Origin of the sequence: Streptomyces sp. NPDC051315, from assembly GCF_044455165.1 — a bacterium.
In the GTDB taxonomy this organism is placed as follows: Bacteria; Actinomycetota; Actinomycetes; order Streptomycetales; family Streptomycetaceae; genus Streptomyces.
Window position 1 is genome coordinate 224,507 of the sequence record NZ_JBITEN010000008.1, and the last position, 56,190, is coordinate 280,696.

Genomic DNA, 56,190 nt, shown 5'->3' on the forward strand with positions numbered 1-56,190 from the left:
GTCGGGGCGCTGTGGTGTCCGGCGGTTGGGGTGGCGAGGCGTGGGTGTGCGGGTGGGTGCGGTGTGGACGAGTGCCGTACGCGGAGAGGCCTGTGTGGGGGGCGGGACGGGGGAGGGCGTGCGGGCGGCTGCCGCGGCCAGGCGCGGCCGCGGAGTGTCGGCGGGGACGGACACGCACCCGGCGGTGATGAGGACGGCGACGGCCAGGAAGGCGGCCCGGGCGGGACGGAGGCGCATGCCCTCACTGTGCTGGAGCGCCGCGCGGTGCCGGGTCCTACTCCCTGTTGATCACCGGCACGGGTGACAGCGGGCGCGTACGGCACCGCGGGTCCGGCGTGCTGACCGGTGGCCGCAGCGCCGGTGCCGGCGCTGGTGGGGTCGCGGCTCCGGCCGATGGCCGGACGTCAGGCGAGTTCCTTACGGACCGGGAGTCTGCATGCGCTGGCCGTCAGCTCCTGCCGCAGGCTCGGACTGGGGGCTGCGGCTTTCACCGACGGCAGTGTCATGTCCTTGATCGCTGTCGTGTCAGAGGGAAGTCCTTCCGCGCCAGGCCGAGCGTGACGGGGGACTGGAATCCGTCCTCCGCGATCGGTCCCCGGGCCGCCTCCCGCCGCGATCGCACGCGCGCGTTGCTGGGGCGCGGTGACACCGGTGGAGAGGTCGGCGAACCCGGGCGAGTGTTCGCCCGTTCAGCTGCCGTGCGCGACAGCCGCCTCAACGTGGCGTATGGCGCGGCCACCGCGCGGACCGGCTCGCGGGGGCATCTCCACGCCGTCGCCGATGATCCGTGGGGCGGGTGATGGATGCCTCACTGCCGCCTTGTGCAAGGGAGTGGACCCGTCACCATGCCAGGGCGGATGGTGAGCGGCATGAAGGATCACCCCATGGCGCCTGTCGTCCCTGCCGGTTCCGCCGACCCCCCCCTCCCACGGCCTGTCGTGCGGTACCGGGTCGCCGGTCCGGAGTCGGGCGCTGCCAGGGTCTGCGAGCGGGCGTGAGTGAGGTGTCCGCGGGTGTGGAGGCTGACGAGGTCCGCCGTTTCTGGGGCCGGCTGGGTCTTCCCGGGCTGGTTGACGTCCACACGCATTTCATGCCCGAACGGGTCCTGCGCAAGGTGTGGGGCTACTTCGACGCGCTCGGGCCGCTGACAGGTGGGCTCGAGTGGCCGATCACCTACCGGAAGGCGGAGGCCGAACGCACGGCTGTGCTGCGGGAGTTCGGCGTACGGGCCTTCACCGCGATGCTCTACCCGCACAAGCCCGGCATGGCCCAGTGGCTGAACGGCTGGGCGGCCGGCTTCGCCCGCCGCACCCCGGACTGCCTGCACACCGCCACTCTCTACCCCGAGCCGGGCGTCGAGGCGTACGTCCGGGAGGCCGTCGAGGCCGGCGCGCGCGTGTTCAAGGCGCATGTGCAGGTGGGGGCGTACGACCCGGCCGACGAACTCCTGCGGTCGGCGTGGGGGTTGCTGGCCGAGGCCGGGATCCCCGTGGTGATCCACTGCGGCTCCGGGCCCGCGCCCGGCAAGCACACCGGCCCCGAGCCGATCGCTCGGGTGCTGGCCCGCCACCCGCGACTGCGACTGGTCGTCGCGCATATGGGCATGCCCGAGTACGAGGAGTTCCTCGGTCTCGCCGAGCAGTACGGGCAGGTGCGGCTGGACACGACGATGGCGTTCACCGACTTCACCGAGCGGTTGACGCCGTTCCCCCGCCGGGCGCTGCCCCGCCTGTCCGCGCTCGGGGACCGCATCCTGCTCGGCTCCGACTTTCCCAACATCCCCTATCCGTATCTGCACCAACTGCACGCCCTGGAGTCTCTGGGCCTGGGAGAGGAGTGGCTGCGGGCGGTGTGCCACGACAACGCGGCCGGGCTGTTCGGAGTGTGAGCCCGGTCGTTGCGTTCGTCGTCCGCCGTGGAGCGAGCCTCGCACACGAGGGGGCTTGCCCGCTGCTGGAGCAAGGCCTCGGTGCGCAGGTGCGCCGGTCGCCACGATCCGGTGCGCCTCCGTGTGCGCGGCTGGGGTCGGGGTGCCCCGCGTGCCGTCCACAGGGCGGGGGCCGATTCCGTCTGCCGTCGCGTCCTGGCGGCGGCCGCGGCGCCGAGGACGCGCAGGTCGCGGAGGACCTCGCGGGCGGCGCGGGCGCCCGAGGCCGACGCGCCCTGCACCGACCCCGTGGCGCGCTGGTCGCCGCAGACGTACCGCCCCGGTGTGAGACCGCGCCCGCGTGCCGTGCGGAGCCTCGGAACTGCTCCCGCGCGGGTGACCTGTCCGCTCTCGCAGGCGGTTCTCCCTCAGGGGCGGGACCGCCTTGATCACCAGGGGAGCCGTCCGTCGTCCGCTCACCGTGATGGCGGGCCGTGCCGCTCGTCAGGCCGGCGGGGGCGGCACAGCAGTGAGCGGGGGCACCCCCCGACCCTTGTCACAACGGCTTGAGCCGGGAGCGCAGGAGGCAGAACTCGTTGCCCTCGGGGTCGGCCAGGACGTGCCAGCTTTCGGTGCCGGTCTGGCCGACGTCGGCGGGCCTTGCGCCGAGAGCGAGCAGTCGTTCCAGCTCGGCGTCCTGGTCGCGGTCGGTGGCGTTGACGTCGATGTGCAGCCGGAGCTTCTCCGGCCGTGGGTCGGTGGTCGGGCTGAGGACGAGGATGGGCTGCGGGCCGCCGAAACCGGCGTCGGGCGGGCCGATCTCGATGCTTCCGTCGTCCTCCCGGCCGAGTTCGACGTAGCCGAGGACGTCGCTCCAGAACGCGGCCAGCCGGTCGGGGTCCGCGGCGTCGATGACGAGTTCACTGATGCGGCATGCCATGGCCGTCACTCTACGAGATGACCTGGCGGGCTCGGCCGACGTGCAACTGCTGGTGGAGCGCGCCGGTCCCACCTGTCCGGAGCGCCTTGAGCAGCCGCTTCTGTTGCGAGCGGGGCGTGGCCGGGGTGCGCGTCGACTCGGCCGCGCTGCCCGCCGAGGGCCCCGACCTGCCGGGAGTCGTCGAGGGCCGCGACCCCCACCCGTACATCGACCGTGACGAGTCGCACGAGATCGAAGGGGTCCGCCGTCGCGCGCGGGACGCGGCGAGGCTGCGACGGTGATGACGGCCGAGCCCACTTCCCCCAGGGCTACGAGCCGGCCGGGCGCGACCCGCATCGGACGGCGCCGGGCACTCGTTCGGCGTCACGGCCGTGCGCGGCTTCGGCGACATGGCCGAGGAACGGCCGGAGTTCGGCCGGAAGGACGACCCGGACGCGCTGCGCCTGCTCACGCTCGGCCAGCTCGACGACGCGTTCGGCATCACCGACGCCGCGTACCGCAACACCGGCTACGACGCGCTCAGCGACGCCGAGATCGACGCGTTCCGGATCACGCCCGGGTACCGCGCCTTCCTGCGGACGACGCACGAGGAACGGTCGCGCCGCCCGTCCGCGATCCGTGACGTGCTCGCGCTGCCCGCGGATGTCACAGGGCTGCGCACCGCGCGGGACGTCGCCCGCGAGCTCGGCCGGTTCTCCACGACCGGCAACGCGAGCATCACGGTCCGCGGTGTGGTCGCGTCCGTCGCGGAACACAGCGGCGGCACGGTGACCGCCCGGCTGCGCCTCACCTCCCCGGGACCCGACGCGGCCGAGCGCCACGCCGCCCTCGCCGACGGCCTCGCGCTCGCGCACCCCGGCGAGGTCGAGACGCTCGACGTGAGCGCCGACGGCATCGACGTCACGGCCGCGGGCTCCGCCGCGCAGTTGCTCACGCTTCTCGGAACCGCACCCGACAGCGTGCCGCTCGACGAGGTGCAGCCCGCTCACCGGATCACCCGCGCGCTCGCTTCCGGCGCGATGAGCCACGGCGCGCTCGTGGCCACCGCGCACGAGGCCGTCGCGCACGGCGCGAACATGGTCGGCGCCCTGTCGAACAGCGGCGAGGGCGGCGAGCACCACTCCCCGTACGGCACCCTCCGCGGCTCCCGGATCAAGCAGTTCGCGTCCGGCCGGTTCGGCATCTGGGCGGGCTACCTCGCCGACCCGATGCTCCAGGAGCTGGAGATCAAGATCGGGCAGGGCGCGAAGCCGGGCGAGGGCGGTCAGCTGCCCGCGCCGAAGGTCACCGTCGACATCGCGGCGGCACGCGGCGGAACGCCGGGCATCGAGCTCGTCTCACCGCCGCCGCACCACGACACGTACTCGATCGAGGACCTCGCCCAGCTCATCCACGACTGCAAGGCCGCCCGGGTCCGGGTCGTCGTGAAGCTGGTGTCGTCGGAAGGCATCGGCACCATCGCGGTCGGCGTCGCCAAGGCCGGCGCGGACTTCATCAACGTCGCCGGGAACACCGGCGGCACGGGCGCCGCGGCCGTCACGAGCCTCAAGTACGCCGGGCGGTCGGCGGAGATCGGCGTCGCCGAGGTGCACCAGGCGCTCGTCGCCAACGGACTGCGGCAGAAGGTCGTCCTGCGCTGTTCCGGCGCGCACCAGACCGGCGGCGACGTCTTCACGTCGAGCAGCGCGTCGTGAAGTACCTGCGCGGCACGCTGGAGCGGTTCGGCGACGACGAGCTCGCCACGCTCATCGCGATCAAGCGCCTCGACGACTACAAGCACGCGCTCCGGCAGCGGAACAACCTCAGCGTGGACGCCCCCGGCACCTACGGCTGGATCGTCCACCAGAGCACGAAGAACGCCGGCCGCGTCCGCGCCGCCCGGTTCGACGAGCTGCTCGCGAACGCGGCACTCGCCGACATCGCCGGACGCCGTGTCCCGCAGGCTCCCACCGAGGCGGTGACCGCGTGACCCTCATGCCCCCGACCGGGTCCCTCATCCCGGCCGACGCGCCCTTCTCCGCCGAGCAGGAGGCCTGGCTCGCCGGGTTCCTCGCCGGCGTCGCGGCCGCCGCACGCCGGGACACCGCCGCGGGCGACGCGCCCGCGGCGACGATCGACGTCCTGTTCGGCACGCAGACCGGGGAACGCCGAGTTCCTCGCCGGTGAGGTCGTCGCCGGGGCCCGCGCACGCGGCCTCGGCGGGACCACCACCGCCCTCGACACCGTCACGCCCGAGCGGCTCGCCGCGATGTCCCACGTGCTCGTGGTCACCTCGACGTACGGCGAGGGCGAGATGCCCGACAACGCCGGTCTCTTCTGGGAGGCGCTCCAGGCCGACACGGCACCGCGGCTGGAGGACCTGAGCTACGCCGTCCTCGGACTCGGCGACCGCGGGTACGACGACTTCCGCCAGGCCGCGAAGCTCATCGACACCCGCCTGGAGCAGCTCGGAGCCACCCGGTTGCACGACCGCGTCGACTGCGACGTCGACTTCGAGGAGCCCGCCACGGCCTGAACCGCCTGTCCTTTCTGGACCGGCCCACCGGCCAGGTCATCCGCCGCCACGAACGGGACCGGCCCGGCGAACTCATCCACGTCAAGAAACTCGGCCGGATCCCCGACGGCGGCGGCCACAGGGTGCTGGGCCGCCAGGCCGGCCGCGCCACCCGCAGCAACATGGGCTTCGACTACATCCACTCCGCCGTCGACGACCACTCCCGCCTCGCCTACAGCGAGATCCACAACAATGAGAAGGCCGCGACCTGCGCCGGCTTCTTGCGCAGGGCAGCAGCCTTCTTCGCTGATTGCGGGATCGACCGCGTCGAGCGGGTCCTGACCGACAACGCCTGGCCCTACCGCAAGAGCTTCGCCTGGCGCGATGCCCTGGCCGACCTCGGCGCGGCCGGCAAGCTCACCCGCGCCTACCGGCCGCAGACCAATGGCAAGGTCGAACGCTTCAACCGCACCCTGCTCGACGAATGGGCCTACCTGCGGCCCTACAACACCGAACGCACCGACGCCCTGGCAGACTTCCTGCACACCTACAACCACCACCGCAGCCACACCGCACTCGGCGGCCAGCCACCGATCACCCGCGTGAACAACCCTGCGGGTCAATACACCTAGGGCCTGCCCGGACGGGGACGTCTGCCCGCCGCCGCGAGATCCCCTCCTCGGCCGCGCCGTCTGTCGTGCGCCTGCGCCGGTCCCGGTCCGCGGAGGGGTTTCGCGCCATGATGGAGACCCACGACAGCGCAAGCGGCTGTGCGGTACCTGACCGCACGCGCGGCGAAAGGCGATCCGTCCATGGAGCTGACCCTGGTGGTTCTGATCATCATCGTCGCGCTGACGTTCGACTTCACCAACGGCTTCCACGACGCCGCGAACGCGATCGCCACCTCCATCTCCACCAGAGCCCTCACTCCCCGCGTGGCGCTGGCCATGGCGGCGGTGATGAACTTCTGCGGCGCCTTCCTGGGCACCGAGGTCGCCAAGACCGTCGGCAGCGGCATCATCGCCGCGCCCGAGGACTTCTCGGGCCTGGTGCTGGTGCTGTGCGCGCTCATCGGCGCGATCGGCTGGAACGTGTTCACCTGGTGGCGGGGACTGCCGACCTCGTCCTCCCACGCCCTGATCGGCGGACTCGTCGGTGCCGCCCTTGCCGCCTCGGCCACCGTGCACTGGTCCGGCATCGTCGACAAGGTCCTGCTGCCCATGCTGCTGTCCCCGCTGGTCGGGATCGTCCTCGGCTACGGGCTGCACACGCTCATCCTGTGGGCGTTCCGCCGTGCCGCTCCGCGCCCCGTCACCCGCCGCTTCCGTGTGGCGCAGAGCGTCTCCGCCGCGGCCATGGGCCTCGGCCACGGGCTGCAGGACGCGCAGAAGACCATGGGCGTGATCGTGCTCGCCCTGGTCACGGCGGGCCGACAGGACGACTTCTCCGTGCCCGTCTGGGTGATCGCCGCGGTGGCCGCGGCCATGGCCGCGGGCACCTACAGCGGTGGGCGCCGCATCATCACCACGCTGGGCCGGCGCATCGTCCACCTCGACCCCCCACGGGGATTCGCTGCCGAGACCGCCGCCGCGGCCGTCCTCTACACCACCGCGTTCGTGGTCAAGGCCCCGATCTCCACCACCCAGACGATCACCGCGGCCATCCTGGGCGCCGGCGCCACCCGGCGGGCCCGGGCCGTACGCTGGCAGGTAGCCCGCTCCATCGTCACCGCGTGGGTCCTCACCTTCCCCGGAGCCGGGGTGCCCGCCGCGGCGTTGTACCTCATCCTGCACGCCCTCACCGGACTGTGACCCTCGCAGGAGGCCGCTCATGCCTGCCACGCCTGCTTCCCGCCCGCCCGGGGCGCCGCGGGCCGGGTTTCCCGACGGTCTGCCGACGCCCGGCCGCTTCGCCCACCTGCATCCCGACGACGGAGCCTGCCTGATGGAGGCGGCCGCCCTGCTGGCCACCGGTCGCTTCACCGACAGTCCCCGCTGCACCGATCCGGCGCTCGCCGCCCTCGCCCGCGCGGTCAACGACAGCGTCAGCGAGCCCGCCCGCCAGGCCCTGTGGCCGTTGGCCGCCGACCTGGCCGACGCCCGTCCCGTGGACCGGACCTACTCGCCCGTGCTGATCGGCATGGTCGTGGATGCCGCCCGTCGTCTGCGGCCCGCATCCCGGCGCCTGCGGCGAGGCAGTACGGCGTGCCGCGCTCGTGCCGACCGGCTCGCCCACGCACGTACGCCCGGGGTACCGGCCCGCATCGCCGACCTGCTGTGGTGGCGCGGCCCGGGCCACCACCACCTCGAACACGCCCTGCGCGTCCTGAGCGCCGCGCCGGACGCCGATCTGCGCCTGTCACAGCTCCTGCGTCAGGCCGTGTACGACGCACGGGCGACGACGTCCGGCGCGTCCGCGACGCCGGGACCGGCGACTCCGCCGGGAGCGAGAGGGCTCCGGCCGGTCCCCGGACTCCTTCGCGCCGATGTGCATGGCATGCGTGTGAGGGGGTAGGCGGTTCGTCGTCGGCCCGGAGCGGGCCGGCGACGTGCGGGGGACGAAAATGGGGAGGGAAGCATCATGACGACAGTGACTGCGGCCGGCACGGACACGGAGATCGCAAGCCTGCCGGAGGTGGCCGACCCTTCCAAGGTGGCACCGAAGGATGCCCGCGAACTGTCCCGTCTGTTCTTCGATCAGCTGGCGGTACTGGAAGAGGGCACGCCCGAGTACAGCTACGCCCGCGGCACGCTGATCGAGATGAACATGTCCCTGGTCCGCTATGCGGCCGGCCGGTTCCGCAGCCGCGGTCCGGAGGAGATGGAGGACATCGTCCAGGTCGGGATGATCGGCCTGATCAAGGCGATCGACCGGTTCGAGCTCACGCGTGAGGTGGAGTTCACCTCCTTCGCGATCCCCTACATCGTGGGGGAGATCAAGCGGTTCTTCCGCGACACCACCTGGGCCGTGCACGTGCCCCGGCGCCTGCAGGAAGCCCGCGTCCAGCTCGCCCGCGCCACCGAGGAACTCCGCAGCCGCCTCGGCCGCACCCCGACGGTCAAGGAACTGTCCGAGCTGATGAGCCTTCCCGAAGAGGAAGTCATGGAGGCCCGGCTCGCCTCCAACGGCTACAACTCCACCTCGCTGGACGCGGCGCTCAGCACCAGCGACGACGGTGAGACCGCCCTGGCGGACTTCATCGGCGCCGACGACCAGGCCCTGGAACTCGTGGAGGACTTCCACGCCCTCGCCCCGCTGATCGCCGCCCTCGACGAGCGCGACCGGCAGATCATCCACATGCGGTTCGTCGACGAGCTGACCCAGGCCCAGATCGGCGAACACCTCGGCGTCTCCCAGATGCACGTCTCCCGCCTGCTCTCCCGCTGCCTGGCCCGGCTGCGCGAGGGAATGCTCCCCACCAGCTGACAGCGGACGGGCCACGCCACCCCGCGCGCCCGGTGAGCCGGCGGATCACCGGCCGCGCGTCATAGGTGTCGCCCGCCCCTGCTCGCGCAGTCCCGGCGTCCTGTGTCTGCGAGTATGAACTGTATGGACCCGCGAAGCAGGAACCAGGTGCGGGCGTCCGGCCGGCCGGGCAGACCGGCAGTGACGCCGGCGCACGGGTTCGGGTGCGAGCGGAACACCCGGCGCCTGGTGGCGCCGGCGCTGGAGCGCGTGCGCACGCTGGTGCCCTCCGCCCCCGTGGGTGCGGGCCCCTCGGATCCGCCGGCGTGGAGCACGCAGCGGTACTCCGGCCCGGGACACCACGGGCGCCCGGGACCGGGGCAGGAGCTGACCGCTGACGCGATCACCGCGTTCGCCGGGAGACTGCGATGATGTCCAAGGCCGACGGGAACCAGGGCTCCGACCCGGATCCCGCAGAGGGCTCGAACGACGGCCGGACGTTCTCCGCGCTGCTGGAGGACAGCGTCGAGGATCTGTACGAGAACGCCCCGTGCGGGTACGTGTCCACCCTGCTCGACGGGCACATCGCCAAGATCAACGCCACCCTGCTCGCCTGGCTGGGCTACCGGCGCGACGACCTGATCGGCCGAAAGAAGTTCTCCGACCTCCTGACCGTCGGCGGGCAGCTGTACCACGAGACACACTTCGCGCCGCTGCTGCGCATGCAGGGCGAGATCAGCGGCATCGCGCTGGAGATGAAGGCGGCCGACGGCAGCCGGCTGCCGGTCCTGGTGACCTCGACCGTCAAGAGGGGCAGCGACGGGCAGCCGCTGCTGATCCGGACCACCGTCTTCGACGCCCGCGACCGCCGCGCCTACGAGCAGGAGCTGCTGCGCGCCCGTCAGGAGTCCGAGCGGGAACGCGAACGCCTCCAGCAGCTCGCCACCACGCTCCAGACGACGCTGCTGCCGCCCACCCTGGCGAACGTGCCGGGCCTGGACGTGGCCGCGTACTACCACATCGCCTCGATCGACGAAGTCGGCGGCGACTTCTACGACCTGTTCCCCCTCGGACACGGGACGTGGGGGCTCTTCCTGGGCGATGTGTGCGGCAAAGGCGCCGCCGCAGCGGCCATCACCTCCCTCGCCCGCTACACCCTGCGCGCCGCCGCCGTCTACGACCCCGACCCGACCGTGGTCCTGGGCAACCTCAACACGGTTCTCAACCACGAGTACAACGGCACCGACCCACGGTTCTGCACCGTCATCTTCGGCCTGCTCACACCCGACGGCGACCAGGGCGGCTTCCGGATCACCCTGGCCAGCGGCGGCCACCCGCCCGCACTGCTGATACGCGCCGACGGCACCGCCGACTTCCTGCCCACCCCCGGCGGCCAGCTCATCGGCGTCCTCCCCGACGCGGACATCGCCACCACCACCTTCCGCCTCGATCCCGGCGACACCCTGCTCCTGCACACCGACGGCCTCACCGAGGCCCGTACCGCCACCCGCGACAACCGCTACGGCGACGACGCCCTCCTCGACCTCGTCCGCGCCCTGGCCCCCACCACCGCCCAGCGCATCATCACGGCCATCCGAGAACTCCTCGACACCCTCGGCACCGGGGTGGACGACGACACCGCCGTCCTGGCCGTCCATGTGCCCCGACCCGGGCGTGAAGAGCGGCAGTGAGCCGGAAGTCAGCGCTGTGCGCCCCGTGCGCGGCATGAAGGGAGCTGCCGGGCACGGGGCGCACGGTGATCGCGGGACCGGCCATGAGCGCCGGAGCGTGCGGTACCGAGGTGGGTCAGGAAGCGACGAAGCGGGCGATCTCGCCGAGCACGCCCGTGTCCGCGAGGAAGCCGATGTGGGTCTGGCAGAGCACGTTGTTGTTCGTCGCGCCGTCCAGCCGGGTGCTGGTGTACGGGATGATGATGCCGTCGCACGCGGAGTACCAGGTGGCGTACCTGGTGCTGCCCGGCGTCTCGTCGCCCGCGGTGATCTGGGCGATGAACGACGAGCCCGGGTACATCTGCTGGCAGGTCGTGTAGATGAGGCAGGCGCCGGCGTAGGTGGTCCCGTGGTTCGCGCCGGCGATCGAGGCGAGGTGGCTGACGTTGGCGTTGCCGCCCAGCACCTTCAGGTAGTACTGGCTGACGAGGCCGCCCATCGAATGGTTGACGATCGCGACTTTGCTCGCACCGGTCCGCGCCTTCACGTTGTTGACGAAGGCGGCGAGCCCCTGGGCGTTGGTGACGTTGTTCCCGTAGGAGTCGTACTCGTAGGCGAAGAGGTTGGAGCTGGACCAGCCGTTGAGCCGGAAGACGCTCATGGCGGTGACCCAGTTGGACGCGCTGCCGGTGTACCCGTGGACGAAGACGACCGGCGTGCTGGTCGACAGCGGTTGCACGGCGGCGTCGGCCGCCTGGGCGGCCGAGGCGGCCGGTGCGGCCGTGGGGACGGAGCCGGCCGCACTGGCCGTCGACGCTGCGGAGAACAGGGTGAGTGCGGCCGTGACGGCCGCGAGACCACCGAGGATCCGGCGCGGGGAGCGACGACGCATGGAGCCCTCCTGACGAGGATGCGGGTTGCCTGACGCGAACAGAGTCGCGGGGCGGGCCGCGGGCTGGATCAGTGAAATCACCAGCGCGAGTGAGGACGCCGAGCGTGACGTGCCGGCGGGGGAGACGGCCGCTTCCCCCGTCCGGGATCCGCCTCGAGCGGGTGGGAGGACCTCGGGCCGGTTCGACGCATCGACCGCCCGCGCGGTCCGCCGCCGGCACCGCCAGGGCGGCCGCCGGGTTCGCCGACCGGGCGGGCTCGGTCCGCGTACGTCACCGAGGGCAAGGCCGAGTCGGTCACCGAGTGGGGAAGTGCTCCTCAGGTCCGCTCGTGGGACGCGTGCGGTGGGGACGGTGTCGCGGCGTGCCCGAACGCGGGGCGACGGCGGCTCGCGCGGACCGTGCCGATTGAGGGATTGCCGCTCGCCCGGCGCGGGCAGGGAGCCAAGCAGCACGTGACATGCGCACGCCCACCTTCCCCCACAGGAGGTCGACCATGCACGCACGCACGTTCGTCCGCACCCTCGCCGCCACCGTCGCGGCGGGCCTCGCCGTGGCGGGCGGCCATGCGCACGCCGCGCCGACGGACGCCGATGCGCAGGCCGTCGCGGCCCGCGTCGTCACGTACGACGCCAGTGCGTCGGCGGAGTTCAGGGCCGCCGTCGACCGGGGCGCGGCGGTCTGGAACCAGAGCGTGGACAGCGTCGAGCTGCGCCCGGCGGCCGCCGGACAGCGTGCCAACATCCGCATCCTGGCCGACGACGGCTGGCCCCGCGCCCTGACCACCTCGCTCGGCAACGGAACCGTCTACATCGGTCGGCAGGCCGTCAACCAGGGCTACGACACGGTCCGGATCTCGGCGCACGAACTCGGCCACATCCTGGGCCTGCCGGACCGTAAGCCCGGCCCGTGCACCAGCCTGATGTCGGGTTCCAGCGCCGGCGTCTCGTGCACCAACCCGTACCCCGACACGGCCGAGAAGGCCGAGGTCGAGGACAACTTCGGTCTCCTGGCCACGCGTCCGGCAGACGTCCCGCACGACGTGCTGCTGGTGGACTGACCCACGACAGTGGGCGGGGGCGATCCGCCCCCGCCCACAGCGGTCGACTCCCGTCGTGCCCGGCTCGCGGCAGCTTCGACGTCGGCGACGGGGCCGACGGCGGCGCTGCCCGCGTTACCCGTCCCGCTGACCGGTGCCGGTCAGCGACGGGCTGTTGTTCCCGAAGCGCGGGGCGTACAGCCCTCTCGCCGGTCAGAACGGCAGTCGGCCGCGTGCCCGCCGGCCGGCCGAGCCGCTGCGGCCCACCGCGCGGGAGCCGGAGCTGAAGGGCTTGCTGAGGAGACGCCCCAGCGGGCCGGGAGCCTTGGAACCGGTCCGCGACCCGATGCCCAGGGCGCGATGGGCACCGTTCTGCGGGTGCCGGGACAGGCGCGGCAGCAGGAAGGCAAGCACGGCGAGAAGAACGCACAGGCCGATGACACCAGCGATCACCATCAGGAACTCCCCACTACTCGGCAGCATGTTCGCTGTATCCGTTCTGATGACACCGACTGCCCGCGTGGGCCGTGAACACGCATCGTCGTCGGGCGGTCTTCCTGCTACGGCCGGTGCCACCCGGTGAATACGGTGGAAGCATGAGCAAGACAGCGCTGATCGTCATCGACATGATCAACACGTACGACCACAAGGACGCCGAGTTGCTGCTGCCCGCGGCGGAGTCGGTCGTGCCGGTCGTGGCCGGCCTGCTGGAGCGAGCGCGCGGCAAGGGCGTACCGGTGATCTACGTCAACGACAATTTCGGTGAGTGGCGCTCGCACCACGGCGAACTCCTCGACCAGGCGATGTCGGGACCGCACGCACATCTCGTGGAACCCCTACGGCCCGACGACTCGTCGCTCTTCGTCGTCAAGGCCCGCCATTCGATCTTCTTCGAGACGCCGTTGTCGTACCTGCTCCGGCAGCAGGGGATCGACCAGCTCGTGCTGTGTGGTCAGGTGACGGAACAGTGCGTCCTCTACTCGTGCCTGGACGCTCACATCCGCCACTTCGACGTCACCGTCCCGCGTGATGCCGTCGCCCACATCCACGCCGACCTCGCGCGCGCCGCCCTGCGCATGATGGAGCGCAACATGAGTGCGCGGGTGTGCGACAGCGGCGAGCTGTGGCAGTGACGGACCGGCGCGTGCGCACGCGGGCTCGTGCGGGGCGACGTGCGGTCCCCGGGCGGGGAAGGCGGTGAGGCCGCGGGCGCGCCGCGAAGCCCGGACCACTGAACACGGCGGGCGGGGGTAGTCGGTTTCGGCAAGGTTCCCTCTACGAAAGCGAAGCCCGTTCCATGGCCGAGACACGAGACGTTGTCGAGCTCATTCTCCAGGACCACCGCAGAATGGAGGACCTGTTTCGTCTGATGCGCAGCGTCGAAGCCGACCGCGCGGCAGCGTTGCGGGAGTTCGCCGATCTGCTGATCGCGCACGCGCTGGCCGAGGAGGCGAAGGTGTACCCCGCCCTCAAGCGCTACAAGAAGATCGACGACGAAGAGGTCGAGCACGGCGAGGAGGAGCACGAGGAGGGCAACAAGGCACTCCTCGAACTCCTGGAGGTCGAGGAGGTCGGTTCCGAGGACTGGGACACGAAGCTGGAGGAGCTCGTGGAAGCCGTCACCCACCACGCCGACGAGGAGGAGCGCACCATCCTCAACGGCGCACGCGAGAACGTCGCCATGGAGCGCCGGGAGGAGCTGGGCCGTGCGTTTCTGGAGGAGCGTGAGCGGCAGTTGAAGGAGGGCTGCGGCGCTGTGGACAACGTGCGCCGTATCGTCCGCTCCTGACCGGCGAGCCCGTCGCCGCGACGATCGGTCCTCCGGTGACGGGTGGGTGGGGGAGGCGGTGGGGGAGAAGAAGGCTCAGGGGCCGCCCGGCGCTCGGCGAAAGCCCGTCCCGCACCGGTCGGACGGGCTTTCCGCGCCCTCGCGCACTGCGCAGCGCCTCGCGCGCTCCCTCTCGCATACTCCGCGGCGCCTCCGCATTCCGCGGGACGGAGCGCGCGACGGCTCCTGGGTTTGTCCGAGTTGCAGGCCGCGACGGAATCACCCCGGGGAGAGAACTCCCCGCCTGTCACGCGCCGTCGGGCCGGGGTGCGGGGGTCCGTGTGTCGGGATGGTGCCCGGGGCCTTCCTCCTGAGTGATGAGTGGGGTCGGGGACAGCGCCGTGTCCTCCTCACCCGGTTCGAGGAGGGTGGCCGCGGCGCCGACGATGAGCGGGTCCGGTTTGCCCACCGCCTCCTCGTCCTTGGCCGCGTAGTCGATCCGGTGGAGAAGGCTGCGCATGGCCTCGAGGCGGGCACGTCGTTTGTCGTTGCTCTTGACGACGGTCCAGGGGGCGTGTGCCGTGTCGGTGGCGCGGAACATGTCCACCTTCGCAGTGGTGTACTCGTCCCAGAGATCGAGAGACCGAAGGTCGGTCGGAGAGAGTTTCCACTGGCGGACCGGGTCGACCTGGCGGATCGCGAAGCGCGTACGCTGCTCCGCTTTCGACACGGAGAACCAGAACTTCACCAGGAGGATGCCGTCCTCCACCAGCATCTTCTCGAACACCGGACATTGTTCGAAGAACAGCTCGTATTCCTTCTGCGTGCAGAAGCCCATGACGCGTTCGACTCCTGCCCGGTTGTACCAGGAGCGGTCGAAGAAGACGATTTCTCCCGCCCCGGGGAGATGGTGGACGTAGCGCTGGAAGTACCACTGGCCCTTTTCTCGTTCCGTGGGCTTGTCCAGAGCCACGATGTTGGCGCCGCGTGGATTGAGACGTTCGGTGAAACGCTGAATGGTGCCGCCCTTGCCCGCGGCGTCCCGGCCCTCGAAGAGCACGACCAGACGGCCGCCGGTCTCTTTGATCCACCGCTGGAGCTTGAGCATTTCGATCTGCAGGACCCGCTTGGTTCGCTCGTACTCCCTGCGGCTCACTTTCTTGTCGTACGGGTAGTTCTCCCGCCAGGTGGTGATCGGCTCTCGGGCTCCGTCGAGCAGAATCGGTTGTTCCGGTCGGCGGTCGTCCACCGTCAGCCCATCCAGCAGGCGTGCCTCAGTCTCATCGCGGTCCATTCGGCCATCGCTCCCCGTGTGACCAGTCGTATATTTTGAGTTTCACGGAGCGTTTGCCCGAAACGCTGCGCTTCTCACCTGTGTGCGCGAAATGGGAAAGCGGTCATGTGCGGAAATCCGAGACGACCGCGGAACGGGTGCGGCCTTCGCTGTCCGGTCACCGGAGCAGGCCGGAGCAGACAGGTCACGCGGGGTGATCGGGGCGGAGTCCGCGGCCGGCCGTGTCGCCGCTCGGGCGGCCGGCGTCGTCACGGCGTACGAGGGCGGGAACCAGGCCCGACTCCTCTGCGTTGAGCAGCACAAAAGCGCTGCGAGGGAGTTTGTATGGCGTACGGACCACCGCACCGCGGCCCCGGACCACAGGGCCTCACCCGACCCGGTCCGGCGCCGCGCGGTGAGCGGGCCAAGGGAGCGGCCGTCCTGATGGGCGGCTGGATGGCCCTGCTGTGGCTGCTGGAAGTGATCGACGCGATGAGCGGTCACGCGATGGACACCTTCGGCATCACGCCGCGCGAGGTGGGCGAACTGCGGGACATCGTGCCCGCCGCCTTCGTGCACTTCGGCTTCGACCATCTCTCGGCGAACAGCGTGCCGCTGCTGGTTCTCGGTTTCCTCGCCGCGCTGTCCGGGGTGCGCCGCTTCCTCGCCGTCGTCATCGTGATCATCCTCGCCAGTGGCCTGGGCGTCTGGCTCACGGCACCCGGGAATTCCACGACCGCGGGCGCCTCCGGCGTCGTCTTCGGCCTCTTCGGTTACCTGCTGATCCGAGGATTCGTGGACCGCCGTGCGGTCGACGTGGTCATAGGCGTCCTCGTCGGAGCGGTCTACGGCTCGATCCTGTGGGGCGTACTACCGACGACGGCCGGCATCAGTTGGCAGGGACACCTTTTCGGACTGGTGGGCGGGGTGGCCGCAGCCTTCGTGTTCCGCCGCCCCCGCGAGGCGTGATGTGACCGAGTCCCGGCGTCGGGGTGCGGCGGAGCGGCGGGCTCAGAGTCCGGTGACCTTGGCACCGGCCGACAGTTCGTAGACCAGCGTGACCGTGCGGCGGCCGCCGGGAGGGAGAACCACGTCCCATCGGGCGATGCCTTCCGCGTCGACCGCGGCGGGCGCCGGATGGCAGGCTTCCCTGCGCAGGCGGACCTCCACCGCCGAGATCTCGGAGACGGGGATGCGCTCCCGAAGGGTCACCGTCCGCTCGCCCCGCTCCCCGGGAGCCGAGAACCGGGACAGGTGCAGCCGGACCGTGTGGGTGGTCACGGTCCGCTGGGTCAGGCCGGTGGAGGCGTGGGACTCCTCGGCATGCCGGACCACCCGGTAGTCGTCGCGGCTGCCGAAGGCGAGCTCGACGGGGGCGCCGGGGGCCGTGAAGTCCAGCGTTCCGCGGCCGCTGAACCCGCTGTCGCGGACCAGGTCCACAGGCCCGGCGAGCAGCGCGTGGCCGGACCGGTTGTCGAACCGCACCACCTGGGTGACCAAGGGGGACAGTTCGGCCGCGCAGACGTACTCGCTCGTCGCGGCCGAGGTGAAGGCGGACAGCGGCACTCGGTGGCCGCGGCCGTCGGCGGGCACGGAGACCTGCGCGGGGGAGTGCAGCACGCGTGCCTCGCCGCCGTCGGCCAGCCCCGGCAGTCCGACCACCGGGGCGGGGCCGAGGTCCCCGATCTCCTGTTCGCGCACTTCGACGTCGACCGTGCGGCGCTCCGCGGCGGTACGGTCCTCGAGGGTGAGGCGGTCCTCGCGCAGGCGTGGTGGCTCGGCGGCCAGCGCGGACCGGGCCGTCGACAACGTGAGTCGCACGTCCGACCAGTCCTCGCCGGTGCGCTGCCAGACCATCGCGTCGGTCTCCAGCGTCAGGGAGTCACCGTCGAGCACGGCCCGGTAGGCGGGTCGCCACAGCGCACACGAGGTGAGGTGGCTCAGTCGCAGTGCCACCGGGCCGGCGACGGCGGCCTCCACGGTCAGCTCGATGTGCCCCACCAACTCGGCGGGCGCCCTCTCGGACAGGTCCATGGCCCGCCGGACCTCCGCGAGTTCGGCAGCGAGGGAGGTCAGTCGGGCTTCCACGGCGCGCAGTTGCTCGCCGTACGCGTCCCGCTCGCCGTCCACCCGGTCCAGTTCGCGTGCCCAACGGGGGCCGTCGGTCGTCCCGAAGCCCGCGCCCTCACCGATCTCCCGCAGCAGATCGGCGGCGAGGCGGCCGAGCAGGTCCAGGCGCGACCGCAGACGATCGCGTCGTTGCCCGAGGGTGAGCTGCTCCTCTTCGAGGGTGTGCGCGCGGTGGCGGAGGGCGGAGTCCTCGTCGGTGGGCGGCTGCGGCCCGCGGGGAGTCCAGGTGCGGACGATCCGCACGTCGAGCACGGTCGCGGGGTGTTCGGCGGTCAGCTCGGCCCGCAGGGTACGGTCGACGGCCAGCGCACTGACCGGACCGAGCCGCAGTCGCTGGACTCCGGCCTCCAGGTCGAGCACGACGGCTCGCTCGACGTGGGCGCGGTCCTCCAGACAGGTGACGGCGGTGACGGGAAGGGGGATCGGCTTCGGGGCCGTGGACATGGTGGTGTCAGCTCCTGCGGTTGCCGCCGACCAGGGCCTTGCCGGCCGGGATGCGGATCTCGTAGCCGCCGTCGAGGGCGGTGGTGCCGCCGGCGGGCAGGGTCACCCGCCAGACGCGTGTGCCCGGGGCGTGACGGTCGGGTCCCGCGCCGTCCTCGGGTGCCGTCCAGTCAGCTCGCTCCTCGATCCGCACGTCCGGTTCGGAGGTGACCGGCACCCGCTCGCGAACCTCGACGGTGACCGGCCACCCGAGCCGGTTGGCCAGCTCCACGTGGACCCGGTGGTCCAGCACGGTGACGTTGTTGCGCAGACCCGAGGTCGACTCGTGCAGGGTGGTACGACGCGTGACCCGGATGCCCTCGGCCGGCCCGAGCCCCACCCGGCGCACACCGCCGGGGGCGAGCGTGGGCAGCGCCGCGGTCAGCAGGAACTCGTCGTCGACGGTGACCTCCACCGGGCCGGCCAGCAGTGCCTGGTCGGTGGCGTTGGACAGCACCAACGTGGCGTACACGGTCTGTTCGACCGACGGTACGCAGAGGTACTCGGTGCGCAGACCGACCGGGACCTCGCCGACGGTGACGGTGTGCCAGGTGCCGTCCGACGGAATGTCGACCCGGGCGGCGGCGTCGAACCGGTGGTCGAAGGAACCCGCCGACTCGCGGGGCCGCACGGCCTGCCCGGGCAACGGCAGCAAGGCCACCGCCTCGGCCCGGCGGCGGTACTCGGCCGCCACCGGGTCGAAGGGAACATCCGGGAACAGCCGGCCTCTGCGGTCGTCCTGCTCGTCCGGGCCGCACAGGACGAGCGCGGCGTAGTCCAGCTCCGTGCTGCTCGGTTGCGGCGGACCGGCCACCGGTCCCGCGGCCGGCGGCGACTGCGGACCGGCCGTCGACGCCGCAGGTGGTGGCGGTGACGGCGGGCCGGCCATCGGTGCCCGAGGCGGCGCGGCCCCGCCAGGAGCCGCGGGTGCCATGGCGGCGGGAGCCGCGAAGGACGCGCCGGTACGAGCTCTGCCGCCCGGTCGCGACATGGCCGGCTGCGCCGCGGGCGGCCCGCCGTAGCCCGGCGGCGCCGGCGGCGGTGGCGGGACGGGAGCGGGCGCGAAGCCGCCCGCGGCCGCCACAGGCACGGGACCGGCCCCCGCGGCCTTGCGCGCCGGAGCCGTGACAGGACGAGGGCCTGCGGCGTCGTACCCGCTGAACAGATCGGCGAGCCCCGCCGGGGGTTCGCGCCACCCGGAACCGCTGGGGGCGGGCTGACGGCGTCCGATCCGGATCGAGCGCAGCCTCGGCAGGTCGGTACGGCGCCGCAGGTCGGCGGTGGCCAGGGCGACGCGTACGCCCGTCCAGTCCTCTCCGGTGCGCTGGGCGACCGAAGCACGCAGCACCAGGCGGCCGCTGTCGTCGCCCTGACGGTGGGTGAGACGGTAGGCCGGCACCCAGACGGCGCCCGGCACCCCGTACTCCAGCTCCAGTTCCACCTCCGCGTCACCGGCGCCGTCGAGGGTCAGCACCGCGCACACCGTGCTGTCGACGTGCGCTGACGGGGCGTCGGTGGAAGCACGGACGAGCCTGTCCGTCGCGACCGTGAGCTCGTGCTCGACACGGTGCAGCGCTTCCTCCAGCTCGACGAGGCGCGTGTGCAGGTTCGTCAACCGCTGCTCGACGAAGTCTGCGAGCTCCAGCCACGCGTCGACCGGGGTGCGGCGGTGCGGGTCGTCACGCTTGCGGGCCGGCGGCACCGGGTGCAGAGCCCTCACCTCTTCGATCAGGCCCAGCTGCCGGTCTCGGCGTGCCTGGGCCGCCGCGAACTCGTCGCGCAGCCGCTCCACCTCGCGCCGGACCTGGTCGGGCGTGCCGCTGTCCAGCGGTTCCGCGTCGACCTGCGTCCGGACCTCGACGACGCGCACGCCGACGCCACGGCGTACTCGGGCCCGCAGGGAGCCAGGGTCCAGGGAACGGGGCAGTCCTGTCACCCGCACCCGGCCGTCCGGCGGCACGCTGCCCCGGGCCAGGCGGTGACAGACCGCGCCCTGCGCGTACACCACGACCGAATCGAGGGTCGACCCCCAACCCTGCGCCTGCTCAGACCTCACGTGCTCCGCCCCCCGCCGTGTCCGTACCGCGCAAAGCCTACGCCTGGCGGTGTGCGTGTCCCGTCGGCCCCGATGCCGGTGCATCTCACCGACACGACAGGAACGGGAATCGCTCACTGCGTGTGAAGCCGTGGTGGGCACAGCTCGGTCGGAGAGTCGGCCCGGGGCCGGGGGGGGGGGGGCGGGCCCCGGCGCGGGGGGGGGGGCCCCCCCCCGGCCGCGGCGTTCGGGGAGATCCCGGATGGTCGGGATCGTCCCCGTCGCGGCTCGACGATCGCTCGAGAGGCACTGGACGGCGTCCACCGAGCGGTGCGTCAGCTCCGGGTCGCCGCCTCGAACAGCGGCCGCAGGAACCGCGCGGTCACGCCCGCGCCCTCGACGATCCGGTCCGGGGTTCCCTCGGCGACGATCCGCCCGCCATGTGCGCCCGCGCCGGGACCCATGTCGATGATCCAGTCCGCGCAGGCGGCCACGTGCAGATCGTGCTCGGCGATGACGACCGAGTTGCCGGACTCCAGCAGCACGTCGAGGGCGTCCACGATGCGCTGGACATCGCGGGGGTGCAGCCCGGTGGCGGGCTCGTCGAGCAGCACCATGCCGCGGCTGCGCCCGTCGCTGCCCTGGAGGATGGCGTTGGCCAGCTTCAGCCGCTGGGCCTCGCCGCCGGAGAGTTCGGTGCCGGCCTGGCCTAGCTGGAGGTACCCGAGCCCGGCGCGGCGCACGGCGTCCAAAGTGGCCACGAGGGCCTTGGGCGTGGTGAAGAACTCGGCGGCCTCGTCCACGGTCATGGCGAGCACCTCGTCGATCGAGCGGTCCTGATAGCGCACGGCCAGGATCTCCGGGGTGAAGCGGCGGCCCTCGCAGACGTCGCACTCGACCCACATGTCCGGCATGAAGTGCAGGTCGACCTGGCGCCTGCCGTACCCGGTGCAGGTCTCGCAGCGCCCGCCGGGGGAGTTGAAGGAGAACGCGCCGGCGCCGAGGCCGAGGCCGCGGGCGCGCGGGGTGGCCGCGTACAGCTTGCGGATGAGATCGAACGCCTTGGTGTAGGTGGCGGGGCAGGAGCGCGGAGTGCGGCCGATGGGATCCTGGTCGACGACCGTCACCCAGTCCAGGGCCGCCGCCCCCTCGATCCGGGTGAGCGCCTCCGGCCGTTCGCCACGCAGGGTGGCTGTGAGGCCGCCGCCGAGGGCGTCGTGGAGCAGGCTGCTCTTGCCGCTGCCGCTGACGCCGGTGACGCAGGTGAGGGTGTTCAGCGGGACGGTGACACGGTCCAGCCGTACGTTGTGCACGTCGACGCCTATGAGGGTGACCTGGCCGGCCGCACCGGCCTCCCTCCGCTTGGGACGGCGCACGCGCGGTCCGCGGCCGGCGAGACAGGCGCCGGTGACGGACTCGGGGACGCGGCGCACCTCCTCGGGCGGGCCCGAGGCGACCACGGTGCCGCCGCGCCGTCCGGCCTCGGGTCCGAGGTCCACCACCCAGTCGGCCAGGGCGATGAGTTCGGGGTCGTGCTCCACCAGCAGCACGGTGTTGCCTGCGTCGCGCAGGTCGGTGAGGATCTCGCGCAGCGGGTGCTTGTCGGCGGGGTGGAGTCCGGCGCTCGGCTCGTCGAGGACGAAGATGATGCCGGTCAGGTCCAGGTTCAGCTGCGCGGTGAGGCGGGCGCGCTGGAGTTCGCCGCCGGACATGGACGGGGCGGTGCGCAGGGGCTGGAGATGACCGAGGCCCAGTGCGCTCATGAGCCGTAAACGCTTCTCGAGGTCGGGCAGGAAGGTGGCGGCGACCTCGCGCTGCATGGGGGTGAGGGTGGGCTCGACGGTCCGCGCCCACGCGTGCAGTTCCTCGACGGGCTTCAAGACGACCTCCGGGTAGGTCAGGCCGCCGACCCGCAGGGTGCGCGCGACCTCGCCGTATCCGGTGCCCTCGCAGGCGGGGCACGGATCGCGCCGCATGAAGCCCGCGTAGTGCTGCCGGGCCGACTCGCTGCCCGCGGTCTCGTGCAGCCGCGTGATTTCGGCGAGGGCGCCGTCGAGGGGGACGCTGCGCTCGACGGTGGCCTCGCTGCCGGACTTCTTCTGACGCGTGGTGATGCGGAAGGTGACGGGCTCGTCGCCGGTGCCGTACAGGACGGCGTGCCGGAACGCCTCGGGCAGCTGCCTCCAGGGCAGTTCGAGGTCGGCGCCGTACCGTTCGGCGAGCGCGGGCAGGGCGAGGTGCTCGCCCGACTGGGCGCGGTCGAACCAGGCGCCGGCGCCCTGGAGCAGCGGCAGGTCGGGGCGGGTGACGACGGCGTCCGGGTCCGGGCGGACGGTGGCGCCCATGCCGGCGCACCGCTTGCAGCGGCCCTCCATGCTGTAGCGGTCGAAGTAGGCGCTGGTCAGCCCGCGCAGTGCGGGGTGTTGGACGGCCTCGGGGCCGAGCGCCGGCATGCGGGCGAAGAGCAGGCCGAGGAAGTCGTTGAGCCCGGTGATGCTGCCGAGGGTGGAGCGTTCGCTGCGGTTGAGCCGGCGCTGGTCGACGGCGAGCGTCACGCCGAGGCCGCTGATCCGCTCGAACTTGGGCCGGTTCTTGGGGGAGATGAACTGCCGGAAGAAGGGCGAGATGCCGTTCAGGTACCGCAGTTGGGCTTCCGCGTGGAGGGTGTCGATCGCCAGCGAGGTCTTGCCGCTGCCGCTCACCCCCGTGAAGGCGACGATCTTGTTCTTCGGGAAGGTGACGCTGACGTTCCGCAGGTTGTGGGTGCCGGCGCCGACGACGGTGATCGCGTCGTCACCGGGGGCCGCGTTCATCGAGTGACTCACTCCGCTCCTTCGCGTGCACCATTTGACTTCTCGAGGCTACTCTCAAGATAGTAATCTCGTGAATCTTACTCGCTTGATGGCCTTGGGCACGCTCCAGAACGTGGGTCCGCTGCACGGCCACGAGATCCGTCGCATCGCCGAAGTGACGAGCGTCAGCAGTTGGGGCGGGGTGAGCGTCGGGGCGCTCTACCGGGAACTGCGCACCATGGACGAGGACGGGTTCGTCCAGCCCGTACGCACCGAGCAGGTGGGCCGGCGCCCGGCCCGCACCGTGTACCGGATCACCGAGGAGGGGGAGGCGGAGCTCGCGAAACTCCGCGAGGAGGCCGTCGCCCAGGTGCACCACGGCACCGATCCCTTCAGCGTGGCGCTCCTGTTCACCCGCACCAACGACCTGCCGACCCTGCGCGGCCTGCTGCTGCGGCGGCGGGAGGCCATCACGGCGATGCGCAACAACATCGACGCCGAACGCAGGGCCCTGGTCGAGGCGGGCTCCATCGGCCCGCTGGACGACGCGATGTTCCAGCGCAGAGTCATGCAGCTCGAAGCCGACCTCGCCTGGCAGGACGTGCTCGACAAGGCGATCGAGGAACCCGCCGCCGCGACCGCGGACATCACACAGGAGGACCAGACATGACCGTGATCGAAGCCCACGGGCTGGCCCGGACCTTCAAGGCCCCGCACGGGGAGGTCGCCGCCGTGCGCGGGGTGGACTTAACCGTCGAGGGCGGCGAGATCGTCGGCTTCCTCGGCCCCAACGGCGCCGGCAAGACGACCACTCTGCGCATGCTGACCACCCTGCTGCGCCCCACCGCCGGAACCGCCCGCGTCGCCGGGTGCGACCTGCTCGCCGACCCGGTCGGAGTGCGCCGCCGGATCGGCTACGTCGCGCAGGGCGGCGGCGCCAACCCGGCGGAGGTGGTCGCCAACGAACTGCTCCTGCAGGCCCGGCTCTACGGCCTGTCCAAGGCCGAGGCCGCAGCCCGCATCGCCGACCTGGCCGAGCGCCTGGGACTCGCCGGGCTGGAGACGCGCCTGGTCGGCAGCCTCTCCGGCGGGCAGCGGCGCCGGCTGGACATCGCGCTGGGACTGGTGCACCGCCCGCCCCTGATCTTCCTGGACGAACCGAGCACCGGCCTGGACCCGGCCGGCCGCAACCAGCTGTGGGACCACATCCGCAGTCTGCGCGACGAACTCGGCGCGACGGTGTTCCTCAGCACGCACTACCTCGACGAGGCCGACGCCCTCTGCGACCGCATCCTGATCATGGACCAGGGCGCCATCGTGGTCGAGGACGGGCCGGAGGAGCTGAAGAACCGGGTCTCGGGCGACACGGTGACCCTGGAGGTGGCGCCGGAGGACGTGCGCACCGCCGAGGACACGGTCCGCGCCCTGGCCGGGACCCGCGACGTCGCCGTCACCGGAAACGCCATCAGGTTCCGCGCCGAGCACAGCAGCCGCTCGATGGTCGAGTTCATGCGGGCTCTCGACGCCCGCGCCGTCGACCCGGTCTCCCTCCAGGTCGACCGGCCCACGCTCGACGACGTCTTCCTCACCCTCACGGGGCGCCAGGCCGACGCGGCCGCCCCCGTCGGCACCGTCTGACCCAGGGAGAACCTCCGCCATGCAGACCCTCAGGGACACGTTACTGGTCTTCGAGAACCAGGTCCGCTTCACCTTCCGCTACAAGATCACCATCGTCATGGGCCTGGTCCAGCCGGTTCTCTACCTGCTGCTGTTCGGCCCGCTGCTGACCAAGCTGGGCGACATGGGCCGCCCCGGCGACACCTGGCAGACGTTCGTCCCCGGCGTCCTCGTCTACCTGGCGCTGTTCGGCGCCGGCTTCTGCGGCTTCGGCATCATCGCCGACGTGCGCTCCGGCGTCGTCGAGCGGCTGCGCGTCACCCCGGTCAGCCGGTTCGCGCTGCTGATGGGGCGGGTGGCCCGCGAGGTCGTCGTACTGCTCGTACAGTCCGTGACCATCGTCGTGGTCGGGCTGCTGGTCGGACTGCGCGCCAACCTCCTCGGCGTGCTCGCCGCACTCGTCCTCGTCACGCTCCTGGGCATCGCCCTGGCCTCGCTGTCGCTCTCGCTGGGCGTCGCGCTGAAGTCCGAGGACCAGTTCGCGCCGCTGCTCACCTCGGCCACGCTCCCCGTCATGCTGCTGGCCGGCATCCTGCTGCCCATGAGCCTGGCGCCCACCTGGCTGGACGTGCTGTCCCACTTCAATCCGCTGCGCTACATCGTGGACGCCATCCGGGACCTGTTCGCCGACCACTTCGCCACCTGGGCCGTCCTGGAGGGCACGGGGGTCGCGGTCGCCCTGGCGGTCGTCTGCGTCGCCGTCGGCCTGCGGACCTTCGGCAAGGAGAACGCCTGAGCGACGCAACGGCGCGCACCCGCGGAGGGGTGGCCGCGGATGCGCGCCGGGCCGTACGCCCTGCCGGGTCGCCGTCGGCCGCCGACTGCGGGCCGACCGGGAGTTCGGCAGGTCCCCGACTCGGCCGTGGCGCGAAAAGGCGATGCAGGGACTCGACCCACCATCCATCCGTCGTCGGCCAGGGTGGCGGCCCGTGACGGTCCTGATCACCGGTGGCAGTGGCTTCCTGGGAACCGAATGGGTCCGCCAGGCATCCGCTGCGGGGCATCGGACGGCCGCGACGTGCGCCTCCCGGCCCGGCAGGGATTCGGGCGTCGCCTGTGGCACCCGCTCGACGTCCGGGACCCCACGCGCGGCCCGCCACGCTTCCGGATGGCGAAGTCCGCGAACCAGATGATGACCGGGGTCAACCACGACCTGGTCGACCGCGTCAACGAACTCACCGAGGAGAACCCCCGGCTGTCCACGGCGGAACGGCAGGCGACCACCCACCCAGAACGCGGAACTCCAGCAGCGGCGGCCGCTACACCTTCATCGGCCCGCAGTACCGGGGCGGCACCCGCGCGTGAACCGCAGGCAGACGACGAGCGGCGGGCCGCCTTGACCTTCGCCGGTCAGCTGAGGACGAGCCTCACCCGTACCGTCCTTTGAGGGGGGACGGGGCCAACAAGGAGGCAGCTGGGGTCGCGGTGCCCGATCGAGACCGCGCGTGAGCCGGAGCGGCGTGAAGTGGCTGTGCGGCGGGCTTCTTCAAGACCTCGATCAAGCTGGTCGTGCTGTCGTCGGCGTGGCCCGCGGCTGTGCCTCGCCGGAAAATCTCCAGGACCGCCGTCGGCAACGAGGTGTCGACCCCCGCATCCCTGGCGGTCTGCAGGACATGGTCGGCGCTCGCCACGCCCATGGCGAGCCTTTCGATGTCGCCCGGGTACTCACCCGCGTCGATCCGCTGTGTGTGGAAGGCCAGGAAGTCCGGCATTCCGGATAGCACGGATGACGCAGACGGCAGGATTTCCTCGGCCGAGACGCCGTGGGCATCCGCCAGTGCGAGGGCGTGCAGCCAGCCGAGCACCGTCGTCCAGAACAGGTCCATCCCGACCTGGTAGTACAACGCCGCCAGCCCTGGGTCCTCGCCGCGGTAGTCCGTGCCGGTGAGCGTCTCCAACGCCTCCCGGTGCGCGTCGAACACCTCCTTGGGCCCGCTGTAGAAGGTGGAGAACCCGGGCTGCCCGATGCCCGGGGGTGAAGCCTGCACACCTCCGGTGAGGTACCGGGCACCGTGTCCTGACGCCCACCGCGCAGCGCCGCGGGCACTCTCGGGCGTGTCCGAGCTGAGATTGACGAGGACCCGGCCGGACAGCGCCTCGGTAGCCGACCCAAGGACGGTGTACATCGCGTGGTGGTCCGTCAGGCTGAGGATCACCAGTTCGCTCGCGGCGAGCGCGTCGTGGACCGTGGCGGCCCGGTGGGCTCCCGCGCCCACCAGCTCGTCCGCTTTGTCTGCGGTCCGGTTCCAGACGGTGACCCGGTAGCCCTTGCCGAGGAACGCGCTCGCCATCGCACGTCCCATGGGTCCGAGCCCAATGACCGTTACATCGTGCTTGCTCATGCCACCCCTCAACATCACATCAAAGCCTGACCGAGGCCAGGCGGCCGCCGCAGCCTGCCGCAGGCGGCGTGACTGCGACCGAGACCAGACGGAGCCGCGGAAACGCGCGCCTCGGAACAGCCGACGCGTTACGCCTTCCGCGCCGGCTTCCTGAGTACTTCGGTCAGGGCCGAGATGCTGTGGTCGCCGTGACCCGCCGCAACCGCCCGCTCCACCAGGTCGTGCAGGGGAGCGAGCCAGGCCACGTCGACGTTCGTCTCCTCGGTCAGTTCCCTGTCCTGGGCCGCGCCGGCGAGGAAGAGGTTCACGGAGGAGGCGGCATCGGTGTAATCACCGCTGTCGATTTCTGCGGCGTAGACCGGCAGCAGAGACTTGATCATGTCCAGCCACTTCCCGGCGAACCGCACCATGCTGCTCGCCTCCAGCCCACGAGCCTGAACGGCCGCGGCCCCCTGGAAGAAGCCGACGAGCGCGGGCAGCAGCATGGCGCCCACGGCCATCTCGTACAGGGCGGCGAGGTCGGTCTCGTCTCCGAGGTGGACGGTGTCGCCGCCCAGTGCCTTCAGCGTCGTCTCGTACTCGTCGAACACCGTCCTGTCTCCGCTGTAGTACAACAGCGTGTCCGGCGCTCCCACGGCCTCCGGCACGTTCTTGACCGCTCCGGCCAGAAACCGGGCGCCACGGCCGGTCGCCCAGGCAGCCATGGCGCGGGCGCCGACGGGCGAACCGCTGTTCAACGTGACAAGGGCACGCCCGGACAGCGCCGCCGCAGCCGGCTCCAGGGCGGAGCGAGTGTCTTCGAAGGTGGTCAGGCACGTGATGATCAGCGGGCTCGCCTCGACCGCGGCCTTCACCGCCCGGGCATGGACGGCGCCCTTGGCCACCAGCGGTGCGGCCTTGGCCGGTGTGCGGTTCCACACCGTTGTCGGGTGTCCCGCGTCGGCGAACGCTCCGGCCAGCGCCCGGCCCATCGACCCCAGCCCGACGACGGTCACGGGTGTGGGGGCATCCCTGGTCATGCGTTACTCCAGTCAGCAGTCGGATGGTTGGGCAGCCACGCAATCGCCGATCAGCGCGTCCGGCGCGGCTCCCATTTCATTCTGGAAGCCCCACATACATGTGATCAAGTACCTACAATTCTGTTCGGTACCCACATTTTTGTCAGTAGGAGTGCTGATGACCAAGCGGACGTATATTTGCGGGCTCGACGCCGCCATCGCCGTCATGGGAGGTAAGTGGAAGGGGTTAATCCTGTTTGCGCTCGGTGAGGACGGGCCGCTGCGTTTCGGGGAGTTGAGGCGGGCGGTGCCCGGCGTCAGCGAGAGGATGCTGATCCTTCAACTCCGGGAGATGGAGGCCAGCGGCCTGGTGCACCGGAAGGTCTACCACCAGGTTCCGCCCAAGGTGGAGTACTCGCTGACCGAGTTCGGCAGCTCGCTCAACACGGCACTCGCGCCACTCGGGGAGTGGGGCGAGGAGCATATGGAGCGCATCGAAGCCATCCCCTAGCCAGCCCTCCATTTCTCCGGCGCGTGACGCGCCGGAGGAATCCCTCAGGCATTCTCGTGTTCGGGAATCGAGCGAATCCTCAAAGCTCAGCACGCGACGGGCCCGCAGCCGGAACGGCGCCGGATCGTGTGCGAGAAACAGTGTCAGAGGTCGGATACTCAATAACCTGAGAGGCGTCGTTTTCTGTACGATCTCGCGGCTGAAGACGCCTTCGGACGGCAACACCGCCGATCTCCTCGCCCCGGTCCCCGCGGTGCGGGGCGCGCTCGCGGGTACGGCCGCGTCTCGACCCAGGGACAGTTGCCCGACCGGCAGAGCCACGCCCTGACCGAAGCGGGCTGAGCCTTTTCCAACCCCGCACTGACACTGCGAGGCGGAGCGTCCGGACGAAAATCCCTTGTGGCCAAGGGTGGCGATCGCTCTACGGTTGCTCCCCGTGACCATCGAGATGCCCTACCAGCCACTTCCGATCGACCAGTCCGGCGTGCGCTACGTCCACGGACCCGATTCCGCTCTACAGCAGGGCGTACCCGCTGGCGAGACGGTCGAGCTCGAGTGGAGGGGCAGCGAGGTCTACCCGGGAACCTTCCGGAAGTTCTGGGTCCACGTGCCGGCACAGTACGACCCAGCGGAACCGGCATCCCTGATGGTGTTCCAGGACGGATGGTGGTACCTGGACCCCGCAGGGGAGGTACGCGGCGCGATCGTCCTGGACAACCTCATTCACCGCGGCGACATCCCCGTCACCATCGGCGTGTTCGTCGATCCTGGCGTCTTCCCCGATGCGGAGAACCCGAAGAACCGCAACATCGAGTACGACGCCTTCGACGACCGGTACGTCACCTTCCTCCTCACCGAGATCATCCCGCAGGTTGCGGAGCGCTGGACCATCGCCCAGTCGCCCGAAAGGTGGGGCATCTGCGGCGGGAGCAGCGGCGGCAACTGCGCCTTTACCGCCGCGTGGTTGCGTCCGGACAAGTTCCGCCGCGTCATCGGATACCTGTCCAGCTTCGCGCAGATGCCGGGCGGCAACCCCTACCCAGACCTCATCTCCCGCGTTCCCCGTAAGCCGCTGCGCATCTTCATGCAAGGCGCCCACCGCGACCTGCACTGGAATGAGTCACAGCGGAACTGGCTCGCCGAAAACCTGCGCGTGGCAGCCGCTCTCGCTGAAGCGGGGTACGACTTCCGCCTTGTCCTGGGAGACGGCGGACACAGCCCCAACCACGGCGGCGTCCTGCTGCCGGACGCTCTGCGCTGGCTGTGGCGGCCCAACGAGGATTGATCGACACATGCATCATCCAACCCGGCGCCGGCCGCGGTGAGGTGGGCTGCACCCTGGTCGGACCAACGGTCAGAGGTTGCCCTGCCCCGCACACGCCCCCGGCCAGGCGGAGGGCACGCACGACACGCAGTACACCAGCCGGGTGACGCGGGTGACCCCGGTGTCCGCCGGATGCCGGAGGGCCTCGTGTGAGCGGGCGAGCGACGGGGCACCCGATCCTGCATGCGCATCGTGGTCACCGGGGTGACCGGGAACATCGGTTCCGTCGTCGTGCAACGCCTCCGAGCCGACGGCACGCACGACCTCATAGGCCTGGCCCGGCGGCTGCCCGAAGGCCCCGGCAGCCGTGGCGTCGACCGGCGCTCGGTGGACCTCAGCACCGAGGCCTGCCACGCCGCGCTCGTCGAGGCGTTCACCGGCGCGGACGCGGTCGTCCACCTGGCGTGGGGCTTCCAGCCGTCCCACGATCCCGCCTACCTCGCCGAGGTCGGCGTCGGCGGCACCCGCCGCGTGCTGCGAGCCGTCACCGAGACCGGTGTCCCGCACCTGGTCCACATGTCCTCGGTCGGCGCCTACTCACCGAAGAAGGACGACCGCCCGGTCGACGAGTCCTGGCCCACCGGGGGCGTGCGCAGCTCGCTGTACAGTCGGCACAAGGCCGCGGCCGAGCGCCTCCTCGACCGGCACGAGGCTTCCGGCGCCGGCACGCTCGTCACCCGCCTGCGGCCGGGAATCGTCGGGCAGCGTGCCGCCGGCAGTGCCCTCCTCCGGTACGGCGTGCCCGCCCTCGTGCCTCCCAAGGCGCTCGACCTGCTGCCGGTCCTGCCGATGGACCGGAGGCTGACCGTCCCGATGGTCCACACCGACGACGTCGCCGCGGCGATCGTCGCGGTGCTCCACCGGCGTGCGGGCGGCCCGTTCAACCTCGCCGCCGACACCCCCGTGACCGCGGCGGTCCTCGCGGACGCGCTCGGCGCCAGGCTGGTGCACGTGCCCTCCGCGGTGGTCCGCGCCGCCATGTCGGCCGCCTGGCACGCGCACCTGCAACAGGTCGACACCGGGTGGCTCGACATGGGCTTCGCACTCCCCACGCTGGACACGACCCGCGCGCGCACGGAACTCGACTGGGCCCCGACCAAGGACGGCCCGCAGGTGCTCGCCGAGGTGATCGAGGGCATGAGGGAGGCCGCGTCCGGCCGGACACCCGTGCTGCGCCCACGCACCGTCCTCGGCGCGCTCGGCGACGCGATCCGGCGCGGGCCGGTCGCTGTACGGCGGCGCCCGTGATCGCCGGCGCGGCCCCGACGCGCCCCGGGCCGCCGCCCGTGCTCGCGCTGCTCGCCGCCGCCCACGGAGGGCCGGCCCTGGCGGTCGGCGTCATCGCGGGCCTGCTCGCGCTCCGCAGCGACCTGAGCCCGCTCGACACCGCCGTCGTCACCGCGGCGGTGCTCACCGGTCAGCTCACGATCGGTTGGGGCAACGACCTGCGCGACCTCCCGCGCGACCGCGCCGTCGGCCGCACCGACAAGCCGTTGGTCACCGGAGCCCTCCCGGTCGGCTGGGTGGTGCGCGCCCTGATCGTGGCCGGACTCGCCTGCCTCGTACTGTCCGCGTTCGTCGGCTGGCGCGGCGCGCTGGTCAACGTCGTCCTCGGCGCCGGCGCGGGCCACGCCTACAACCTGGGGCTCAAGGCGACCTGGTGGTCGTGGGCGCCGTACGCCAGTGCCTTCGGGACGCTGCCCTCGGTCATCACCCTCGCCGGCCCCGACCCGGCCTGGGCGCCGCTGTGGATGACCGGCGCCGGCGCCGCGCTCGGTGTCGGGGCCCACCTGCTCAACGCACTGCCCGACCTCGCCGACGACGAACGCACCGGCGTCCGCGGCCTGCCCCACCGGATCGGCGCGCACCTGTCGCGCGTCCTGGCCGTCGTCCTGTTGTCCGCCGCCTCGCTGCTGGCCGTGCTCGGCCCCGTCGGGCCCCCTCCGGCCTGGGCGTGGGCGGTCCTCGCGCTGGTGGCGGTCCTCGTGGCGCTCACCTCGGCCACCCGCGGCCGTGCTCCCTTCCGGGCCGCGGTGGCCATCGCCCTGCTCGACGTCGTCTTGCTCGTGGCGGCCGGCTGATGACGCCGGCACCCACCCACTGGGACCTCGCCGTGGTCGGCGCCGGACCGGCCGGTGCCGCCACCGCGCTGGGCGCGTTGCACGCCGAACCGGGTCTGCGCGTCGCCCTCCTGGACCGGGCGGACTTCCCGCGGGACAAGGCCTGCGGCGACGGGGTCGCCCCGCACGTCCTCGACCTCCTCGCCGAGGTCGGCGTCACCGGTCTCGTCGACGACCGTGTCCCGGTCGACCGCCTCCGCCTCGGTGCCGGCGGCGTGGTCACCGAGCGGCGGATGACCCGCCCGGCGTGGGTGGTGCCACGCCGGATCCTCGACGCCCGACTGGCCGACGCGGCGGTCGCCGCGGGCGCCCGACTCCTTCGGCACCGCGTCCGCGACCTGCGGCAGCACACCGACGCGGTGGTCCTCGACGGGGAGGTCTCCGCCGCGGTCGTGGCCGGCGCCGACGGCGCCCACTCGGTCGTCCGACGCGCCCTCGGCCTGTCCCGCGGTCCGGCGGCCCTGGCGCTGCGCGGCTACGCCCCGGTCGCACCCGGGCGACACGGCGCGCAGGTCATCGAGTTCGGCACCCGGCACCAGCCGTCGTACGCCTGGTCCTTCGACCGCGGTGACGGCCTCGCCAACGTCGGGTACGGCGAGTTCCTCCACGCGGACCGTCCGGCGCCGACCCGCGCCCAGCTGCTCGAACGCCTCGAGGCGCTCCTGCCCGGCGCCACCGAGGGCGGGCGGCACTGGGTCGGGCACCACCTGCCGCTCTCGACGGCGCGCCGGCGCGTTCCGACCGGCCGCGTCCTGCTCGTGGGCGACGCCGCCTGCCTGGTGAACCCGTTGACCGGGGAGGGCATCCACTCCGCCGTGGCCACCGGCATCGCGGCCGGTCGCGCCGCCGCCGCGGCCCTGCGTGAGGGCCGGCCCGAGCGGGCGGGGGAGCGGTACGCCCGTGCCACCCGCCGGATCCTGCTGCCCCACCTGCGCCACACCGCCCTGGCCGCCCGGCTCGCCCGCAGCACGCGCGTCATCGAGGCCGGGCTGCGGGCCGCGGCCGCCGACCAGCGAGTCTTCGACGACTTCGTCGAACTCGGTCTCGCCCGGGGCCGGCTCACTCCCACCCTGGCGCTCGGCCTCGGCCGGGCGTTCCTCGTCCCCGTCCGTCCGAGCGGCCGACCTCAGGAGCCAGCATGACCATGCGCGTCCTCAGCGTCCGTGGCGTCCTGCCCGAGCACTGCCACCGGCAGGAGAAGATCACCGAGTCCTTCGCCGGCACGCTGACCGACGGCACGGTCGACCGCGCCGTCGTCGAGCGGTTCCACCGCAACGCGCGCGTCGAGACCCGGCACACCGTGCTCCCGCTGGAGGAGTACGCCCGGCTCGGGGACTTCGGCCGGTCGAACGACGTCTTCATCCGCGCCGGCGTAGAGCTCGGCGGCCGCGCGGTCGTCGACGCGCTCAAGGGCGCCGGCCTCACGCCGGCCGACGTCGACTACATCGCGTCGTGCACCGCGACCGGTGTGGCCGTCCCCACGCTCGAGGCCCGCGTCGCGGCGGAGATCGGGCTGCGCCCCGACGTGGTGCGCCTGCCCCTCGTCGGCCTCGGCTGCGTCGCCGGCGCGGCCGGTATCGCACGCCTGCACGACCTGCTGCGCGGCCGCCCGGACGGGGTCGCGGTGCTGATGTCGGTCGAGCTGTGCTCGCTCACGCTCCAGCGCGAGGACACCTCGGTCGCCAATCTCGTGGCGAGCGGCCTGTTCGGGGACGGTGCCGCGGCGGTGGTCGCCGTCGGTCCCGAGCATCCGCTCGCACGGTCCGACGACCCCGCCCGCCCCGAGGTGCTCGCCTCGCGCAGCCGCCTCTACCCCGACTCGGAGCGCACGATGGGCTGGGACGTCGGGTCCGGTGGCTTCAAGATCGTGCTCGACTCCTCGGTCCCCGACGTGGTGCGCCGGTACGTCGGCGACGACGTCCGCGGCTTCCTCGCCGACCACGGGCTGACCGACGACGACCTCGGCTGGTACGTCGCGCACCCCGGCGGCCCCAAGGTCCTGGAGGCCCTGCAGGAAGCGCTCGGGATCGAGCGGGACGCCCTGCGGGTGACCTGGGACTCGCTGCGCCGGATCGGCAACCTGTCCTCCGCCTCGGTGCTGCACGTCCTGGCGGACACGCTCGCCGACCGCCCGCCCCGGCCCGGATCCCACGGGCTCATGCTCGCCATGGGGCCGGGCTTCTGCTCCGAACTCGTGCTCCTGCGCGCCCCGGGGGATGAGCGATGAACGGGCAGGTCCTGTTCACCGTCCTGGTCCTGGCCGTCGGTCTGGAGCGGGTCGCCGAGTTGGTCGTGTCGCACCGCAACGCCGCCTGGAGCCTCGCGCGGGGCGGCGTGGAGGACGGGCGGGGGCACTACCCGTTCATGGTGGCGCTGCACACGGGTCTGCTGGTCGGCGCGCTCGTGGAGGTGTGGGTGCGCCGACCGGACGCCGTGGCGGTCCTCGCCTGGACCATGCTCGCCCTCGTCGCGGCCTCGCAGGCGCTGCGCTGGTGGTGCATCGCCACCCTGGGCCGGCAGTGGAACACCCGGGTGATCGTCGTGCCCGGTGCTCCCCGCGTGACCGGCGGCCCCTACCGCCGGCTCCCGCACCCGAACTACGTCGCCGTCGTCGTCGAGGGGTTCGCGCTCCCCCTGGTGCACTCGGCCTGGGTCACCGCGGTCGTCTTCACCGTGCTGAACGGGTTCCTGCTCGCCACCCGCATCCGCACCGAGGACGCCGCCCTGGCGCGGCTGGCCTGAGGGGACGCGCATGGATCTGCTCGTCGTCGGCGGGGGACCCGCGGGTCTCGCCACGGCCCTGCACGCGGCCCGGGCCGGGCTCGACGTGACCGTCTGGGAGCAGCACGCCGGCACCGTCGACAAGGCGTGCGGCGAAGGCCTGATGCCGGGTGCGGTCACCGCCCTGGCAGCGCTCGGCGTTCACCCGCCGGGGCACGACCTGCGGGGCATCCGGTACGTCGCCGGGCCGCGCCGGGCCGACGCCGACTTCCGAGCGGGCCCGGGCCGCGGGGTGCGTCGCACGGCGCTGCACGCGGCGCTGCGCGAGGTGGTGCTGGCCGCGGGCGTGCGGGTCGAGCAGCGCACCGTGCGCCGTGTCGAGCAGGACGAGGACGGTGTGGTGGTCGACGGCACCCGTGCCGGCCACGTCGTCGCGGCCGACGGCCTGCACTCGCCGATCCGCCGGGCCCTGGGTCTGCACCGGCCGCGTCGGACCCACCGGCGGCACGGACTGCGGCGCCACTACGCGCTCACCCCCTGGAGCGACCGCGTCGAGGTGCACTGGGCCCGTGACGCGGAGGCCTACGTGACCCCGGTGGCCGACGACCTCGTAGGCGTCGCGGTGCTCACCTCCCGCCGCGGACCGTACGACGACCACCTCGCCGCCTTCCCCGAGGTGCGCGAGCGGCTGGCCGGAGCCGGAACAACCGGACCGGTGCGCGGGGCGGGCCCGCTCCGCCAGGACGCGAGCGCGCGCACGGCCGGCCGGGTGCTGCTCGTCGGCGATGCGGCCGGCTACGTCGACGCCCTGACCGGCGAGGGCATCGCGCTGGCACTCGCCCAGGCGCCGGCGGCGGTGCGGGCAGTCATCAGCGGCGACCCGGCGGCCTACGAACGGGAATGGTGCCGACTCACCCGGCGCTACCGCTGGCTGACCCACGCGCTGCTCGGCGCGACGAGGGTGCCCCCGGTCCGCGCGGCACTGGTGCCCGCGGCGCAGCGCCTGCCGTGGTTGTTCTCCGCGACCGTCGACGCGCTGGCGCGTCCGGCAGCGACGTGAGCCGGCGGACTCCGGGCAATGGTGTCGTCCACGGCGGCCGCGGACCGCTGTGGGGCAACCGCGGTGGAGCGCGCGGTCCTCGACCCGGTCGGCCTCCTTGGCCTCGACCTCGTCCTCGCACACATCGGCCACGACGCTCCTCCCTCCACTGTGAGCGAATGCCCGAACGACGTGACGACGCTGAGCGGGTCGCCGCTGCGTGGCAGCGGCTGACCGCATGGCTGCGGCTCCACCCCCACCTCATGCGCCTCCCTGCTACCGCCTGCCAGGGAAGAGGAGATCCACGCCGCCGAGGCCCAGCTGACGCAGTGCCTCGGGTACGGGCTGCCCGCGGAGCTGTCGCGCTGTGGCGACTGTGCGGCGGCGTGGAGCACGAGTGAGGACACCGCGTCATCCGAGGGCGCGCGGCCCGTGCCCGCCGCGTCGGCTGTGACATCGGCGTCCGATCGCCGAACGAGGACAGCCTCACGGCGCTAACCCGGTCATCTTCCACCGGGTCGTCGAGCGCCCCCTCTCCTGACTGCACGGCTTCCGTCGCTTGCGCGTCCGCGGGGAGGGACGCGACGGCATCCACGAAGCCTTCCCCGGTCTCGCCGTCTGCCTGATCACCCACCGAGACGTCCCCCGCCTTTGTCAGGACCTCTGAGGCCACTGCCGAGCGGCATCGCCCGATCCCGGACCGCTCGCCGTGCCTCGACGTGTTGTTCCCCCGTATCCCAACGGTCGCCGAGACACTGGCCGACCGGTCGCCGTGGACGCCACCTGGCGGCCCGGGACCTGCTCGCGTCAACCTGGTCAGCTGTCCTGACCAGCCAGGATGATGAGTTTGGGTGATGTTGCGGAAGGTCGGGGAAGAAGTTGCGTCAGTCGATGGGAGGTTGCCGTGGAGGGTGGAGATCTTGAACTGGGCGGGTTGCTGGCCGCTGCGGAGGCGGCGCCGCCCGGCGAGTCGGTCGACGTGGTGGCACACGACCTGCAGAAGCGGTTCGGTGCGGAGCGTGTGTCCTTCCTGTTCGTCGACCTCATCGGTCAGCGGTTGGTACGGCTCACCGCGTCCGGCGGTGATGTCGCGGGCCATGCCGAGCCGATGGACCTGCAGGGCAGCGTCTACGACAGCGTTCTGCGGAGCCAGCGCCAGCATGTGGAACCGGACGGCCAGGGCGGACGGCGCGTCATCACGCCGGTCACCAACCGCGGCGACTGCATCGGTGTCCTGGAGGTGACCCTGCAGTCCGCCGACGACACCGTGCTCCGACAGATCCGCGACGCGGCACACGCGCTGGCCTACATCATCGTCACGGACCGCCGCTTCACCGACCTGTACCACCTGGGCCGGCGCACCACCGAGACCAGCCTGGCCGCGGAGATCCAGCACCAACTGCTTCCCTCGGCCTCCTGCTGCGAGGCGGCCCAGTTCACCCTCGCCGCCGGGCTGGTCCCGGCCGACGACATCGGTGGTGACACCTACGACTACACCCTCGACCGCGACACCCTGCACCTGTCCATCACCGACGCCATGGGCCATGACACGAACTCCGCTCTGCTCGCCACCTTGCTGATCGGCGCGCTGCGGCGGTCACGCCGCAGCGGCTGTGACGCCCTCCAGCAGGCCCACCACGCCCATCAGGCCCTCCTGAGCCACAGCCGAGGCCTGGCCACCGGACAGTTGCTGTGCGTCAGCCTCGATACCGGTCTGTGTGAACTGGTCAACGCCGGTCATCCCTGGCCGCTGCGGCTGCGCGACGGCACCGTCGAAGAGGTCAGACTCGCTGTCAACCTGCCGTTCGGGGTGGCGGCGCCCGTCCCTTACCGCGTACAGCAACTGCAACTGCGTCCCGGAGACCGCCTGGTCCTGCTCACGGACGGAATGCAGGAGCGTGGTGCCGCAGCCGTCGACCTGGCTTCGGTCGTTCACGACACCCGCGCGCTGCATCCAAGAGAAGCCGTCCGAAGTCTGACCGCCGCGGTTCTGGATGCCTGCCATGGCGACCTCAAGGACGACGCCACGGTCCTGATACTGGATTGGCACGGCGACCGTCGCCCATCGGCCGAAACCAGACCGGGCCCGCAGCGGTGAGCCGCGTCGGCCCACTCCTGAGTCCTCACTGAGGGCGGCACCCGGCGCCGTCGCCGCCGGGTCGTCGGGCCCGGCGATGCGGGCGGCAATGCGTTCGCCGACCGGTTCGGCGAGGGGCCTCGAAGTCCTGGGCGACGATGACGATCTCCGGGCCGGGCCGGGCCGACCCGGCCCGGACCACCGGAAGGCCGGACCACCGGAAGGCCGGACCACCGGAAGGCCGGACCACCGGAAGGACGGGGCACGGCCCGGGGGAGTAGGGCCGGTTTCGTCGGTGTGGCGGGCTGCGCTCGGGTGATCGGCGTGAAGGCGGCCGGGGGCCTCAGCAGCAACGGCTCCGCGAGTCCGTGCGGCGCCGCTGCACGGCCGGGCAGCCCGTCGGCCCGCTCCCGGCGCAACCCCATCGGCAGCGCGGCCGCGCCCCGCGACGCACGCGCCCTGTGCCGGTTGCGGCACTCCGAGGCGTGGCTGTGATGGCCCAGTGCGCCGTACTCGCGGGGACGGCGGGGCGGTCGGCCCTCCGGTGCCGCCCGCCCCGCCCGCCGCTACAGCGGGATGCGGAGGTCGAGCACCGGTCCCGTGGCTTCGGCCGGCGTCGCGTCCAGTCTCTCCAGGACGTGGAGCATCGGCTTGTTGCTCGCCGCCACCGCGGCGGTCAGCGTGTGGTGTCCCTCGCGGCGGGCCACGGTGGTCGCGTGTTCGGCCAGCGCGGTGCCGAGCCCCCTGCACTGCCACGCGTCCTCGACCAGGATCGCGAGTTCGCCCACTCCTTGTTGATCGGTGCGCATGACGTTGGTCATGGCGATGATGTGGTCGGCACGGTCGGCCGGAGTGGTCACCAGGGTGGTGCCGCGCTCCGGATTGGACAACTGGCGCCATTCGGCGGGCGAGATCCCGGACTTGCCCGCGTGGTATCGCAGGGCTCGGCTGCCCAGCGAGCACCGGCGGTGCAACTCCTGGACCGGCGCCAGGTCGCCGGGGGTGGCGTTCCGTGTCCGGGTGGCGGTGCCGTCGGTCAGCGCGATCGAGTGAGTGGCGCCTCGACAGCCGGCGTCGGGCATACGACGTACTCCTCCCCTTGCGTTGGTGACTGCTGTGCCGCCGGTCCCGGGACGCGTGTGCGGCCTTGCTACGGCAGAAGTCTTTTGCCGCTTCGGGGCCGACTCAAGGGGCTTTCGCGCCATGCCGGTCGCTCCCCGCTCATGTTGAGTCACGGAGAGAATCGGCAGTGACGTTCACCTGCGTTCCCCACCCGTGGCGAACGTCCAGCCCGTCCTCGGGCGCCCGCCGGTGGCCGGGCCCGGTCGACTGGCGAAGGTGGCGGTGGCTTCTCGGAGAGGGGGCGGGGTAGTGCTCCAGACGTCGTCCGGCAAGGCGTAGTGGCACTGGACGGCGTAGGTGCGGGCGGCAGGTGAGCGCGGTCAGCGCTTCACGGCAGTTTCACCGTCACATATGCGGGAGCAGTCGGGGAACGGGTGGTGCAATGGCTTTTTCCTTTGTCTCCGCTGCTGGTCACGTTGATCGTGACGTGCGTGGCGGTACTGGGCAGCTTGAGCGGAAGAGCGACCCTCTGGTCCACCTTGCCCATGTCGTCAGACCGCAAGAAGGCTGAATGGAGCTCCGTTTCCACCCGATTGCCTTCACGGTGCAGCGAACCGCACGAACGCAGCTACGTGATCATTGCGATCGACACCTACGGCCTGGACCGTGAACCTCGGCGAGACCTGGGGCCGTTGACCCGTCAGGCTCACGCTTGGCACGGTCGGCCTGCCGTTCCCGGAAGCGGCGAGGGCTGCGACGACCAGTGAGGCGACAAAAGCCGCGATATGGGCCGTACTCTCGACGATGAGAAGCAACCTTTGATGGCCGGGGCGGTGGCTCAGCCAAGGAGGAGTTCTCGAACCCGGTGCTGCGGCGCGACGGGCCTTGCGAACGTCAGGGCTCGGTCATTGCCTTATACGAAGGGGCAGTTGACGATGCATCTGACCACGGTGGTGCGGGCGTCGCCGCCTTGATGCGCGCTGCGAGGCCGTCGAGGAGGGTTGTCAGGCCGAACTGGTACAGCGATGTGGACGAGAGGCCGGCTTCAGTGGCGGCGGAAGCGAAATGGGGCAGGCGGCCCTGAGCCAGCAGGGTGGTCATGCGGTGGTGCTGGGCGTCCATCCACTGCACTCCGGTGATGCCACTGGCCTGGGTGGCGCGTGCTTCGGTTTCCGTGTCGATCGCCTGGCCTCGGACATATCCGAAGAGGGTGACGGCCGCATGCATGCGGGTGTCGGCGTCCAGGCCGAGGCCGTCCATGGCGGCCAGGGCCCAGTCGATGTGCCGCATGCCGTGTGGCACGAGCAGGGGCCGGCTGAGGTTGAGGGCCGCGGCCAACCAGGGATGGGCTTGGTAGAGGCGCCACTGGATGGCCGAGGACAGCTCCAACTGTGTCCGCCAACCATCGGGCGGCCGCGCCGGCAGCGGCTCGCCGGCGAAGGCCGCGTCCACCATCAGTGCGATCAGCTGTTCCTTGCTGGTGACGTGCCGGTAGAGCGACATGGTCGGCATGCCGAGTTCCGCAGCGACCCGGCGCATCGTCAGTCCGGCCGTTCCCTCGGCATCGGCGAGCGTGATGGCCGCGCGGACGATGCGGGTCCGGACGGCTGGGTCGTCGGCGGGGGACCTGGCTGAGCGAGCCTGCGGCGCCGTGTCGGCGACGACGGTCCCGACCCCGGGAACAGCCCTGACCAGGCCCTCGTGCCGCAGTGCTGCCAGCGCCTTGGTGGCAGTGGCCATGGCCACCCCCCACCGCTGGGTGATCGCCCGGGTGGACGGCACGCGGTCACCTGGAGCGAGTTCGCCCGTCTCGATGCGGTGACGCAGTTCTCCCGCGATCCGTGCGTACGGGGCCTGGGTCATGGCCTACCTCCCTCTGATCGAATCGGCCTCGGACCCTAGCGCACTAGTACACCCTGTTCTTCCCGCACTAGGACGCTTCTATTGAAAGAGCACTTCAAGACCGATAGGGAGGTTCGTACGTTGTACCCATGACGACGAACAAGAACGTTCTGATCTCCGGCGCCGGTATCGCCGGCCTGACGCTCGCCTACTGGCTGGACCACCACGGTTTCCGCCCCACTGTGATCGAACGCGCCCCGCACGTCCGACACGGCGGCTACGCCGTCGACTTCCGAGGTGAGGCCCTCGACGTCCTGGACCGGATGGACCTGCTGGAGCCGGTCCGGGCGCTGGACGCCGCGATGGGTGACGCAGCGATGGTGGACGCCGAAGGCAGGCAGTACGCCGTCCTGCCGGCCGCGGTCTTCGCAGGTGACCTGGAAGTCCCCAAGGCGAAACTGACCCAACTGCTGTACGCGGCCGCCCGGGAAAGGTCGGAATACCTCTTCGGTGACTCGATCTCCGCGGTTGAGCAGGACTCCTGCGGCGTGGACGTCACCTTCGAGAACGGGCCACCGCGCCGGTTCGACCTGCTGGTCGGCGCCGATGGCCTGCACTCGCGGACCCGAGGGCTGGTCTTCGGACCCGAGGAACGCTTCGTACGCTCCCTGGGTATCCACACCGCGATCTTCAGCCTGCCGAACTATCTGGGGCTGCACCGCACCGGACAGCTGTACGTCTCTCCTGGGAAAGCGGCCAACATGTTCGCCGACGACGCGGGCGGCCGAGCCCGGGCCGCCCTGCACTTCGCCGCCGAGGGGCTGGAGTACGACCGCTACGACATCACCGAGCAGCAGCACATCGTCGCTGAACGGTTCACCGGTGAGGGCTGGGAAGTCCCCCGGCTGCTGGCGGAGATGAGGGCGGCCGAGGACTTCTGGTTCGACGCCAACGCCCAAGTCGTGATGGACACCTGGACCAGCGGGCGAGTCGTCCTGCTCGGTGACGCCGGCTACTGCGCGGCCCCCACCTCGGGACGCGGGACGTCCCAGGCGCTGATCGGCGCGTACGTGCTGGCCGGTGAGCTGGCGCAGGCCCGCGGCAACCACACGGCGGCGTTCGCGGCCTACGAGAACGTGATGCGGCCCTTCGTCACCGAGCACCAGGCCGTGGGACGCGAGGGCGCGGAGCGGTTCTTCATGCCCGCCCCCACCCAGGAGGTGCTGGACGTGCTCGCCGCCACCGCCCCGGAGCGCACCCGCACAGAAGCGGTCCGCCTGCCCGACTACGCAGTGCGCTGACCTGCTTGACGGGCTCGCTGCGCCAGGCGATCGGCACCCGCGCCACCTGCTCGGGGAGGCTGTGTCCAGCCAGTGATCCGTCTGAGCCGCTCCACCCAGTGAAGTCCTCGTCCTCGTCCGGAGCGACATTGAGAGCTCTGGCACCTCCCAGGAGAGCCGCGCCCCTGGACTCGGGCAGGTCCTGCCGAAGTAGCCGGCCCGGGTCAGGCGGCGGGCAGCGGCACGCGCTCGGCCTTGGTCCGGGGGCCCTCCCGGCCTTCGTGACGTCGAGGTGCCGGTAGAGTGTCGAGCAGCCGCGTTCGACCCGAAGCTGTCCGGCTCCTGGCCTGTCGACCTGCCCCGCGTGTGTCGCCGCGCTCCACCCGCACGCTGCTGACCCGCCGCGCGGACGAACGGCGCCCGCTCCGGCACCTGCCGCAGCCGTGTGTGCTCCCCGGCTGCCACTGGTGCGGGACGTCGCGACGCAGGCGCGGATCCGGCTCAGCGCTCCGCCGGGCTTCGGACCGTGTGCGTTCTCGCCTCCGCGACGAGTCTGTCCGCTTCGGCACGCGCCTCGCGCAGCGCCGTCTCGGCCTCCACCACGCGCCGCTCGGCGGCCTGTTGCAACTCGGCGGCACGGCGGCGGGCGGCGTCCGCCTCGGCCATCATGGCGGCGGACGCCGAGCGCAGGTGCTCCGCCTCCGCACGGGCGGTCGCGACCACGACGTCCGCCTCCTCGCGCCTGGCCGCGCTGTGCGTCTCCGCCCGCTCCCAGAGTCGCCACGCCTGGTGCAGGATCCGCCCGGCGACGGATGCGGCGAGCCCCGGACGGGCGGCGTCCAGAATGTCTCCGCCGGACGGCGTGAGCGCATGGTCGACCAGAATCGCGCTGAGGGCGTCGTGGACGGCGACGGCGTCCGCGGGCCGGTCCTCGGGGCGTTTGGCGATCAGGCTCAGGATGAGGTCGTTCAGCGCGTCCGGGAGTCCCTCGACGAGGGCGGCCGGCGCTTTCGGGACGGTCCCCGCGTGCATACGCAGAACCGCCAGCTGGTTGGAGCCGGCGAAGGGGGGCTGCCCGGTCACCGCGTGGTAGAGGAGACAGCCCAGGGAGTACAGGTCACTGCGGTGATCGATCTCCCGGACACCTGCGGCCTGTTCCGGCGACATGTAGTGCGGGGTGCCCAGCACGGTTCCGGTGACGGTGAGTTCGTTGACGCTCATGGTGTCGCCCAGGAACTTCGCCACGCCGAAGTCGAGCACCTTCACCGTCCCCTCGGGGGTGAGCAGCACATTGGCGGGCTTGATGTCCCGGTGCACGACATCCTTGCCGTGTGCGGCGTCCAGTGCCTGGGCGATCTGGACGGCCCATCCCACGGCGAGCGGCCAAGGGGGTGTGGACTCCTTGAGCCGCCGGCTCAGCGAAATCCCGGGCACGCGTTCCATCACGAGGTAGAGGGCCTGGCGCCCGCCGGCGGCCACCTCACCCCAGTCGTGAATGGTCACGACGTTCTGGTGGGTGATTCGCCCCGCCAGCTGCACCTCGCGCCGGAACCTGGCCCGTGTCTCGGCTTCATGCCCGCCGAACAGCGCGTGGACGACTTTGACCGCCACGTCACGCCGCATCCGCTCGTCGTGCGCGGACCAGACCTCTCCCATGCCGCCCACGCCGAGACGGTCCGTGATGCGGAACCGTCCGGCGAGCAGTACGCCCTGCACCGGTTGTCTCCCCCCGCCCGTGGATCGCGTACGTCACGAGTATCGCTGGTTCACCCCGCGTCCGCGGCGCTTCACGTGCCCGCCGAATCGCCCGAGCTGCCGTACGAGCCGCCCGCCAGACGGCGCAGCCGCTGGGCCTCCTCCTCGAGACGGCGGGCGACACCCGCGGCGCCGTCCACCGTGTCGTCCAGCCCGCTGGCGCCGAGTTGCGCGGCGAGAGCGGTGAAGTAGTGGGCGGTGGTGAGCAGGTGGGCCTCCACGTCGAGATGCGCCCCCGCGCCGGAGGGGACGCCGCGCGCGTCGTCGAGCACACGGTTGATCCGCTCGGCGATCTCGTCCCTGGCGTCGTGCGGCAACCGCACCGCCCGGCCGATCTGGGCGAGGACGGAGTGGCAGGAACGCACGAGTGCCTGGAGCAGTTGGTCGTCACGGTTGAGGCCGGTGTTCCCCGACGCACCCGGGCTGATGTTGCCCGTGGCGATGCGGGCGCTCGCCAGGGACGGTTCGTAGGGGAGCAGGTCGATCGCGCTGGTCGCGCCGAGCGCCGCCCGGAAGCAGGGGTGGACGTGGAACTCGGTCTCGTGCGGCTGCACCGGCAGGTCGTCGTCGCCCGCGAACACCACGTCGCTTCCGCGCCGCACGCCGAGAAAGCCCACTCCGTACAGGATGTCGACGACACCGGACGGGGTCAACGCGTCGGCGTACGCGGGGAAGAGCCGGTGGAGCGTGTCCGCCGCGGTCTCGAAGCGGCTGGTGAACGCGGCTCGGCTGACGACGTAGCCGGTGTTCTGGAAGAGCGGGAAGAGGTTCCTGAGGAAGGGATGGGCGACCAGGTACTCCAGCGACAGGTCCTTGAGTTTCCACGTGGAGAACTGCCGGCTCGCCTGGAGGACGTCCGCCTCCGTGATCCGGTCCCGCTCGTGCTCGAAAGCCGTGTCCCGGCAGCGGTTGAGGAACTGGATGGCGTCCCGCGGCCGTGGCAGACAGCGGCGGAAGAGGTACGTCGCGGTCTCCTCGTCCTCGACGGTCTCGGGAAAGATCTCCCGCCAGAGCTGCTCCGCGGTCAGTTCCGCTCCGGCGGAGGCCCGGGCACGGGCCAGGGCGAGGTCGCGCAGGGCCTGTTCCGTCCAGACGATCCTCAGTTCGTCACCGTGGTACTTGTCGCCCTCCCCGAAGGACAGCGAGTCGTAGATGTCCGCGCGCAGGAACAGCAGGAACCGTACGGAGCGCTTGTACAGGCTGGCGGCGTGCTTCGCCGCCAGCAGCAGCCCGATCACCATCGAGTTGCTGTCCGTCTCGGCCGACCACACCTGTTCCAGTTGGTCGACCATGAGCAGCAGGGGTCCGTGTACGCCGTCGCAGCCGAGGTCGGCGAAGGCCCGCGCCACCGCCTGCTCGACGACTTCCAGCTGCCGGGCCGCCCGCGCGCCCTCCGACGGCGCCTGCGCGAGGTCCAGGCCCGCCTTGACGCCGAACGCCTCCAGGGACAGGGAGGTCTGCAGGCCCCTGGCCCCCTGCGCGAGCCGGTCGCCCAGCCGTCCGCCCGACGGTTCCCCGTTCTGTTTCAGGAACCGGCCGAGCGCCTTCACCGAGTCCGGCTTCCGGCCGTGCGCGTCCTTGGCGTGCGTCACCAGGTGGCGCGCGGCGTGTACGGCGAACACGTACCGCCAGATCAGCGCCTTGGCCGAGTCCCCGGGCAGCCCCTGCAGCTCGAACCGCCGGATCTCCTCTCCGGCCGTCTCGTCCGGGGTGACCAGGGCCTTCCCACAATGGCTTGCGCCGTCGGCCATCAACTGCATGCAGATGGCGCTCTTGCCCGATCCCTTGCGGCCGATGATCAGCATCTTGCGTCCCGCCACCGCGGCACGGTAGGCGGCGTTGGGCAGGAACCCGCCGCGCAGCAGCAGCCCGTCGGTCACGTCCCGTTCGGCGTCCTCACGCCCGAAGTGCAGATCCGCGAGCACCGGCCCGTCGGCCATCCCGTCCCCCTTGGTCTCGGCCCGGCAACCGCGATCCGGCGCACCCGGGTCATGCCGTCACCACCGTATCGGGAAGATGCGCGGGTCTCCCAAGTCATCGAGAACGCGGGGTGGTTGATCCTGGCGGTGGCTGCGTGGCCGCGGAGGACGCAATAACCTGGGCAGCCCAGGGGGAAGGAACCGCAGATGGAACCGCTCGGCGTCGAGGACCCACGGCAGATCGGCTCGTACCGGCTCGTCGCTCTGCTGGGCAGCGGCGGCATGGGAGCGGTGTACCTCGGACAGTCGGCCGGCCGCACCGTGGCGGTGAAGGTGGTGCGGCCGGACCTCGCGCGTGACGAAGCCTTCCGGGACCGGTTCCGCAGCGAGGTCAGGGCGGCGCGAAAGGTGTCGGGCGCCTTCACCTCCCCGGTCGTGGACGCCGATCCGGACGCCGAGGTCCCCTGGATGGCGACCGCGTTCGTCGCCGGAGTCTCACTGCGCCAGGCGGTCGGCGCGCACGGCCCCCTGCCCGAGGACGCGTTATGGACGTTGACGGCGGGGCTGGCGGAGGCCCTGACGGAGGTGCACGGCGCCGGGCTGATCCACCGGGACCTCAAGCCGGCGAACGTGCTGCTGGCTCTGGACGGACCGCACGTCATCGACTTCGGCATCTCCCGGGCCGCCGACGGAGCGGGGCTCACCGCCAGCGGGGCGGTGATCGGGTCGGCGCCGTACATGTCGCCGGAACAGGCCGAGACGCAGCCGCTCACACCCGCGAGTGACATGTTCTCCCTCGGTTCGACGATCGCGTTCGCCGCGCGCGGATCCGATCTGTTCGGTACGGGCGCGGCCGTGGCGGTGCTGTTCCGGATCGCGACCGTCGAGCCGGATCTCGGTGCGGTCCCGGCAGGCCTTCGGCCCCTGGTCGCGGCCTGTCTGGCCAAGGACCCCGCCGGCCGGCCGACTCCGCGCGAGGTGATCGAGGCGGTCGAGCGGGAGGGACGGCCCGTCCCGTCGAGCGGCTGGCTCCCGGAGGCGATCAAGTCCGACATCATCGCCGTACGGACCGCCATGAGGGCGCTGCCGGAGCCCCCGTCGCCGCAGGAGGTGCCGCACCCTCCTCCCGGCGAGCACCTTCCCGGGGCGGCGCCTCGGCCGAGCCGCAGACGTCTGCTCCTCGGGGTGGCCGGCGGGGCACTCGCGGCGGCCGGCACGGGCAGCGCGATCTGGTGGTCCGGCGGCGGCGCGAGGTCGGGGAGCGGCGCGAAGCCGGGACGCGGCGCGATGGCCACCGGGATCTCGCGCCCTTCGGACGCCGACGTCCGGGAAGGGAAGCTGGCCTGGAAGCAGACCATGCCCGCGGCCTGCCCCCAAGTCCTCTCGGCCAACGGCCGGGTGGTCTGCGTGTCCCTGCAGTACGTGTGGGGGCTCGACGACGGGGGCGACACGAAGTGGACCCTGGATGCCGCCACTCATGGCCTGACCGTGCTGGCACTGGGGACGTCCCCGGTAACCGCCGTCGCGACGGTGGACGGCGGACACCTCTACGTGGGAGGCGCGGTGGTGCCGAAGGTCGAAGACGCCACGGCCGACAACCCCCTGCCGCAGTCCGGTTCGGCCGTCGTACGGATCGACATGAGCAGCGGCAAGGTCGAACGGACGATCCCGTTCCGCGAGCCGCCCAGCTCGGGAGTCGGATGCTTCTGGGGCGTCCGCGACGACACCGCGTACCTTTTCGCCGTCCCATCCGCCTCGAACCTGGCCACCTATCCGGTCATGGCGCTGAACCTCGGCTCCCGGACCGTTTCCTGGTCGCACGTCCACGACGAGATCCCCGTCTTCGCGGCTCTGCCGCCCAGCGGCAGCGACCACCTCCTGCTCGGCACCCCGAACGAACTGACCGCCCTCACCGCGAAGGGCAAGGTGAGCTGGTCGAAGACCGTCAAGGTCAGCACGGTCGGCGCCGCCGGGCCGCACTTCGTCGTCGTCGACACCAGTGGCCGCCTGACCGCTCTCGACCCGGCGACGGGCAAGAAGACGTGGACCGCGTCGGACGTCCTCTTGGGGGCCGGCCGCAACGACGGCATCGCCACGAACAGCGACGGAAGCATCCTGTACGTCCTGCGGACCGACGCGGACGGCGGGTACTCGCTGGGCGCCCTGGACAGCCGTACCGGCAAGGCGAAGTGGAGGAGGCCGGTCCCGGCGGACGACAGGAACGCCGAGCTGTCCGGCGCGCGCCTGCTGTACGCCGACGGGAACCTGTACCGGATGGGGGCGGACTGCGTCGTGTGGGCCTTCGACCCGGCGAACGGCACACCCCGTTGGAAGTACACGGGAATGAAGGGGTCGAACCCCGCCGACCTGGCCTGGGCCGCCGGTGACGGCCGGCTCTGCATCTCGGACCCGACCGCGCAGACGGTCGCCGCCCTGCACGCGAACGGAGCCTGATCGTGGACGTGTTGGCCCCCTCCGACCCGGCTCGGGTCGGCCCCTACACGCTGCTGGGCCGCCTCGGGGCAGGCACCATGGGTGCGGTCTTCCTGGGCCGGTCGACCGGTGGACGCACGGTCGCCGTCAAGTTGATCCGGCCGGACCTGGCCGGCGACCCGGGGTTCCGCGCACGCTTCCGCGCGGAGGTCGCGGCGGCCCGGGCGGTCTCCGGAGCCTTCACCGCGCCGGTGGTCGACGCGGATCCCGACGCGCCCGTGCCCTGGATGGCGACGGCGTTCGTGCCGGGCATCTCGCTGCACGACGCGGTGGCCGTCGCGGGGCCCCTGCCCGAGCCGGCGCTTCGGGCCCTGACCGCGGGGATCGCCGAGGCTTTGGTGAGCGTCCACGCATCGGGACTGACCCATCGGGACCTGAAACCGGCGAACGTGCTGCTGGCCCTCGACGGACCCCACGTGATCGACTTCGGGATCGCACGGGCAGCCGAGGGGACGGCGCTCACGGCCACGGGCCGGCGCCTCGGGACACCGGCGTACATGTCACCGGAACAGGTGATGGGGCACCCGCTCACACCGGCGAGTGACGTGTTCGCGCTCGGCTCGACGATCGCGTTCGCCGCGAAGGGGTCGTCCCTGTTCGGCGACGGACCGGAACCGGAGGTCCTGCGCAGGGTGGTCCGGGACGAGCCGGACCTCACTGCGGTTCCGGAGGGGCTGCGCCTGACGGTCGCGGCCTGCCTGGCCAAGAGTCCCGAGGAGCGTCCGGCGCCGCGCGAGGTCGTCGAGTTCATCAGACGAGGGACGGGGCCCGCCACGGCGGGTGCCTGGCCGCCCGCGGTTTTGATGGACGCGATCGAGGAGGCGGCGGACGTCATGGCACCGGGGGTCCGGGCGGCTCCGGCACAGCCCCCTCCCCTCCCGGCCGGGGGCCCGCCACCCGCGTCCCCTTCGGACGCGGTACCGGCCGGGTCCTCCTCTCCGCCTCCCCCGGCCGCGCGACCGCTCGCCCGCCGAAAGCTCCTCCTGGGCATGGCCGGCGGAGCCCTGGCCCTCGCCGGCGGCGGCACGGCGCTCACGCTGGCGCTGCGCGACCCCTCGACGAAGGGCGCGGGCGGCGCGAAGCCCGCCGTAAACCTCGAGGACCCCGCGCGTTCGCTGGATCCGAAGGTCGTCGCGACTCCGTCGTGGACGGCGCCGCTCTCCGAGGCGCTCATCCAGGTGGCCGGTGACAAGGACACGGTCGTCGCCGTCGGCAGCGACCACGTCCGGGGCTTCGACCGGACGTCCGGCCGTGCCCTGTGGGGACCGCTCGGCAACACCGCCGACACGCAGTACGCGGGCACCGGGGGAGACTGCGTCGCGGTCGGCAACGGAATGGCGTTCGCACTGGGCGTCGTACGCAGTGCGGACAAGATCACCATGACCCGCAGGCTCAAGGCCATCGATCTCGCCACCGGCAAGGTCGCCTGGACGGTGGCGGCACCGAACACCGGCTTCCAGGAAACGTCGGTGCCCGGCATCCTCGACGGCTTGGTCTACGTCACCGGGACACTGGTGGGACGGGGCGGCCTCGACTTCACGAGCGGCCCCTTCATCTGGGCGGTGGACCCGGCCACCCGGAAGATCCGCTGGGAGAAGGTGATCGTGGAGGACTACCAGGACGGCCGCAGCACGAAGGCGAGACTCATGCTTCCGGCCACCGGCACCCGCCTGCTGTGGGCGACCAGCAACTCCGACGGCAGCTCACCCAAGATCTCCGGCCTCGACGTGAACGCGGGCGGAAAGGTCCGGTGGAGCCAGCCCGCTCCAGGAGGCAACCAGACGATCGCCACGTCCTTCGCGGCCCTGAGGGGCAACTGGCAGGACGCGGAGCACTGTTGGGCCGGCGGCTTCTTCCTCTACCTGGTCGACCGCCTCCACGCCGTCGACCCGGCCAACGGCCAGGTCGCCTGGAGCACGCCCACCGACGCGAAGGTGACCTTCACCGCCGTAGTGGCCGACCAGGACGGCTCAACGGTCTATGCCGCCGGAGCCGACTATCAGGGCCACGTCGTCGTGTACGCCTTCGACGCCGGAACCGGCGCCGTGCGCTGGGCGGGCTCGCTCGCTTTCGCCCCGTCCAACGTCGGACTCATCGCGATGCGGTGCGCGGACGGCCACGTCTACGTGTGGGCGAGGGGGAAGGTGTGGGCCCTCGCCACGGCCGACGGGACGGGACGCTGGACCTACGAGTTCAACGGCAGCGGCAACGCCCCGTATGCGGTCGCGATACCGTTCTGGGCCGGCGGCGGCAGGGTCTACGGCACGACCGACAAGGGCTTGGTGGCCATCAGCGCCACCGGTGACAAGGGGTCCGCCGCAGCCGGCGCGTGAGGCATCGGAACCGCTGATTCCTCCCTTGCCGGAGACCGGTCCCCGGGGGCGTCAGCTCCGTCCGACGTCCTACGAGACGTCCTCGCCGGCCCGCTGTCAGTGCCGCCTGGCGGGACGTCCTCGCCACCCTCCCCGAGGACGCCGTACCGATGGTGGCGGCCCAGTGGTACGACATCGAGGAGGTCGAGTTCGCGGACTACCCCGATGCCCGCGACGCGGTCGACACGTTCGTCGCCCTGGCCTGCCGGGCGCGCAGGGCGGGCGCCCATCTGTACTGCCGATGCAGCCTGTGAGGGTGCCCGTCGGGTACCGGTCGCGGTACAGGAGAAGGCGCCGGCCGGAGCTCAGACGGAACGTCGTGCCGAGGTCCTCCAGGACGGCGACCTCCGCATCCGCGCGGGCGTACGGCACGAAGAGGGGGGCCACTCGGCACGGACGACGGGACGCGCCCCGTATGCGGCTCGAGAAACACGCTGCCGCCCACGGACGGCGTGAGCATCCCGGAAGACCGTCACACCGGCCGCTTGGGGAGCAGCAGCGGGGTCGCCAGCAGGAGCACGCCTGCCAGGCCGATGGCCGTACGTGGGCCGAGCAGGCTGCCCAGCACGCCCCAGACGGCCGTCAGGAGCGCGGTCGAGGCCCTGATCGTCACCGCCCAGGCGGACAGCGTGCGGGCGACCCGGTCGGTCGCGGTGCGCTCGAGGCGGTAGGTGGCGTGGACCGGGTTGAAGACCCCGCAGCAGAAGATGAGCCCGAGCTCGACGCCCATCACCAGCAGCAGCCCGCCGGTGCCCGGCCCGAGAAAGGCCAGGCCGACGGGCCAGATCGCGCGCAGCGCCCCGGACACGACCAGGACCTGGTGCTGCCCGAACCGGGTGACGAGCGGTCGGGCTAGCCGCGAACCGAGCAGCCCGCCGATCGAGGGCGCGGCGAAGGCGAGGCCGTACTGCCACGGTGCGAACCCGAGCCGGCCGAGCATCAGGACGGTCAGCAGCGGCTGGGCGGCCATCACCAGGCCGTTGAACAAGGCGGTGTTGAAGAAGAGCGGACGCAGCGTCGCATCGGCGAGGATGTACCGCCAACCGTCGAGCAGGTCCCCGGCCCGCATGCGCGTGGCCTCCCGGCGCTCGGGCGGCGGCTCGTGTCCGCCCGTCGCGCGGATGCCCAGGGCCGAGAGCAGGTAGCTGACCGCGTCGGCCGCCACCGTCGCCACCGGACCTAGGAGCCCGATCGCGGCGCCGCCCAGCGGCGGTCCGATGATCGTGGTCGTCCAGGCCGTGGACTCCAACCGGGCGTTGGCGACGAGGAGGTCCTCTGTCGGCAGCAGTGTCTTCAGGTACGCGCCGGAAGCGGCGCGGAAGGTGATGTCGGCCGCCGCGACGACGACGGTGACCAGCAGGAGCTGAAGGAAAGTGAGCACGCCGAGCGCGAACGCGGCGGGGACCGTCAGCAGCGCCGCGAACCGCACCAGGTCCATCGCGATCAGCACCGGCCGTTTGCGGCGGAACTCCACCCAGGGGCCGAGCGGCACCGCCACGGCCGCACCCACCGCGGCCCCCACGGAGGAGAGCGCGGCGACCTCGGCCGGTCCGGCGTGCAGCACCTGGAGGGCGATCAGCGGGAACGCGCCGAAGGCGAGCCAGGTGCCGAGCGCGCTGGTCCCGTACGCGCCCCAGAGCCAGCCGAAGGGCCGCCCCAGCCGGTGCCCGCTCCTCATGCCCGACGCCCCCGCTCCTCGCCCGCACAACCGATCCGCGATCCGGAACATCCAAGCGAGCGCCACACCCGGGGATCAAACAACTGCAGGGCCGCCGGTCCACAACCGATGGTTGTACCCCTAGAGTGCCGGCATGGACCTCGACACCGTTCGGACCTTCGTCGCCGCCGCCGACGCAGGGCAGTTCCAGGAGGCCGCCGCCGAGCTGGCGGTCACCCAGCAGGCTGTCTCCAAGCGCATCGCCGCGCTGGAGCGTGGCCTCGGTGTGCGGCTGTTCACCCGCACCGCGCGCGGCGCCGAGCTCACCATCGACGGGCAGGCGTTCCTGCCCCACGCGCGTGAGCTGCTGCGCGTCGCCGAGCGCGCGGGCGCGTCCGTGCGCCCCGGCCGCCGTCCCCTGCGCGTCGACGTGATCGCTTCGCGCGGCGCGGCGTCGGGCCTGATGCGCGGCTTCCACCGCGCGCACCCCGAGATCGAGCTCGACGTGGTGTGGCTGTTCGACATCGAGACGGCCGTCACCGCCATCCGCTCCGGTGAGATCGACGCGTCCTTCCGTGCCGTCGCCGCGCCCGGCCGGCCCCTTCCCGAGGACATCGTGTCCGTCCGGGTGCTCGACGAGCCGCTCCAGCTCCTCACCGGCCCAGGCCACGCGCTGGCGGGCGCCCGGTCGGTGACCGTCGCTCAGCTCGTGGGGCACCGGATCTGGATGCCCGGCATCGTCCCCGGCACCGAGTGGGCCGCCTACTACGACGACCTCGTCGCCGAGTTCGGCCTCACCATCGAGGCGACCGGCCCCAACTTCGGCTCCGACGCGCTCCTCGACACCGTCGCCGACACCCCGGCCCTGGCCACTTTCATGGGCGGGGAGACCCGCCTCGTCTGGCCCGCCGGCCACGGCCTGCGCCGCATCCCGGTGATCGACCCGACGCCCGTCTACCCGCACTCGCTCCTCTGGCACCGCGACAACCCCCACCCAGCGCTGGCCACCCTGCGCGCCCACCTCGCCGCCACACCCCCCGGCCACGACGCCGCCGGTACCTGGGTGCCGCGCTGGGTGGTTCCCCGCTGAACGCCGCCGCGTCTTCGATCACCGTGGTCGGATCGACGGACGGTCAGTCGGCGGCAGGCGCCTCGGCGCACTCCGGCTCACCCCTCCGTGTGCCTCAGGTGCCATGACGGTGATCAAGGTCAAGGCAGTGACCTGCCGATTCGGCTCAGGAACCCCGGGTAACGGCTGGTGGCGGTGGCGGAGCCGGGCAGCGTGAAGGAGCAAGCCGGGCAGGACGCCGCGGACTCAGCCGTAGGCACTCGCTGGGTGCGTTCGCGGTGCAAGCCGGCGAGGACGCCTCCGAGCGGCGAGGGAGGTGCCACGCGCCCAGGAGGAGTCCGGGCGTCCGCTAGGAAAGGTCCGGGGCGTTCGCGTGGAGCGTGCCGCCCGGGTCCACGGTCATGGTCCAGTGGTACCGGCCGCTCACCGCTCTGTCGCCCGTGTCGTTCCTGCCGTCCCAGGCGCGGATGGCGGCACCTTCGTGCGAGCTGCCGGTGAGGGCGCGCACGGTGGTGCCGTAGGCGTCCTTGATGGTGAGCGTCCAGGACGCGGGTGGCCGGGTGAGCCGCCAGGTCCCTCCCATGGGCGGTCGCTCGCCTTGCGCAGGTCCACTACGAGTCCGCTCGCCAGTCGAACAGGCTGATCCGCGAGCGCGGCACCGTCACCGGCCGGATGTGGATCATCCGTTCGCCGTCGGTGTAGGCCACGTGGCGCCGTACCGGTTGGCGGTCAGCATGCCGATCCATGTCCCCTCGGGGACGGTGAAGAAGGGGGAGGTGGAGGCCGGGTGGCCCCGCCGAGGTGGAAGTCGGTGAGCGTCACCGTCCGCCCGTCCGCGGACTGCTGCACCGGATTGGTAGCCGTCGCCGGCCTTGGCGGGCAGCGCACCCGGGACGGTGATGTTCCGGCCGGTGCCGTGGTCCCACGCCGGCCTTGTCCGACGCGGAGCAGCGCCAGCGCCAGTACAGCCAGCGTCCGACCGCCTGCGGGTCGTCGGGGACGCAGCCGGAGCCGAGCGCCACCCCCGAGCCGCGACGGCACGGAAGAAGGGGTGCGTCCGGCGAAACGGTTGGCGTCGCCGCAGGTGCGGGACCGAGCTGGACGCTAGTGACTCGCCTCCGACGGACCGTCGCCGACCCCCGCCGGGGCGGCCATCGGTCGGTTTGCCGTAGGCGCCGCTGCTCGCGATGCCGAAGAGCATTGACCGGGCCTTGTTCCTGGTGGTGCTGGGACAGCGAGCCCCGCTGCCCCTTGCTCTCACTTGGGCATCAGGACGGTGTCGATGAGCTGCACCGTCGCGTTCGCGGTCGGGATGCCGCCGCAGACGATCTTCGCGGAGTCATTCACCGTGAAAGAGGCACCCGACCCCGAGGTGGTGAGGTTGCTGCCCTCCAGGGTTTTGAAGTCTCCGTCCGCGAGCTGGTTCTGCGTGATCTTTTCGCCCACCACGTGGTAGGTGAGGACCTTGGTCAGCTCCTCCTTGTCGGCCAGCAGGGCGTCGAGATCCGCCTTCGGGATCTTCTTGAACGCGGCGTTGGTCGGCGCGAACAGCGTGATGTCCTTGGACTTGTTCAGGGTGTCGCCCAGATCGGCAGCTTTCACCGCGGCGGCGAGTGTCGACAGTTCGGGGTTCTTCGAGGCTGCGGTGGCTACCTGGTCGTCGGCCATGTCGTCGAGGCCGCCTGTGCCTTCCTTCGGTACCGACGCACAGCCCGGGCCGAACGGCTGCGAGACGTTGCCGGCGGACGCAGTCGGCGCCGCCATTGCCAGGGTCACTGGAAAGATGAGTGCCGCTGAGGCGGTGAGGACGGAGCGGCGGATTCGAGTGACGTTCATGGGTCGTCTCCTCCGGGGGAGGGCTCTGCCTGCACTGGTCCGGTACGCGGCCGGTAAAGGATCGGTCCGACCGGTACCGCGGGCGCCGCGAGCGCATACCTGCGTATCCCGCAGACCCACCATTTCAGCGTCACACAGATGGTTCCCTGCTGCTCAGCGAGTCGGTCAGGTTGCGCGTTCGCGGAGTACCCCTGGTCGATCGCGGAGCGCGGAGACGGAGCGCAAGAGGGGGAACACCAGGACGAGACGCCGTGGCAGAGCCCCGCCCGCCGCCTGGCGGAAGTGGTACCGGATGAGGCCCCGGGCCGCTCCGGCGGCGGGTTGACCAGCAAGATCCACCTGACGCGCGACGACATCCATGGGGGAGCCTCGGCCGCTGTCATCCATGAGGGAGCCTCGGCCCCCGTACTGCCAGAGCTCGTGGACCGGGAGCTGGGCGAGGCCGTGCGCCGGTGCATGTGAGGTCGTGCGGCGGCGCATGCGGCGGGAGGATGTTCCGGAACCGGGCCGGGCAGGGCGTTCAGGGCCTGCTCGGCGAAACACTCGGGTCGTGGCGTCGGGCCGTGCGTGGTACGCGGTGTGGGGCGTGGCTGGGATCCGGTGGTTGCAGCCGCCGGTTCCGCTGCTTCACCGAACCCTGGCTGGGAGCCCTGGTGCCCGGGAAGGCGGCGGTTGCAGCGTTTGCCGCAAGCATGTCCTGGAGCGGGACAAGCCCGTGGGCCCCGGGTGTTCCCGGAGCCCACAGGCCGACTGCTGCTTGGTGAATCACCAGCGGTACCAGCGGCCCCTGCGGCCGCCCGTGTCCGCACTGCGCAGGACGAAGCCCAACAGCCAGACGACCAGCACGATGACGGCGATCCACCACAGTGCCTTCAGCGCGAAGCCCGCGCCGAAGAGGATCAGAGCCAGCAGCAGAACGAGAAGCAGGGGAACCATAGTTATCAACCTCCGTGACTCCTCGTGCCCGGCGGATCAAAGAACACGCGGCCGATTTACCTGGTTTCTTCACCGCTTTCGCGGGCACTGGGCTCAGTTTCTCCACACGGGCGTCCACCTCACCGCCGGGTCGGCGTGTGGAGTGCACGGTGCCGTCGGCTTGTCAGCCTGTTCAGGAGGGGAGGGCAGCCTGAAGCGTGGCATACGTCGGCAGGAGTTCGTCGAGGCCGACGATGTGCAGGAGCCGCTGCACGGCTGGTGGAACGTTGGCCAGGCGAAGCCAGCCGTCGCTCTCCTGTGCGGCGCGGTAGGCGTGGACGAGGGAGTTGATGCCGCTGGAGTCCATGAACGTGACGTGTTCGAAGTCGATGACC

51 protein-coding genes and 3 pseudogenes (2 of these 54 only partly in view) are annotated in these 56,190 nt (G+C 71.8%); 33 read left to right on the top strand and 21 right to left on the bottom strand.

Going from position 1 to position 56,190, the window contains the following annotated elements:
- Positions 1–237 carry the beginning of a hypothetical protein gene (locus ACIBBD_RS17740; protein WP_399420331.1) on the bottom strand. The gene continues 261 nt to the left of window position 1, outside the view, so only the first 237 of its 498 coding nucleotides appear in the window; it begins with the start codon at positions 235–237; its stop codon lies beyond the left edge, outside the window.
- A gap of 745 nt (positions 238–982) precedes the next feature.
- Here ACIBBD_RS17740 and ACIBBD_RS17745 point away from each other — a divergent pair.
- Positions 983–1,888: an amidohydrolase family protein gene (locus tag ACIBBD_RS17745; protein ID WP_399420464.1), complete on the top strand. Its 906-nt coding sequence runs from the start codon at positions 983–985 to the stop codon at positions 1,886–1,888.
- A gap of 224 nt (positions 1,889–2,112) precedes the next feature.
- On the opposite strand, the pseudogene ACIBBD_RS17750 reads toward ACIBBD_RS17745, so the two are convergent.
- Positions 2,113–2,247: pseudogene (locus tag ACIBBD_RS17750) on the bottom strand (amine oxidase); the annotation flags it as partial.
- A gap of 176 nt (positions 2,248–2,423) precedes the next feature.
- Positions 2,424–2,807, bottom strand: coding sequence for a VOC family protein (locus tag ACIBBD_RS17755; protein WP_399420332.1), 384 nt, complete (start codon positions 2,805–2,807; stop codon positions 2,424–2,426).
- Between the two features lie 86 nt (positions 2,808–2,893).
- Between ACIBBD_RS17755 and ACIBBD_RS17760 the strand changes: the two genes are divergently transcribed.
- The 10 genes and pseudogenes from ACIBBD_RS17760 to ACIBBD_RS17805 all read left to right on the top strand — a co-directional run bounded on the left by ACIBBD_RS17760 (position 2,894) and on the right by ACIBBD_RS17805 (position 10,397).
- The gene (locus tag ACIBBD_RS17760) at positions 2,894–3,088 is read left to right on the top strand and encodes a hypothetical protein (RefSeq protein ID WP_399420333.1); all 195 of its coding nucleotides are present in this window, start codon (positions 2,894–2,896) and stop codon (positions 3,086–3,088) included.
- A 90-nt stretch (positions 3,089–3,178) separates the two neighbouring features.
- Complete coding sequence (locus ACIBBD_RS17765; protein ID WP_399420334.1) at positions 3,179–4,501, top strand: FMN-binding glutamate synthase family protein; 1,323 nt, start codon at positions 3,179–3,181, stop codon at positions 4,499–4,501.
- Positions 4,498–4,776, top strand: a complete 279-nt coding sequence (locus tag ACIBBD_RS17770; RefSeq protein WP_399420335.1) for a hypothetical protein — start codon at positions 4,498–4,500, stop codon at positions 4,774–4,776. The genes ACIBBD_RS17765 and ACIBBD_RS17770 overlap by 4 nt, the downstream gene beginning before the upstream one ends.
- The gene (locus ACIBBD_RS17775; RefSeq protein ID WP_399420336.1) at positions 4,773–4,973 is read left to right on the top strand and encodes a hypothetical protein; all 201 of its coding nucleotides are present in this window, start codon (positions 4,773–4,775) and stop codon (positions 4,971–4,973) included. The genes ACIBBD_RS17770 and ACIBBD_RS17775 overlap by 4 nt, the downstream gene beginning before the upstream one ends.
- Before the next feature lie 34 nt (positions 4,974–5,007).
- A pseudogene (locus tag ACIBBD_RS17780) lies at positions 5,008–5,322 on the top strand (flavodoxin domain-containing protein); the annotation flags it as partial.
- Positions 5,313–5,933: pseudogene (locus ACIBBD_RS17785) on the top strand (integrase core domain-containing protein); the annotation flags it as partial. The pseudogenes ACIBBD_RS17780 and ACIBBD_RS17785, both read left to right, overlap by 10 nt.
- Before the next feature lie 180 nt (positions 5,934–6,113).
- Entirely contained in the window at positions 6,114–7,112 is a 999-nt protein-coding gene (locus tag ACIBBD_RS17790; protein ID WP_399420337.1) for an anion permease, read from the top strand.
- Between the two features lie 19 nt (positions 7,113–7,131).
- Positions 7,132–7,815, top strand: coding sequence for a hypothetical protein (locus tag ACIBBD_RS17795; protein WP_399420338.1), 684 nt, complete (start codon positions 7,132–7,134; stop codon positions 7,813–7,815).
- Between the two features lie 66 nt (positions 7,816–7,881).
- On the top strand, positions 7,882–8,727 hold the full coding sequence (locus ACIBBD_RS17800) for an RNA polymerase sigma factor SigF (RefSeq protein ID WP_399420339.1): 846 nt from the start codon (positions 7,882–7,884) through the stop codon (positions 8,725–8,727).
- Between the two features lie 410 nt (positions 8,728–9,137).
- Complete coding sequence (locus tag ACIBBD_RS17805) at positions 9,138–10,397, top strand: SpoIIE family protein phosphatase (protein ID WP_399420340.1); 1,260 nt, start codon at positions 9,138–9,140, stop codon at positions 10,395–10,397.
- Positions 10,398–10,512: 115 nt separating this feature from the next.
- Here ACIBBD_RS17805 and ACIBBD_RS17810 read toward each other — a convergent pair whose 3' ends face one another.
- Positions 10,513–11,268 (bottom strand): esterase/lipase family protein, encoded by a 756-nt coding sequence (locus ACIBBD_RS17810; RefSeq protein ID WP_399420341.1) that lies wholly within the window; start codon positions 11,266–11,268, stop codon positions 10,513–10,515.
- A 494-nt stretch (positions 11,269–11,762) separates the two neighbouring features.
- On the opposite strand from ACIBBD_RS17810, the gene ACIBBD_RS17815 reads away from it, so the two are divergent.
- Complete coding sequence (locus tag ACIBBD_RS17815) at positions 11,763–12,326, top strand: snapalysin family zinc-dependent metalloprotease (protein WP_399420342.1); 564 nt, start codon at positions 11,763–11,765, stop codon at positions 12,324–12,326.
- A 192-nt stretch (positions 12,327–12,518) separates the two neighbouring features.
- Here the strand turns inward: ACIBBD_RS17815 and ACIBBD_RS17820 are convergent, their stop codons facing one another.
- A complete protein-coding gene (locus ACIBBD_RS17820; RefSeq protein ID WP_399420465.1) occupies positions 12,519–12,761 on the bottom strand; it encodes a DUF6411 family protein in 243 nt (80 codons plus the stop codon).
- 140 nt (positions 12,762–12,901) lie between these two features.
- Here ACIBBD_RS17820 and ACIBBD_RS17825 point away from each other — a divergent pair, with 140 nt between their 5' ends.
- The gene (locus ACIBBD_RS17825) at positions 12,902–13,438 is read left to right on the top strand and encodes an isochorismatase family cysteine hydrolase (RefSeq protein ID WP_399420343.1); all 537 of its coding nucleotides are present in this window, start codon (positions 12,902–12,904) and stop codon (positions 13,436–13,438) included.
- Between the two features lie 164 nt (positions 13,439–13,602).
- Positions 13,603–14,094 carry a hemerythrin domain-containing protein gene (locus tag ACIBBD_RS17830; protein ID WP_399420344.1) on the top strand — a complete coding sequence of 164 codons (492 nt, stop codon included), beginning with the start codon at positions 13,603–13,605 and terminating at the stop codon, positions 14,092–14,094.
- Positions 14,095–14,380: 286 nt separating this feature from the next.
- On the opposite strand, the gene ppk2 is transcribed toward ACIBBD_RS17830, so the two are convergent.
- Complete coding sequence (gene ppk2, locus ACIBBD_RS17835) at positions 14,381–15,367, bottom strand: polyphosphate kinase 2 (protein ID WP_399420346.1); 987 nt, start codon at positions 15,365–15,367, stop codon at positions 14,381–14,383.
- Between the two features lie 423 nt (positions 15,368–15,790).
- Between ppk2 and ACIBBD_RS17840 the strand changes: the two genes are divergently transcribed.
- A complete protein-coding gene (locus ACIBBD_RS17840) occupies positions 15,791–16,315 on the top strand; it encodes a rhomboid family intramembrane serine protease (RefSeq protein WP_399420466.1) in 525 nt (174 codons plus the stop codon).
- A 42-nt stretch (positions 16,316–16,357) separates the two neighbouring features.
- Here the strand turns inward: ACIBBD_RS17840 and ACIBBD_RS17845 are convergent, their stop codons facing one another.
- The 3 genes from ACIBBD_RS17845 to ACIBBD_RS17855 form a co-directional block, all read right to left on the bottom strand.
- Complete coding sequence (locus ACIBBD_RS17845; protein WP_399420347.1) at positions 16,358–17,920, bottom strand: mucoidy inhibitor MuiA family protein; 1,563 nt, start codon at positions 17,918–17,920, stop codon at positions 16,358–16,360.
- A 7-nt stretch (positions 17,921–17,927) separates the two neighbouring features.
- The gene (locus ACIBBD_RS17850; protein WP_399420348.1) at positions 17,928–20,015 is read right to left on the bottom strand and encodes a DUF4139 domain-containing protein; all 2,088 of its coding nucleotides are present in this window, start codon (positions 20,013–20,015) and stop codon (positions 17,928–17,930) included.
- Between the two features lie 314 nt (positions 20,016–20,329).
- Positions 20,330–22,819, bottom strand: coding sequence for an excinuclease ABC subunit UvrA (locus tag ACIBBD_RS17855; protein WP_399420349.1), 2,490 nt, complete (start codon positions 22,817–22,819; stop codon positions 20,330–20,332).
- 76 nt (positions 22,820–22,895) lie between these two features.
- Here ACIBBD_RS17855 and ACIBBD_RS17860 point away from each other — a divergent pair, with 76 nt between their 5' ends.
- From ACIBBD_RS17860 to ACIBBD_RS17875, 4 genes are all read left to right on the top strand, one after another.
- A complete protein-coding gene (locus tag ACIBBD_RS17860; RefSeq protein ID WP_399420350.1) occupies positions 22,896–23,456 on the top strand; it encodes a PadR family transcriptional regulator in 561 nt (186 codons plus the stop codon).
- A complete protein-coding gene (locus ACIBBD_RS17865) occupies positions 23,453–24,424 on the top strand; it encodes an ATP-binding cassette domain-containing protein (RefSeq protein WP_399420351.1) in 972 nt (323 codons plus the stop codon). The genes ACIBBD_RS17860 and ACIBBD_RS17865 overlap by 4 nt, the downstream gene beginning before the upstream one ends.
- Positions 24,425–24,443: 19 nt before the next feature.
- Positions 24,444–25,199, top strand: a complete 756-nt coding sequence (locus ACIBBD_RS17870; RefSeq protein WP_399420352.1) for an ABC transporter permease — start codon at positions 24,444–24,446, stop codon at positions 25,197–25,199.
- 372 nt (positions 25,200–25,571) lie between these two features.
- The gene (locus ACIBBD_RS17875; protein ID WP_399420353.1) at positions 25,572–25,850 is read left to right on the top strand and encodes a hypothetical protein; all 279 of its coding nucleotides are present in this window, start codon (positions 25,572–25,574) and stop codon (positions 25,848–25,850) included.
- Here the strand turns inward: ACIBBD_RS17875 and ACIBBD_RS17880 are convergent.
- Both ACIBBD_RS17880 and ACIBBD_RS17885 read right to left on the bottom strand, forming a co-directional pair.
- Positions 25,831–26,868: an NAD(P)-dependent oxidoreductase gene (locus ACIBBD_RS17880; RefSeq protein ID WP_399420467.1), complete on the bottom strand. Its 1,038-nt coding sequence runs from the start codon at positions 26,866–26,868 to the stop codon at positions 25,831–25,833. The two genes, ACIBBD_RS17875 and ACIBBD_RS17880, sit on opposite strands and share 20 nt — an antisense overlap.
- A 65-nt stretch (positions 26,869–26,933) precedes the next feature.
- Positions 26,934–27,824: an NAD(P)-dependent oxidoreductase gene (locus tag ACIBBD_RS17885; RefSeq protein ID WP_399420354.1), complete on the bottom strand. Its 891-nt coding sequence runs from the start codon at positions 27,822–27,824 to the stop codon at positions 26,934–26,936.
- 157 nt (positions 27,825–27,981) lie between these two features.
- Between ACIBBD_RS17885 and ACIBBD_RS17890 the strand changes: the two genes are divergently transcribed.
- The 9 genes from ACIBBD_RS17890 (at position 27,982) to ACIBBD_RS17930 (ending at position 37,616) form a co-directional block, all read left to right on the top strand.
- The gene (locus ACIBBD_RS17890; protein ID WP_399420355.1) at positions 27,982–28,314 is read left to right on the top strand and encodes a winged helix-turn-helix transcriptional regulator; all 333 of its coding nucleotides are present in this window, start codon (positions 27,982–27,984) and stop codon (positions 28,312–28,314) included.
- Between the two features lie 436 nt (positions 28,315–28,750).
- Positions 28,751–29,599, top strand: a complete 849-nt coding sequence (locus ACIBBD_RS17895) for an alpha/beta hydrolase (RefSeq protein WP_399420356.1) — start codon at positions 28,751–28,753, stop codon at positions 29,597–29,599.
- 222 nt (positions 29,600–29,821) lie between these two features.
- Positions 29,822–30,886, top strand: a complete 1,065-nt coding sequence (locus tag ACIBBD_RS17900) for an NAD-dependent epimerase/dehydratase family protein (RefSeq protein ID WP_399420357.1) — start codon at positions 29,822–29,824, stop codon at positions 30,884–30,886.
- Complete coding sequence (locus ACIBBD_RS17905) at positions 30,883–31,719, top strand: UbiA family prenyltransferase (protein ID WP_399420358.1); 837 nt, start codon at positions 30,883–30,885, stop codon at positions 31,717–31,719. Before ACIBBD_RS17900 ends, ACIBBD_RS17905 begins: the two co-directional genes overlap by 4 nt.
- Positions 31,719–32,900, top strand: coding sequence for a geranylgeranyl reductase family protein (locus ACIBBD_RS17910; RefSeq protein ID WP_399420359.1), 1,182 nt, complete (start codon positions 31,719–31,721; stop codon positions 32,898–32,900). Before ACIBBD_RS17905 ends, ACIBBD_RS17910 begins: the two co-directional genes overlap by 1 nt.
- Positions 32,897–33,985: a type III polyketide synthase gene (locus tag ACIBBD_RS17915; RefSeq protein ID WP_399420360.1), complete on the top strand. Its 1,089-nt coding sequence runs from the start codon at positions 32,897–32,899 to the stop codon at positions 33,983–33,985. The genes ACIBBD_RS17910 and ACIBBD_RS17915 overlap by 4 nt, the downstream gene beginning before the upstream one ends.
- Positions 33,982–34,500 (top strand): isoprenylcysteine carboxyl methyltransferase family protein, encoded by a 519-nt coding sequence (locus tag ACIBBD_RS17920; RefSeq protein ID WP_399420361.1) that lies wholly within the window; start codon positions 33,982–33,984, stop codon positions 34,498–34,500. Before ACIBBD_RS17915 ends, ACIBBD_RS17920 begins: the two co-directional genes overlap by 4 nt.
- 10 nt (positions 34,501–34,510) lie before the next feature.
- The gene (locus ACIBBD_RS17925) at positions 34,511–35,539 is read left to right on the top strand and encodes an NAD(P)/FAD-dependent oxidoreductase (protein WP_399420362.1); all 1,029 of its coding nucleotides are present in this window, start codon (positions 34,511–34,513) and stop codon (positions 35,537–35,539) included.
- An 883-nt stretch (positions 35,540–36,422) separates the two neighbouring features.
- Complete coding sequence (locus tag ACIBBD_RS17930) at positions 36,423–37,616, top strand: PP2C family protein-serine/threonine phosphatase (protein ID WP_399420468.1); 1,194 nt, start codon at positions 36,423–36,425, stop codon at positions 37,614–37,616.
- A gap of 545 nt (positions 37,617–38,161) precedes the next feature.
- Here ACIBBD_RS17930 and ACIBBD_RS17935 read toward each other — a convergent pair.
- Together ACIBBD_RS17935 and ACIBBD_RS17940 are read right to left on the bottom strand one after the other, a co-directional pair.
- Entirely contained in the window at positions 38,162–38,677 is a 516-nt protein-coding gene (locus ACIBBD_RS17935; RefSeq protein ID WP_399420363.1) for a GNAT family N-acetyltransferase, read from the bottom strand.
- An 874-nt stretch (positions 38,678–39,551) separates the two neighbouring features.
- Positions 39,552–40,520: a TetR/AcrR family transcriptional regulator C-terminal domain-containing protein gene (locus ACIBBD_RS17940; RefSeq protein WP_399420364.1), complete on the bottom strand. Its 969-nt coding sequence runs from the start codon at positions 40,518–40,520 to the stop codon at positions 39,552–39,554.
- Between the two features lie 128 nt (positions 40,521–40,648).
- On the opposite strand from ACIBBD_RS17940, the gene ACIBBD_RS17945 reads away from it, so the two are divergent.
- Positions 40,649–41,800 carry an FAD-dependent monooxygenase gene (locus tag ACIBBD_RS17945; protein WP_399420365.1) on the top strand — a complete coding sequence of 384 codons (1,152 nt, stop codon included), beginning with the start codon at positions 40,649–40,651 and terminating at the stop codon, positions 41,798–41,800.
- 480 nt (positions 41,801–42,280) lie between these two features.
- Here the strand turns inward: ACIBBD_RS17945 and ACIBBD_RS17950 are convergent, their stop codons facing one another.
- Complete coding sequence (locus ACIBBD_RS17950; protein ID WP_399420366.1) at positions 42,281–43,495, bottom strand: protein kinase; 1,215 nt, start codon at positions 43,493–43,495, stop codon at positions 42,281–42,283.
- A 71-nt stretch (positions 43,496–43,566) separates the two neighbouring features.
- Positions 43,567–45,474 carry a P-loop ATPase, Sll1717 family gene (locus ACIBBD_RS17955; RefSeq protein WP_399420367.1) on the bottom strand — a complete coding sequence of 636 codons (1,908 nt, stop codon included), beginning with the start codon at positions 45,472–45,474 and terminating at the stop codon, positions 43,567–43,569.
- A gap of 186 nt (positions 45,475–45,660) precedes the next feature.
- Here ACIBBD_RS17955 and ACIBBD_RS17960 point away from each other — a divergent pair, with 186 nt between their 5' ends.
- From ACIBBD_RS17960 to ACIBBD_RS17970, 3 genes are all read left to right on the top strand, one after another.
- Positions 45,661–47,907, top strand: a complete 2,247-nt coding sequence (locus ACIBBD_RS17960; protein WP_399420368.1) for a PQQ-binding-like beta-propeller repeat protein — start codon at positions 45,661–45,663, stop codon at positions 47,905–47,907.
- A gap of 2 nt (positions 47,908–47,909) precedes the next feature.
- Positions 47,910–50,279, top strand: a complete 2,370-nt coding sequence (locus ACIBBD_RS17965; protein WP_399420369.1) for a PQQ-binding-like beta-propeller repeat protein — start codon at positions 47,910–47,912, stop codon at positions 50,277–50,279.
- Between the two features lie 149 nt (positions 50,280–50,428).
- Positions 50,429–50,572: a hypothetical protein gene (locus ACIBBD_RS17970; RefSeq protein WP_399420370.1), complete on the top strand. Its 144-nt coding sequence runs from the start codon at positions 50,429–50,431 to the stop codon at positions 50,570–50,572.
- 218 nt (positions 50,573–50,790) lie between these two features.
- Here the strand turns inward: ACIBBD_RS17970 and ACIBBD_RS17975 are convergent, their stop codons facing one another.
- Complete coding sequence (locus tag ACIBBD_RS17975) at positions 50,791–51,996, bottom strand: MFS transporter (RefSeq protein WP_399420371.1); 1,206 nt, start codon at positions 51,994–51,996, stop codon at positions 50,791–50,793.
- 133 nt (positions 51,997–52,129) lie between these two features.
- Here ACIBBD_RS17975 and ACIBBD_RS17980 point away from each other — a divergent pair, with 133 nt between their 5' ends.
- Entirely contained in the window at positions 52,130–53,065 is a 936-nt protein-coding gene (locus ACIBBD_RS17980; protein ID WP_399420372.1) for a LysR family transcriptional regulator, read from the top strand.
- Positions 53,066–53,393: 328 nt separating this feature from the next.
- On the opposite strand, the gene ACIBBD_RS17985 is transcribed toward ACIBBD_RS17980, so the two are convergent.
- From ACIBBD_RS17985 to ACIBBD_RS18005, 5 genes are all read right to left on the bottom strand, one after another.
- Complete coding sequence (locus tag ACIBBD_RS17985; RefSeq protein WP_399420373.1) at positions 53,394–53,627, bottom strand: FlgD immunoglobulin-like domain containing protein; 234 nt, start codon at positions 53,625–53,627, stop codon at positions 53,394–53,396.
- A gap of 28 nt (positions 53,628–53,655) precedes the next feature.
- The gene (locus tag ACIBBD_RS17990) at positions 53,656–53,790 is read right to left on the bottom strand and encodes a hypothetical protein (RefSeq protein ID WP_399420375.1); all 135 of its coding nucleotides are present in this window, start codon (positions 53,788–53,790) and stop codon (positions 53,656–53,658) included.
- A gap of 511 nt (positions 53,791–54,301) precedes the next feature.
- A complete protein-coding gene (locus ACIBBD_RS17995; RefSeq protein ID WP_399420376.1) occupies positions 54,302–54,880 on the bottom strand; it encodes a fasciclin domain-containing protein in 579 nt (192 codons plus the stop codon).
- 765 nt (positions 54,881–55,645) lie between these two features.
- The gene (locus tag ACIBBD_RS18000; RefSeq protein WP_399420377.1) at positions 55,646–55,816 is read right to left on the bottom strand and encodes a hydrophobic protein; all 171 of its coding nucleotides are present in this window, start codon (positions 55,814–55,816) and stop codon (positions 55,646–55,648) included.
- 172 nt (positions 55,817–55,988) lie between these two features.
- Positions 55,989–56,190 carry the 3' portion of an STAS domain-containing protein gene (locus tag ACIBBD_RS18005; RefSeq protein WP_399420378.1) on the bottom strand. Its footprint extends 149 nt past the window's final position, so the window shows 202 of its 351 coding nt (coding positions 150–351); its start codon lies off the right edge, out of view — the gene reads right to left on this strand; the stop codon is at positions 55,989–55,991.

Coding starts and splice junctions, on each gene's coding strand:
- ACIBBD_RS17800 (WP_399420339.1), top strand. CDS start 7,882: ATGACGACAGTGACTGCGGCCGGCACGGACACGGAGATCGCAAGCCTG.
- ACIBBD_RS17925 (WP_399420362.1), top strand. CDS start 34,511: ATGGATCTGCTCGTCGTCGGCGGGGGACCCGCGGGTCTCGCCACGGCC.
- ACIBBD_RS17865 (WP_399420351.1), top strand. CDS start 23,453: ATGACCGTGATCGAAGCCCACGGGCTGGCCCGGACCTTCAAGGCCCCG.
- ACIBBD_RS17955 (WP_399420367.1), bottom strand. CDS start 45,474: ATGGCCGACGGGCCGGTGCTCGCGGATCTGCACTTCGGGCGTGAGGAC.
- ACIBBD_RS17875 (WP_399420353.1), top strand. CDS start 25,572: ATGGCGAAGTCCGCGAACCAGATGATGACCGGGGTCAACCACGACCTG.
- ACIBBD_RS17995 (WP_399420376.1), bottom strand. CDS start 54,880: ATGAACGTCACTCGAATCCGCCGCTCCGTCCTCACCGCCTCAGCGGCA.
- ACIBBD_RS17810 (WP_399420341.1), bottom strand. CDS start 11,268: ATGCGTCGTCGCTCCCCGCGCCGGATCCTCGGTGGTCTCGCGGCCGTC.
- ACIBBD_RS17910 (WP_399420359.1), top strand. CDS start 31,719: ATGACGCCGGCACCCACCCACTGGGACCTCGCCGTGGTCGGCGCCGGA.
- ACIBBD_RS17795 (WP_399420338.1), top strand. CDS start 7,132: ATGCCTGCCACGCCTGCTTCCCGCCCGCCCGGGGCGCCGCGGGCCGGG.
- ACIBBD_RS17890 (WP_399420355.1), top strand. CDS start 27,982: ATGACCAAGCGGACGTATATTTGCGGGCTCGACGCCGCCATCGCCGTC.
- ACIBBD_RS17970 (WP_399420370.1), top strand. CDS start 50,429: ATGGTGGCGGCCCAGTGGTACGACATCGAGGAGGTCGAGTTCGCGGAC.
- ACIBBD_RS17975 (WP_399420371.1), bottom strand. CDS start 51,996: ATGAGGAGCGGGCACCGGCTGGGGCGGCCCTTCGGCTGGCTCTGGGGC.
- ACIBBD_RS17980 (WP_399420372.1), top strand. CDS start 52,130: ATGGACCTCGACACCGTTCGGACCTTCGTCGCCGCCGCCGACGCAGGG.
- ACIBBD_RS17845 (WP_399420347.1), bottom strand. CDS start 17,920: ATGTCCACGGCCCCGAAGCCGATCCCCCTTCCCGTCACCGCCGTCACC.
- ACIBBD_RS17940 (WP_399420364.1), bottom strand. CDS start 40,520: ATGACCCAGGCCCCGTACGCACGGATCGCGGGAGAACTGCGTCACCGC.
- ACIBBD_RS17990 (WP_399420375.1), bottom strand. CDS start 53,790: ATGGATCGGCATGCTGACCGCCAACCGGTACGGCGCCACGTGGCCTAC.
- ACIBBD_RS17815 (WP_399420342.1), top strand. CDS start 11,763: ATGCACGCACGCACGTTCGTCCGCACCCTCGCCGCCACCGTCGCGGCG.
- ACIBBD_RS17860 (WP_399420350.1), top strand. CDS start 22,896: ATGGCCTTGGGCACGCTCCAGAACGTGGGTCCGCTGCACGGCCACGAG.
- ACIBBD_RS17755 (WP_399420332.1), bottom strand. CDS start 2,807: ATGGCATGCCGCATCAGTGAACTCGTCATCGACGCCGCGGACCCCGAC.
- ACIBBD_RS17840 (WP_399420466.1), top strand. CDS start 15,791: ATGGGCGGCTGGATGGCCCTGCTGTGGCTGCTGGAAGTGATCGACGCG.
- ACIBBD_RS17870 (WP_399420352.1), top strand. CDS start 24,444: ATGCAGACCCTCAGGGACACGTTACTGGTCTTCGAGAACCAGGTCCGC.
- ACIBBD_RS17920 (WP_399420361.1), top strand. CDS start 33,982: ATGAACGGGCAGGTCCTGTTCACCGTCCTGGTCCTGGCCGTCGGTCTG.
- ACIBBD_RS17790 (WP_399420337.1), top strand. CDS start 6,114: ATGGAGCTGACCCTGGTGGTTCTGATCATCATCGTCGCGCTGACGTTC.
- ACIBBD_RS17820 (WP_399420465.1), bottom strand. CDS start 12,761: ATGGTGATCGCTGGTGTCATCGGCCTGTGCGTTCTTCTCGCCGTGCTT.
- ACIBBD_RS17825 (WP_399420343.1), top strand. CDS start 12,902: ATGAGCAAGACAGCGCTGATCGTCATCGACATGATCAACACGTACGAC.
- ACIBBD_RS17805 (WP_399420340.1), top strand. CDS start 9,138: ATGTCCAAGGCCGACGGGAACCAGGGCTCCGACCCGGATCCCGCAGAG.
- ACIBBD_RS17935 (WP_399420363.1), bottom strand. CDS start 38,677: ATGCCCGACGCCGGCTGTCGAGGCGCCACTCACTCGATCGCGCTGACC.
- ppk2 (WP_399420346.1), bottom strand. CDS start 15,367: ATGGACCGCGATGAGACTGAGGCACGCCTGCTGGATGGGCTGACGGTG.
- ACIBBD_RS17900 (WP_399420357.1), top strand. CDS start 29,822: ATGCGCATCGTGGTCACCGGGGTGACCGGGAACATCGGTTCCGTCGTC.
- ACIBBD_RS17985 (WP_399420373.1), bottom strand. CDS start 53,627: ATGGGAGGGACCTGGCGGCTCACCCGGCCACCCGCGTCCTGGACGCTC.
- ACIBBD_RS17945 (WP_399420365.1), top strand. CDS start 40,649: ATGACGACGAACAAGAACGTTCTGATCTCCGGCGCCGGTATCGCCGGC.
- ACIBBD_RS17960 (WP_399420368.1), top strand. CDS start 45,661: ATGGAACCGCTCGGCGTCGAGGACCCACGGCAGATCGGCTCGTACCGG.
- ACIBBD_RS17830 (WP_399420344.1), top strand. CDS start 13,603: ATGGCCGAGACACGAGACGTTGTCGAGCTCATTCTCCAGGACCACCGC.
- ACIBBD_RS17915 (WP_399420360.1), top strand. CDS start 32,897: ATGACCATGCGCGTCCTCAGCGTCCGTGGCGTCCTGCCCGAGCACTGC.
- ACIBBD_RS18000 (WP_399420377.1), bottom strand. CDS start 55,816: ATGGTTCCCCTGCTTCTCGTTCTGCTGCTGGCTCTGATCCTCTTCGGC.
- ACIBBD_RS17885 (WP_399420354.1), bottom strand. CDS start 27,824: ATGACCAGGGATGCCCCCACACCCGTGACCGTCGTCGGGCTGGGGTCG.